Annotated in this window: 53 protein-coding genes and 1 riboswitch (2 of these 54 cut by a window edge); of the genes, 33 read left to right on the top strand and 20 right to left on the bottom strand. The window is 72.5% G+C overall.

From position 1 onward, the window contains the following. On the top strand, nt 1-404 hold the 3' portion of the coding sequence (locus tag IE248_RS17815) for an endonuclease/exonuclease/phosphatase family protein (RefSeq protein WP_073798978.1). Its footprint begins 358 nt before the window's first position; 404 of the gene's 762 nt are visible here — the last part of the coding sequence; its start codon lies beyond the left edge, outside the window; the stop codon is at nt 402-404. A 64-nt stretch (nt 405-468) separates the two neighbouring features. Here IE248_RS17815 and IE248_RS17810 read toward each other — a convergent pair whose 3' ends face one another. Continuing rightward, complete coding sequence (locus IE248_RS17810) at nt 469-1,077, bottom strand: hypothetical protein (protein WP_190031135.1); 609 nt, start codon at nt 1,075-1,077, stop codon at nt 469-471. Next, on the bottom strand, nt 1,070-1,849 hold the full coding sequence (locus tag IE248_RS17805) for an alpha/beta hydrolase (protein WP_073774467.1): 780 nt from the start codon (nt 1,847-1,849) through the stop codon (nt 1,070-1,072). The genes IE248_RS17810 and IE248_RS17805 overlap by 8 nt, the downstream gene beginning before the upstream one ends. Nucleotides 1,850-2,011: 162 nt before the next feature. On the opposite strand from IE248_RS17805, the gene IE248_RS17800 reads away from it, so the two are divergent. The 5 genes from IE248_RS17800 (at nt 2,012) to IE248_RS17780 (ending at nt 6,182) form a co-directional block, all read left to right on the top strand. Next, a complete protein-coding gene (locus IE248_RS17800) occupies nt 2,012-2,737 on the top strand; it encodes a lysophospholipid acyltransferase family protein (protein WP_073798976.1) in 726 nt (241 codons plus the stop codon). 38 nt (nt 2,738-2,775) lie between these two features. Beyond that, nucleotides 2,776-3,987: a MacS family sensor histidine kinase gene (macS, locus tag IE248_RS17795; RefSeq protein WP_190031134.1), complete on the top strand. Its 1,212-nt coding sequence runs from the start codon at nt 2,776-2,778 to the stop codon at nt 3,985-3,987. Between the two features lie 32 nt (nt 3,988-4,019). After that, on the top strand, nt 4,020-4,664 hold the full coding sequence (locus tag IE248_RS17790; RefSeq protein ID WP_037791576.1) for a response regulator: 645 nt from the start codon (nt 4,020-4,022) through the stop codon (nt 4,662-4,664). Nucleotides 4,665-4,838: 174 nt separating this feature from the next. Next, on the top strand, nt 4,839-5,867 hold the full coding sequence (locus IE248_RS17785; RefSeq protein ID WP_008738773.1) for a 6-phosphofructokinase: 1,029 nt from the start codon (nt 4,839-4,841) through the stop codon (nt 5,865-5,867). A gap of 60 nt (nt 5,868-5,927) precedes the next feature. Then, the gene (locus IE248_RS17780; RefSeq protein ID WP_190031133.1) at nt 5,928-6,182 is read left to right on the top strand and encodes a hypothetical protein; all 255 of its coding nucleotides are present in this window, start codon (nt 5,928-5,930) and stop codon (nt 6,180-6,182) included. An 81-nt stretch (nt 6,183-6,263) separates the two neighbouring features. Here the strand turns inward: IE248_RS17780 and IE248_RS17775 are convergent, their stop codons facing one another. Continuing rightward, a complete protein-coding gene (locus tag IE248_RS17775; protein WP_190031132.1) occupies nt 6,264-8,147 on the bottom strand; it encodes an anthranilate synthase family protein in 1,884 nt (627 codons plus the stop codon). 275 nt (nt 8,148-8,422) lie between these two features. Here IE248_RS17775 and IE248_RS17770 point away from each other — a divergent pair, with 275 nt between their 5' ends. Further along, nucleotides 8,423-9,787, top strand: a complete 1,365-nt coding sequence (locus IE248_RS17770) for a class II 3-deoxy-7-phosphoheptulonate synthase (protein WP_373301536.1) — start codon at nt 8,423-8,425, stop codon at nt 9,785-9,787. Between the two features lie 161 nt (nt 9,788-9,948). Next, nucleotides 9,949-10,197 (top strand): (2Fe-2S)-binding protein, encoded by a 249-nt coding sequence (locus IE248_RS17765; protein ID WP_073774461.1) that lies wholly within the window; start codon nt 9,949-9,951, stop codon nt 10,195-10,197. Nucleotides 10,198-10,237: 40 nt separating this feature from the next. Here IE248_RS17765 and bfr read toward each other — a convergent pair whose 3' ends face one another. Next, nucleotides 10,238-10,714 carry a bacterioferritin gene (bfr, locus tag IE248_RS17760; RefSeq protein ID WP_037791515.1) on the bottom strand — a complete coding sequence of 159 codons (477 nt, stop codon included), beginning with the start codon at nt 10,712-10,714 and terminating at the stop codon, nt 10,238-10,240. Between the two features lie 174 nt (nt 10,715-10,888). Between bfr and IE248_RS17755 the strand changes: the two genes are divergently transcribed. After that, nucleotides 10,889-11,521 (top strand): sulfite oxidase-like oxidoreductase, encoded by a 633-nt coding sequence (locus tag IE248_RS17755; protein ID WP_037797461.1) that lies wholly within the window; start codon nt 10,889-10,891, stop codon nt 11,519-11,521. Nucleotide 11,522: 1 nt separating this feature from the next. On the opposite strand, the gene IE248_RS17750 is transcribed toward IE248_RS17755, so the two are convergent. The 6 genes from IE248_RS17750 to thiO form a co-directional block, all read right to left on the bottom strand. After that, nucleotides 11,523-11,975 (bottom strand): DUF4396 domain-containing protein, encoded by a 453-nt coding sequence (locus IE248_RS17750; RefSeq protein ID WP_190031131.1) that lies wholly within the window; start codon nt 11,973-11,975, stop codon nt 11,523-11,525. Between the two features lie 29 nt (nt 11,976-12,004). Continuing rightward, complete coding sequence (locus IE248_RS17745) at nt 12,005-12,892, bottom strand: deoxyribonuclease IV (protein ID WP_190031130.1); 888 nt, start codon at nt 12,890-12,892, stop codon at nt 12,005-12,007. A 6-nt stretch (nt 12,893-12,898) separates the two neighbouring features. Beyond that, nucleotides 12,899-14,839, bottom strand: coding sequence for a Stk1 family PASTA domain-containing Ser/Thr kinase (gene pknB / locus IE248_RS17740; RefSeq protein WP_190031129.1), 1,941 nt, complete (start codon nt 14,837-14,839; stop codon nt 12,899-12,901). 89 nt (nt 14,840-14,928) lie between these two features. Further along, on the bottom strand, nt 14,929-15,723 hold the full coding sequence (locus IE248_RS17735) for a thiazole synthase (protein WP_008738750.1): 795 nt from the start codon (nt 15,721-15,723) through the stop codon (nt 14,929-14,931). A 5-nt stretch (nt 15,724-15,728) separates the two neighbouring features. Further along, a complete protein-coding gene (thiS, locus tag IE248_RS17730; RefSeq protein ID WP_073798971.1) occupies nt 15,729-15,929 on the bottom strand; it encodes a sulfur carrier protein ThiS in 201 nt (66 codons plus the stop codon). Then, complete coding sequence (gene thiO / locus IE248_RS17725) at nt 15,926-17,107, bottom strand: glycine oxidase ThiO (protein WP_008738748.1); 1,182 nt, start codon at nt 17,105-17,107, stop codon at nt 15,926-15,928. The genes thiS and thiO overlap by 4 nt, the downstream gene beginning before the upstream one ends. Next, nucleotides 17,105-17,217: riboswitch (TPP riboswitch) on the bottom strand. Its footprint overlaps the gene before it by 3 nt. A gap of 91 nt (nt 17,218-17,308) precedes the next feature. Between thiO and IE248_RS17720 the strand changes: the two genes are divergently transcribed. The 5 genes from IE248_RS17720 (at nt 17,309) to IE248_RS17700 (ending at nt 21,772) form a co-directional block, all read left to right on the top strand. Next, nucleotides 17,309-18,532, top strand: coding sequence for an NAD(P)/FAD-dependent oxidoreductase (locus tag IE248_RS17720; protein WP_190031128.1), 1,224 nt, complete (start codon nt 17,309-17,311; stop codon nt 18,530-18,532). Between the two features lie 91 nt (nt 18,533-18,623). Next, entirely contained in the window at nt 18,624-18,989 is a 366-nt protein-coding gene (locus tag IE248_RS17715) for an Rv2175c family DNA-binding protein (protein WP_008738744.1), read from the top strand. Between the two features lie 79 nt (nt 18,990-19,068). Continuing rightward, complete coding sequence (gene thiE / locus IE248_RS17710) at nt 19,069-19,707, top strand: thiamine phosphate synthase (protein WP_008738743.1); 639 nt, start codon at nt 19,069-19,071, stop codon at nt 19,705-19,707. Between the two features lie 92 nt (nt 19,708-19,799). Then, on the top strand, nt 19,800-20,714 hold the full coding sequence (gene metF, locus IE248_RS17705) for a methylenetetrahydrofolate reductase [NAD(P)H] (RefSeq protein ID WP_073774454.1): 915 nt from the start codon (nt 19,800-19,802) through the stop codon (nt 20,712-20,714). A gap of 50 nt (nt 20,715-20,764) precedes the next feature. Beyond that, entirely contained in the window at nt 20,765-21,772 is a 1,008-nt protein-coding gene (locus IE248_RS17700) for a hypothetical protein (RefSeq protein WP_190031127.1), read from the top strand. A 7-nt stretch (nt 21,773-21,779) separates the two neighbouring features. Here IE248_RS17700 and IE248_RS17695 read toward each other — a convergent pair whose 3' ends face one another. From IE248_RS17695 to IE248_RS17675, 5 genes are all read right to left on the bottom strand, one after another. Continuing rightward, complete coding sequence (locus IE248_RS17695) at nt 21,780-23,273, bottom strand: phytoene desaturase family protein (protein WP_190031126.1); 1,494 nt, start codon at nt 23,271-23,273, stop codon at nt 21,780-21,782. A 43-nt stretch (nt 23,274-23,316) separates the two neighbouring features. Further along, a complete protein-coding gene (locus IE248_RS17690; RefSeq protein ID WP_047960549.1) occupies nt 23,317-23,970 on the bottom strand; it encodes a DUF4126 domain-containing protein in 654 nt (217 codons plus the stop codon). 91 nt (nt 23,971-24,061) lie between these two features. Further along, nucleotides 24,062-24,463, bottom strand: coding sequence for an SCO2097 family morphological protein (locus IE248_RS17685; RefSeq protein ID WP_008738733.1), 402 nt, complete (start codon nt 24,461-24,463; stop codon nt 24,062-24,064). Between the two features lie 265 nt (nt 24,464-24,728). After that, nucleotides 24,729-25,487 (bottom strand): methyltransferase, encoded by a 759-nt coding sequence (locus IE248_RS17680; protein WP_008738728.1) that lies wholly within the window; start codon nt 25,485-25,487, stop codon nt 24,729-24,731. A gap of 73 nt (nt 25,488-25,560) precedes the next feature. Beyond that, nucleotides 25,561-26,046 carry an SAV_6107 family HEPN domain-containing protein gene (locus IE248_RS17675; protein WP_008738727.1) on the bottom strand — a complete coding sequence of 162 codons (486 nt, stop codon included), beginning with the start codon at nt 26,044-26,046 and terminating at the stop codon, nt 25,561-25,563. Nucleotides 26,047-26,281: 235 nt separating this feature from the next. Between IE248_RS17675 and IE248_RS17670 the strand changes: the two genes are divergently transcribed. The 3 genes from IE248_RS17670 to IE248_RS17660 are packed head-to-tail and all read left to right on the top strand — an operon-like array spanning nt 26,282 to nt 29,917. Further along, nucleotides 26,282-27,199, top strand: a complete 918-nt coding sequence (locus IE248_RS17670) for an ATP-binding cassette domain-containing protein (protein ID WP_190031125.1) — start codon at nt 26,282-26,284, stop codon at nt 27,197-27,199. Next, nucleotides 27,171-29,255 carry a YhgE/Pip domain-containing protein gene (locus IE248_RS17665; RefSeq protein ID WP_100583250.1) on the top strand — a complete coding sequence of 695 codons (2,085 nt, stop codon included), beginning with the start codon at nt 27,171-27,173 and terminating at the stop codon, nt 29,253-29,255. The genes IE248_RS17670 and IE248_RS17665 overlap by 29 nt, the downstream gene beginning before the upstream one ends. Nucleotides 29,256-29,284: 29 nt before the next feature. Next, the gene (locus IE248_RS17660; protein ID WP_037791502.1) at nt 29,285-29,917 is read left to right on the top strand and encodes a TetR/AcrR family transcriptional regulator; all 633 of its coding nucleotides are present in this window, start codon (nt 29,285-29,287) and stop codon (nt 29,915-29,917) included. Between the two features lie 544 nt (nt 29,918-30,461). On the opposite strand, the gene IE248_RS17655 is transcribed toward IE248_RS17660, so the two are convergent. The 4 genes from IE248_RS17655 to IE248_RS17640 form a co-directional block, all read right to left on the bottom strand. Further along, nucleotides 30,462-32,888, bottom strand: coding sequence for a transglutaminase TgpA family protein (locus tag IE248_RS17655; protein ID WP_190031124.1), 2,427 nt, complete (start codon nt 32,886-32,888; stop codon nt 30,462-30,464). Further along, nucleotides 32,885-34,273: a DUF58 domain-containing protein gene (locus IE248_RS17650; RefSeq protein WP_190031123.1), complete on the bottom strand. Its 1,389-nt coding sequence runs from the start codon at nt 34,271-34,273 to the stop codon at nt 32,885-32,887. Before IE248_RS17650 ends, IE248_RS17655 begins: the two co-directional genes overlap by 4 nt. After that, nucleotides 34,273-35,283 carry an AAA family ATPase gene (locus IE248_RS17645; protein WP_008738714.1) on the bottom strand — a complete coding sequence of 337 codons (1,011 nt, stop codon included), beginning with the start codon at nt 35,281-35,283 and terminating at the stop codon, nt 34,273-34,275. The genes IE248_RS17650 and IE248_RS17645 overlap by 1 nt, the downstream gene beginning before the upstream one ends. Nucleotides 35,284-35,430: 147 nt before the next feature. Then, nucleotides 35,431-36,018 carry a beta-class carbonic anhydrase gene (locus tag IE248_RS17640; RefSeq protein WP_073798962.1) on the bottom strand — a complete coding sequence of 196 codons (588 nt, stop codon included), beginning with the start codon at nt 36,016-36,018 and terminating at the stop codon, nt 35,431-35,433. Between the two features lie 313 nt (nt 36,019-36,331). On the opposite strand from IE248_RS17640, the gene rsmH reads away from it, so the two are divergent. The 16 genes from rsmH to IE248_RS17560 all read left to right on the top strand — a co-directional run bounded on the left by rsmH (nt 36,332) and on the right by IE248_RS17560 (nt 54,226). Continuing rightward, complete coding sequence (rsmH, locus tag IE248_RS17635) at nt 36,332-37,261, top strand: 16S rRNA (cytosine(1402)-N(4))-methyltransferase RsmH (protein ID WP_229895370.1); 930 nt, start codon at nt 36,332-36,334, stop codon at nt 37,259-37,261. After that, the gene (gene ftsL / locus IE248_RS17630) at nt 37,258-37,755 is read left to right on the top strand and encodes a cell division protein FtsL (protein WP_190031122.1); all 498 of its coding nucleotides are present in this window, start codon (nt 37,258-37,260) and stop codon (nt 37,753-37,755) included. Before rsmH ends, ftsL begins: the two co-directional genes overlap by 4 nt. A gap of 105 nt (nt 37,756-37,860) precedes the next feature. Further along, nucleotides 37,861-39,798 (top strand): peptidoglycan D,D-transpeptidase FtsI family protein, encoded by a 1,938-nt coding sequence (locus IE248_RS17625; RefSeq protein ID WP_229895369.1) that lies wholly within the window; start codon nt 37,861-37,863, stop codon nt 39,796-39,798. 56 nt (nt 39,799-39,854) lie between these two features. Beyond that, nucleotides 39,855-41,558, top strand: coding sequence for a UDP-N-acetylmuramoyl-L-alanyl-D-glutamate--2,6-diaminopimelate ligase (locus tag IE248_RS17620; RefSeq protein WP_008738705.1), 1,704 nt, complete (start codon nt 39,855-39,857; stop codon nt 41,556-41,558). Beyond that, a complete protein-coding gene (locus IE248_RS17615; protein ID WP_008738703.1) occupies nt 41,555-42,979 on the top strand; it encodes a UDP-N-acetylmuramoyl-tripeptide--D-alanyl-D-alanine ligase in 1,425 nt (474 codons plus the stop codon). Before IE248_RS17620 ends, IE248_RS17615 begins: the two co-directional genes overlap by 4 nt. Further along, entirely contained in the window at nt 42,976-44,046 is a 1,071-nt protein-coding gene (mraY, locus tag IE248_RS17610) for a phospho-N-acetylmuramoyl-pentapeptide-transferase (RefSeq protein WP_008738701.1), read from the top strand. The genes IE248_RS17615 and mraY overlap by 4 nt, the downstream gene beginning before the upstream one ends. Further along, nucleotides 44,028-45,488 (top strand): UDP-N-acetylmuramoyl-L-alanine--D-glutamate ligase, encoded by a 1,461-nt coding sequence (gene murD / locus IE248_RS17605; RefSeq protein ID WP_190031120.1) that lies wholly within the window; start codon nt 44,028-44,030, stop codon nt 45,486-45,488. The genes mraY and murD overlap by 19 nt, the downstream gene beginning before the upstream one ends. Nucleotides 45,489-45,558: 70 nt before the next feature. Continuing rightward, nucleotides 45,559-46,920, top strand: coding sequence for a putative lipid II flippase FtsW (ftsW, locus tag IE248_RS17600; protein WP_008738697.1), 1,362 nt, complete (start codon nt 45,559-45,561; stop codon nt 46,918-46,920). 6 nt (nt 46,921-46,926) lie between these two features. Further along, complete coding sequence (gene murG, locus IE248_RS17595) at nt 46,927-48,021, top strand: undecaprenyldiphospho-muramoylpentapeptide beta-N-acetylglucosaminyltransferase (protein ID WP_008738695.1); 1,095 nt, start codon at nt 46,927-46,929, stop codon at nt 48,019-48,021. A gap of 31 nt (nt 48,022-48,052) precedes the next feature. Further along, complete coding sequence (locus tag IE248_RS17590) at nt 48,053-48,874, top strand: cell division protein FtsQ/DivIB (RefSeq protein WP_100583254.1); 822 nt, start codon at nt 48,053-48,055, stop codon at nt 48,872-48,874. 278 nt (nt 48,875-49,152) lie between these two features. Further along, nucleotides 49,153-50,361 carry a cell division protein FtsZ gene (gene ftsZ / locus IE248_RS17585; protein WP_008738692.1) on the top strand — a complete coding sequence of 403 codons (1,209 nt, stop codon included), beginning with the start codon at nt 49,153-49,155 and terminating at the stop codon, nt 50,359-50,361. Beyond that, the gene (gene pgeF / locus IE248_RS17580; protein WP_100583255.1) at nt 50,358-51,089 is read left to right on the top strand and encodes a peptidoglycan editing factor PgeF; all 732 of its coding nucleotides are present in this window, start codon (nt 50,358-50,360) and stop codon (nt 51,087-51,089) included. The genes ftsZ and pgeF overlap by 4 nt, the downstream gene beginning before the upstream one ends. Nucleotides 51,090-51,092: 3 nt before the next feature. Continuing rightward, nucleotides 51,093-51,812, top strand: coding sequence for a YggS family pyridoxal phosphate-dependent enzyme (locus IE248_RS17575; RefSeq protein ID WP_008738688.1), 720 nt, complete (start codon nt 51,093-51,095; stop codon nt 51,810-51,812). Between the two features lie 151 nt (nt 51,813-51,963). Further along, on the top strand, nt 51,964-52,572 hold the full coding sequence (locus IE248_RS17570; protein ID WP_008738685.1) for a cell division protein SepF: 609 nt from the start codon (nt 51,964-51,966) through the stop codon (nt 52,570-52,572). Between the two features lie 60 nt (nt 52,573-52,632). Next, a complete protein-coding gene (locus IE248_RS17565) occupies nt 52,633-52,929 on the top strand; it encodes a YggT family protein (RefSeq protein WP_073774433.1) in 297 nt (98 codons plus the stop codon). Between the two features lie 82 nt (nt 52,930-53,011). Further along, nucleotides 53,012-54,226 carry a DivIVA domain-containing protein gene (locus IE248_RS17560; protein ID WP_100583256.1) on the top strand — a complete coding sequence of 405 codons (1,215 nt, stop codon included), beginning with the start codon at nt 53,012-53,014 and terminating at the stop codon, nt 54,224-54,226. Between the two features lie 185 nt (nt 54,227-54,411). Here IE248_RS17560 and ileS read toward each other — a convergent pair whose 3' ends face one another. Beyond that, nucleotides 54,412-56,814: the 3' portion of an isoleucine--tRNA ligase gene (gene ileS, locus IE248_RS17555; protein WP_190031119.1), read on the bottom strand. Its footprint extends 756 nt past the window's final position; the window shows 2,403 of its 3,159 coding nt (coding positions 757-3,159); its start codon lies beyond the right edge, outside the window — the gene reads right to left on this strand; its stop codon occupies nt 54,412-54,414.

The following is a 56,814-nucleotide window of genomic DNA, read 5'->3' as shown; positions in this document are numbered from 1 at the left end:
TCGTACGGTTCGGAGCGGTACGGGTGGGGGTGCTGAGCGCGCACCTCTCGCTGGACCCCGGTGAGCGGCTGGCCCAGGCGGGGCTGCTGCTGGAGCGGACGGAGGCGATGGACACCCCGTACAAGATCGCGGCGGGCGATTTCAACGAGCCCCCGGAGGGCCCGGCCTTCGCCCGGGTCGCCGCCCGCCTCCAGGACTGCCGCACGGTCGCCCCCTGGGGCGGGGAGCACACCTTCACCGGCGGCCCCTCGGCCCGCCGCATCGACGCGGTGTTCGCCTCGCAGGGGGTGGAGGTCCTCGGCTGCGGCGTCCCCGAGGGGCTCCCGGGAGTGACTCCCGCGGACCTCCGCGCGGCCACGGACCACCTTCCCGTCCTGGCCGCCCTCCGCCTCCCGGCCCCGTAGCCGCCCCGGCGGGGGCCGCATCGGCCCCGGCCGAGGCGCGCGAGCGGCGCGTCGGGCAAGGGGGTCAGACCACCGCGCCGCGGCCCGGGTCGTCATCCTCGTCGTCGTCCTGCGACATCCGGCCCACCAGGGTGGCGAAGCCGCCCAGGAAGCCGCCGATGCCCAGCGTGGTGAGCCACCAGGTCATGTCCCACTGGAGCAGTACCGCCAGCAGGAGCAGGACCGGTCCGCCCACCACCGCCAGCCACGCGAACTTCGTCGTCACGTCGGCCTGCGGCAGCTCCGGTTCCGGCGGGACGAAATGGCCCTCGTCCGCCCCGTCCTCCGGCTCCTTCGGGGAGTGGTCCCGAGGCCCCGGAGCCGGGGCGCCCGCGCCCACGCCCGGGGCGAAGACCACCGAGCTGCCCAGCGCAGGCGGCGCCGCCGGCCCGCGGCCGGAATCCGCGCCGGGGCCCGCGTCAGGATCCGCGTCGGAATCCGCCTCGGAGGCCGCCTCGGCCGAAGGCTCCGGCAGGACGTCCTCCTCCGGCAGCATCAGGTTCTCGATCGGTCTGAACGGCCGCGCCCCCGGCGGGTCCGGCGGTTCCTGCCCGTACCCGGCGACGATCGCCGCCCACGCCGCCTCCTCGTCCAGCGGGGGCACCCCCCCTGATGATTCCTCGTGCTCAGCCACCGCTGGCCGCCCCCTCCCTGCTGACGCTCCCCGTGAGCCGCCCCACGAACGCGAAGCTGTCCGCGAAGATCCGCTCCGCGTCATGGTCCAACGTCGCGACGTGGTAGCTCTGTTCCAGCAGGGTCTCGGTGACATCCGTGGACGACACCCGCGCCAGCACCCGCGCCGAGTCCACCGGCGGTACGACGTGGTCCTGCGGGCTGTGCAGCAGCAGCACCGGCTGCGTCACCTGCGGCAGCTCCGAGTCCACCAGCCGCAGGAAGTTCCGCAGGGAGTGCGCGGCCCGCGTCGGCACCCGGTCGTAGCCGACCTCCTCGGACCCCGGCTTCGCGATGTCGCTGGCGATGCCCGGAGTCGACCGGATGAAGTGCCGGGCCACCGGCAGCGCGAAGGCCAGCGGGTCGTGCACCTTGTTGGCCGGGTTGACGAGCACGATCCCGCTGATCGCGTCCCCGTGCTTCGCCGCCAGCCGCAGCGTCAGCGCCCCGCCCATCGACAGGCCGAAGACGAACACCCGCTCGCACCGGTCCAGCAGCTCCCGCAGCGCGCGGTCCACCTCCGCGTACCAGTCCTGCCAGCCCGTGAGCTGCATGTCCTGCCAGCGCGTCCCGTGCCCGGGCAGCAGCGGCAGCGACACCGACAGCCCCCGCTCGGCCAGGTACTCGGCCCAGGGGCGCAGCGACTGCGGGGAACCGGTGAAGCCGTGGCAGAGCAGTACGCCGACCTCTCCGCCCTCGTGGCGGAACGGCTCTGCTCCAGGGAGGACGGGCACCAGGGTCTCCTTAGGAAGGGGTGGGGGGTACGTAGCGCTGTGTGACTTCACCGTACGCGACCGGGGTGACACCGACCAGGGTCGTCGGGCCGCTGTGGCCGGGCCAGGGGATAAGGTCTGTTCGACAGACACAGGAAGGCATTCGAGTTGATCTACGGCGCAATGAAGTTCTCCATCGGCGGTTCCCTGAAGCTCGCCTTCAGGCCGTGGGTGGAGGGCCTCGAAAACATTCCCGCGGAGGGGCCGGCGATCCTCGCGAGCAACCACTTGTCGTTCTCCGACTCCTTCTTCCTCCCGGCCGTGCTCGACCGGAAGGTCACCTTCATCGCCAAGGCGGAGTACTTCACCTCCCCGGGCGTCAAGGGCAAGCTGACGGCGGCCTTCTTCAAGGGCGTCGGCCAGCTCCCCGTGGACCGCTCCGGCGCCCGCGGTGCCGGCGAGGCCGCCATCAAGAGCGGCATCGACGTCATCGAGCGCGGGGAACTGTTCGGTATTTACCCCGAGGGGACGCGTTCACCCGACGGCCGCCTCTACCGCGGCAAGCCCGGCGGTCTGGCCCGCGTGGCCCTGGCCACCGGCGCCCCGGTGATCCCCGTCGCGATGATCGACACGGAGAAGATCCAGCCGCCCGGCAAGGTCGTCCCGAAGCTGATGCGACCCGGCATCCGGATCGGCAAGCCGCTCGACTTCAGCCGCTACCAGGGCATGGACGGCGACCGCTTCATCCTGCGCTCGGTGACCGACGAGGTCATGTACGAGATCATGAAGCTTTCCGGCCAGGAGTACGTGGACATCTACGCCACGGCCGCCAAGCGCCAGATCGCCGACGCCGAGAAGGCCTCCAAGGCCGCCGAGAAGGCGGAGAAGGCCGACCAGAGCACGGAGTAGGACGGGCGGCGGCGGTACCGCCCGGAGGGGTGGGGGAGATGGCGAAACGCGAGCGCGTCGTACGCATGTCGGTCGAGCAGCCGCTGTGGCGCGCGCTGACGGCCTACCGGCTGCTCACCATGGTCTACGCGGTGGCGCTGTTCGGCTTCGCGTACCAGCGGTTCGACCGTCCCAAGGTCGCGGCCGGCTACCTGGCGTGCCTCGCCGTCTGGACCCTGGTCACCCACCGCAGGGTCGCGAACGCGGCCAGCTGCACCAAGGGGTTCCTCGGCGCCGACCTCACCGTCGCGATCGTCGGAATCCTGCTCACGCCGATCGCGGACACCCACGAGCGGATCGCGGCCGGCGGGCCCACCCTGCCCAGCATCTGGACGGCCGGCTCCGTCCTCGCCTTCGCCATCAAGGGAGGCTGGCGCTGGGCCGGCTTCGCCTCCACCTTCGTGGCCGCGGCCAACGTCCTCGTCCACGGCGGCAATCCCACCCGGGACACCCTGCACAACGTCCTGCTGGTCTGGGTCGCCTCCATCGCCATCGGGTACGTCGTCGAGGTCGCCCGGGCCAGCGAGGCCACCCTCGCCCGCGCCCTGGAGATCGAGGCCGCCACCCGCGAGCGCGAACGCCTCGCCCGCGACATCCACGACGGGGTCCTCCAGGTCCTCGCCATGGTCCAGCGGCGCGGCACCGAACTGGGCGGCGAGGCCGCCGAACTCGGCCGGATGGCGGGGGAGCAGGAGGTCGCGCTGCGCACCCTGGTCTCCAGCGGGCTCGTGCACACCTGCCGGATCTCCCGGGACGAGTCGCTCGGCGCGCTGGTCACCGCGGACGAGGTGGACGAGCCCGGCGGCGACGGGGGCGAGCTGGACCTGCGGACGCTGCTCGCCCCGCACGCCGGGTCCCGGGTGAGCTTCGCCGAGCCGGGCACCCCGGTGCCGCTGCCGGTGCCCGCCGCGAAGGAGCTGGCCGCGGCGGTCGGCGCCGCCCTCGACAACGTGCGCAGGCACGCCGGGGAAGGCGCCAGGGCCTGGATCCTGGTCGAGGACTGGGGCGACGAGGTGATCGTGACCGTCCGGGACGACGGCCCGGGCATCCCGGCCGGACGGCTCGACCAGGCGGAGGGCGAGGGACGGATGGGCGTGGCCCTGTCCATCCGAGGCCGGCTGCGCGACCTCGGCGGCACCGCCGAGCTGGTGTCCGTCCCCGGACAGGGCACCGAAGTGGAACTGAAAGTACCGAGGGGGAGAACCCAGTGAGCGTGCCGAACGAGCTGAGCGACATCAAGGTGATGGTCGTCGACGACCACCCGATGTGGCGGGACGCGGTCGCCCGCGACCTGGCCGCGGCCGGATTCGATGTCGTCGCCACCGCCGGGGACGGCCCCGAGGCGGTCCGCCGGGCCGGCGCCGCCGCCCCGCACGTACTGGTCCTCGACCTCAACCTGCCCGGCATGCCCGGCGTCCAGGTCTGCAAGGAACTGGTCGGCGCCAACCCGGCACTGCGCGTCCTCGTCCTGTCCGCGAGCGGCGAGCACGCCGACGTCCTGGAGGCGGTCAAGTCCGGCGCGACCGGATACCTGCTGAAGTCCGCCGGCGCGCAGGAGCTGATCGACGCGGTCCGCCGCACCGCCGCCGGCGACCCGGTGTTCACCCCGGGCCTCGCCGGACTGGTCCTCGGCGAATACCGGCGCCTGGCCACCGACCCGGCGCCCGCCGCGCCCGACGAGCCGAAGGCGCCGCAGCTGACCGACCGCGAGACCGAGGTGCTGCGCCTGGTGGCCAAGGGGCTCTCGTACAAGCAGATCGCGGAGCGGCTCGTCATCTCCCACCGCACCGTGCAGAACCACGTCCAGAACACCCTCGGCAAGCTCCAGCTGCACAACAGGGTGGAGCTCGTCCGGTACGCCATAGAGCGCGGCCTCGACGACGCGTAGCGCGCGAAAGCGGTGTCGTACGTCGTACTTACGTCCTCGTACGAGTGAACGGGAGTACGCAACTCCTTGAAATTCCACCGGAATTGGCCAAACCCAACGCGCTGGTGTGACCTGGGTCACCACTAGCGTGGCCGTCACGCGGGCTCAGCGGGCCCTGTGGCGAAGGGAGATTCCATGAAGGTCGGAGTGCTCACGGGCGGCGGCGACTGCCCCGGGCTCAACGCGGTGATCAGGGCCGTCGTGCGCAAGGGCGTACAGGAGTACGGTTGCGAGTTCGTCGGCTTCAAGGACGGCTGGCGCGGCGCGGTCGAGGGCGACACGGTCCCGCTCGGCATCCCCGCCGTCCGCGGGATCCTGCCGCGCGGCGGCACCATCCTCGGCTCCTCGCGCACGAACCCCTTCAACCAGGAGAACGGGGTCCGGCGGATCAAGGAGAACCTCGCCAAGTACGAGGTCGAGGCGCTCGTCGCGATCGGCGGCGAGGACACCCTGGGCGTCGCGGCCAGGCTGTACGAGGAGTACGGCATCCCCTGCGTCGGCGTCCCGAAGACCATCGACAACGACCTGTCGGGCACGGACTACACCTTCGGCTTCGACACCGCCGTCGGCATCGCCACCGAGGCCATCGACCGGCTGCACACCACGGCCGAGTCGCACATGCGGGTGCTGGTCGTCGAGGTCATGGGCCGGCACGCCGGCTGGATCGCCCTGCACTCGGGGCTCGCGGGCGGCGCCAACGTCATCCTCATCCCGGAGCAGCGCTTCGACCTGGACAAGGTGTGCGCCTGGGTGACCTCCCGGTTCAAGGCGAGCTACGCGCCGATCGTGGTGGTCGCGGAGGGCGCGATGCCGACGGACGGGGAGCTGGTGCTGAAGGACGCCACCACGGACTCCTTCGGGCACGTCCGGCTCTCGGGCGTCGGCGAGTGGCTGGCCAAGGAGATCGAGTCGCGCACCGGCAAGGAGGCCCGCACCACGGTGCTCGGGCACATCCAGCGGGGCGGGACGCCGAGCGCGTTCGACCGGTGGCTCGCCACCCGCTTCGGGCTGCACGCGATCGACGCGGTGCGGGAGGGCGACTTCGGGAAGATGGTCGCGCTGAAGGGGACGGACATCGTCCGGGTGCCGATCCTGGAGGCCACGTCGAAGCTGAAGACGGTGGACCCGGCGCTGTACGAGGAGGTCGGGGTCTTCTTCGGCTGACCTGCGCCGACAGGGCCCCGCAGGGGCTAGATTCAGCCGCGTGGACATACCTTCCGTGGGATGCTGGCCCTTGCAGCCGTACTGCTCGTGCAGGCCGTCCGGGCCCTGAGGCCCGCGCTCCGGGCGCGGCCGGGGGAGCGGGTGGACGCCTGGCTGGCGTTCGCCGATCCCCTGGCCGCCGTCCCGGTGTCGCTGGCGCCGGCCGCCGGGGAGATCGGCTTCCTCCTGTGCGGCCTGGCGGTGCTCGGGCCGATCATGGCCTGGCGGCTGGCCCGCAGCCTCCAGGCCCGCCGCCGCGGGCCGACCCCGGCCTGAGGGCCCCGCGCCCCGGCGCGGCCCCGCCGCCTTGGCCGCCGGCCTGGCTCGGCGGCCCCGGCGCGGCCCCGCCGCCCCGGCCTAGGCGCGGGCCGGGGTGTGGACCGTCGTCAGGAGGTCGTGCAGGAGGTCCGCACCGCGCAGGGTGAGGACCGACTCCGGGTGGAACTGGACCCCCGCGAACCGCCCGGCGGCGGACCGCAGCGCGTGCACCTCCCCCGTCCCGGGGTCACGGGACACCTCCACCCCCCGCTCCGCCAGCCGCCCCGCCGCCTCCTCGTCGCAGCGCGCGGCGTACGCGTTGTAGAACCCGACCACCTCCTCGCTCCCGAACAGCGGGATCCGCGTCTGCGCCCCCTGGGCCGGCTCCGCCTTGCGCACCAGCGGCAGCCCCAGCTCGGCGGCCAGCAACTGGTGCCCCAGGCACACCGCCAGCAGCCCGCCCCGGTGCGAGCCGAGCAGTTCGGCGGCCAGCCCGCGCAGCAGCCGGATCTTCGGATCCGCCGCGTCCGCCGGGTTCCCCGGACCGGGGCCCAGCACGACCGGGCCGTCCCAGGCCAGGGCCGCCGCCCGCAGCCCCGGGTCGTCGTAGCGGCGTACGGTCACCTCCAGCCCGCTCATCCGCACCACGTGCGCCAGCATCGCGGTGAAGGTGTCCTCCCCGTCGATGACCAGCGCGTGCCCCGCCGGCGCCGCCGGCCGCTCCTGCATCCGGAGCCAGAACGGCGCCAGGTCCGCCCGCCGCGCCGCGAGGGCCGCCTGGACCCGGGGGTCGGCGGCCAGGCTCCCGCCGCCCGTCACCGCAGGCCGGGGCGCGGCGGGCCGGACCCCCAGCGCCGCCAGTACCCCCGCGGCCTTCGCGTGCGTCTCCGCCACCTCGCCCGCCGGGTCGGAGTGGCGCACCAGCGTGGCGCCGACCGGAACCCGCAGGGTGCCGTCCGCCGCGATGTCGGCGGTCCGGATCAGGATGGGGGAGTCCAGGGTCTGCGCCCCGGCCGCGTCCAGCCCCAGCAGCGCCAGCGCGCCCGCGTAGTAGCCCCGGCCGCCGGCCTCGTACCGCTCGATGACCCGGCAGGCGTTCTGCACCGGCGAGCCCGTCACGGTCGCCGCGAACATCGTCTCCCGCAGCACCTCCCGCGCGTCCAGCGAGGACCGGCCGCGCAGCTCGTACTCGGTGTGCGCGAGGTGCGCCATCTCCTTCAGCCGCGGTCCGACGACGACCCCGCCCATGTCGCCGACGGTGCACATCATCTTGAGCTCCTCGTCCACCACCATGGACAGCTCTTCGGTCTCCTTGCGGTCCCCGAGGAAGGCGAGCAGCGACTCGGCCGTCGGGCCGGACGCGGGATAGCGGTACGTCCCGCTGATCGGGTTCATCACGACCGTCCCGCCCGACATCCGCACGTGCACCTCGGGGCTCGCCCCGACCAGCACCCGGTCCCCGGTGTGGACCACGTACGTCCAGTACGCGCCCCGCTCGCCCAGCAGCAGCCGCCGGAACAGCGCGAGCGTGTCGGCCCGGCCGAAGTCCTCGATCCGGCCCTCGTAGGTGCGGCGGATGACGAAGTTCGCGCCCTCCCCGCGCCCGATCTCGTCCCGGACGACCCGCTCCACGGTGGCCGCGTACTCCTCGTCGGGTACGTCGAAGCCGCCGCCCTCGACGCGCACCCCGTGCGCCGGGAGCTGCGCCAAGGCCTCGGCGAGCGGGAGCTCGTACGCCTCCTCGGCGACCAGCACGCTCAGCGGCGTCCCGTCGTCGCGCACGTCGAAGCCGCGCTCCCGGATCTGCCGGAACGGCACGAGGGCGAGGGTGGGGAGCGGCCCGACCGGCAGGTCGGCGAGGCGCTCGGCCTCGTGGACCGCGCCGATCAGCACCTCGACGGTGTCGTGGTCGCGGCCGGGGGTGCGCCGGCGCAGCAGGGCGAACGGCGGGCAGGAGTCTTCGAGCAGTCGGCTGAGTTCCATGGGGCGGGGCGTCCTTCCGGGGAGCGTTCGAGCGGAGTTTCGAGCGGAGGAAGGAGGGGCGGCCCGGCCCGGAAAACAGCGAAGGCCGCCCCTCGGGGCGGCCTGTGCGTCGTCTCGCGTCTGGCTGGTGTCGTCAGGTACGCGAAAGCAGTGGGCCGCCGGGAGCGGGCCACCACCAGTTCATGTCGAAGTGCGCGTACATGCCGGCGACGATATCAGGGACATCCGTCTCACGTAGTGGGCAGCGGGCTGGACGCGGCGTGTGACGACGTAATGTGTATGAGGTGACCGTGAACGCTGAAATCCAAGCCCCCGCCAACAAGGCGACCTGGCGAGACCTTCCCGCGGCGCAGCAGCCTTCGTACCCCGATGCCGAGGCTCTGCGCGCTGTCGTCGCGGACCTCGAGTCGTATCCTCCCCTCGTTTTCGCGGGTGAGTGCGATCAGCTGCGCGCCCGTCTGGGAGCCGTCGCCAAGGGCGAGGCGTTCCTCCTCCAGGGTGGCGACTGCGCCGAGGCCTTCGACGCCGTGTCCGCCGACCACATCCGCGCCAAGCTGAAGACGCTGCTCCAGATGAGCGCCGTCCTGACGTACGCGGCCTCCGTGCCCGTCGTGAAGGTCGGCCGCATCGCGGGCCAGTACTCCAAGCCGCGCTCCAAGGACACCGAGACCCGCGACGGCGTCACCCTGCCGACCTACCGCGGCGACTCCGTCAACGGCTTCGCCTTCACCGAAGAGGCCCGGATCCCGGACCCCGAGCGGCTGAAGCGCATGTACCACGCGTCGGCCTCGACGCTGAACCTGGTGCGCGCCTTCACCACCGGTGGCTACGCCGACCTGCGCCAGGTGCACGCCTGGAACCAGGACTTCGTGAAGAACTCCCCGTCCGGGCAGCGCTACGAGCAGCTCGCGCGGGAGATCGACAACGCGCTGAACTTCATGAAGGCCTGTGGCACCGACCCGGCCGAGTTCAAGGCCGTCGAGTTCTACTCCTCGCACGAGGCGCTGCTGCTCGACTACGAGGGCGCCCTGACCCGTACGGACTCCCGCACCGGGAAGCTGTACGACACCTCGGGCCACATGGTCTGGGTCGGTGAGCGCACCCGCCAGCTGGACCACGCGCACATCGAGTTCTGCGCGCAGATCGCCAACCCGCTCGGCATCAAGCTCGGCCCCACGACCACCGTGGACGAGGCGCTGACGTACATCGACCGCCTGGACCCCGAGCGCGAGCCGGGCCGGCTGACCTTCGTCGTCCGCATGGGCGCCGACAAGGTCCGCGACAAGCTCCCCGAGCTGGTCGAGAAGGTCACCGCGTCCGGTGCGACCGTCGCCTGGGTCACCGACCCGATGCACGGCAACACCTTCGAGGCGGCCTCCGGCCACAAGACGCGCCGTTTCGACGACGTGCTCGACGAGGTCAAGGGCTTCTTCGAGGTCCACAAGGCCCTGGGCACCCACCCGGGCGGCATCCACGTCGAGCTCACCGGTGACGACGTCACCGAGTGCGTGGGCGGCGGCGACGAGATCTTCGTCGACGATCTGCACCAGCGCTACGAGACGGCCTGCGACCCGCGGCTCAACCGCAGCCAGTCGCTGGACCTGGCGTTCCTGGTCGCCGAGATGTACCGCGACCAGTAGGCGATCTCCACGATGTAGCTTCCTCTGACAGTGGGGCGCGGATCCATGTGATCCGCGCCCCACTGCCGTCCCCGGGGCTTTTAGGTGACCCTAAGTTTGGGTACGGTTAGGTAAGCCTCACCGAATCGGGGATGGCTCGCCGAACCGTTCCGGGTCAGGAGGTGAACCGCGTGTACGTCTGCTCTTGCTTCGGGATCACCGACAAGCAGGTCAAGGAACACGCGGCCGCCGGGGCCTGCACCCCCCGCCAGATCGCCTCGGCGACCAAGGCCGGAACCGACTGCGGCTCCTGTGTCCGCACCATCCAGGGCATCCTCGGCCGTGGGGCCTGCCCCCGCCGGGAACTGCTGGACCAGGGCGAGACGGGCGCCGTGCTCGCGGCCGCCCCGCGGCTCGCCGAGGCCGCCTAGCCCGTCCCGCCCGCGACCGGCTCCCCTTGCGGGCGCTGGATCAGCTCGGCTGCTCGATCTGCTGGGAGAGGTAGTTCGCCTCGCCCAGGGTCTCGATGAGTTCCAGCTGGGTGTCCAGGTAGTCGATGTGGTGCTCCTCGTCTTCGAGGATCTCCTCGAAGAGCCGCGCGGAGGTGACGTCCCCCTTGCCGCGCATGACCTCGATCCCGCGCCTCAGGCGGTCGATCGCCTCGACCTCCACCTGCCGGTCCGCCTGGAACATCTCCGTGACCGTCTGCCCGACGCGCACGTGGAAGAGGCGCTGGTAGTTCGGCAGACCGTCGAGCATCAGGATGCGCTCGGTGATCTTGTCCGCGTGCTTCATCTCGTCGATGGACTCTTCACGCGTGTACTTGGCGAGCTTGGTCCAGCCCTTGTTGTCCTGGATGCGGTAGTGCAGCCAGTACTGGTTGATGGCGGTCAGCTCGCCGGTCAGCTGCTCGTTCAGAAACTCAAGGACCTCGGGGTCGCCCTGCATCGCAGAGGCTCCTTCCAGGCAATGTCAGCTATGTGACGGGGCAGTTGCGCGCATCCTTGCACCGCGGTCCGGGGCCGTCCAGTAAGTGCCTCCTTAGTGGGAGTTGCGATGACTTGCCGGAATCGGTTCCGTGGCTGGTCATGACCACCCTGCCCAATCTGTCACCATGGACTCATGGGTCAGCCGGAAAGCCGGGAATCTCCGGGAGCAGAGCAGCTTGAGCTCCCCCCGGGCCAGCGGTTGCAGCGGGGCTGGCCGGTCACCCACTACGGGCCCGTACCCAAGTTCAAGCCGGACCGCTGGGAGTTCCGCGTCTTCGGCGCGACGGCCGACGGCCAGAAGCACTGCTGGAACCACGAGGACTTCGCGGCCCTGCCGTTCGACTCGGTCGTGGGCGATCTGCACTGCGTCACCAAGTTCAGCATGCTCGGGGCCGAATGGGGCGGGGTGCTCGCGCGCACCGTCCTCGAACTGGCCCCGCCGGCGCCGCAGGTCACGCATGTGATGGTGTGGGCCGAGTACGGCTTCAGCTCCAACATGCGGCTGGCCGATTTCGCCTCCGAGCGGACCGTGTTCGCCACCCACGAGGGCGGCGAACTCCTCACCGCCGAACACGGGTTTCCGCTGCGGCTGGTCGTCCCGCACCTGTACGCCTGGAAGGGCCCCAAGTGGGTGCGCGGCGTCGAGTACATGACCGCCGACCGGCGCGGCTTCTGGGAGGAGCGCGGCTACCACAACGTCGGCGACCCCTGGCGCGAGCAGCGCTACTCGTACCAGGAGCAGCCGGGCGAGGGTCCCGAGCTCTAGGTCAGTGGTACCGGTGGACGACCGCGTGGCCCTTGCCGCGGCCGATCATCCACTTGTTGACCGGGGTCGTCACGACGAAGGCGATCGCGAGCGAGGCCGCCAGCGCGATCCAGAACAGCGGCTCCGAGAGGCGGGCGTCCATGGCGCCCGGCCAGAGCAGGATCACGCCGTTGTCGATCAGCTCCATGACGGCGATGGAAAGGGTGTCCGCCGCCAGCGCCACCCGGACGGCGGTGCGCGCATCCACACCCGCCGAGAGGATCCCGCGCAGGGTGAGCGCGTAGCCGAAGAGGAACGCGAGGGCGATCGCCAGGACCGTCGTCGGGAGGTTGCCCCAGCCGAGGGCGGTACCGATGACCATGCCGAGCACCTCGCCGATGGCGCATCCGGTGAGGCAGTGGAGCGTGGCCCCGGCGGCCATGCCCCAGCTCGCCCTGCCGTGATCGTGGTTCATGGGAACCCCCTGGGGACGCCTGGCTACGGTCAGTGGAGCTCCCGGAGCTCCTTCAGCAGTGCCACGTCCGCCGCGTGCCCCTCCGTGCCGCCCGGGGTCTCGATGATCAGCGGGACGCCCTCCGTCGCCGGGTGCGTGAACAGCTCGGCGAAGGCCTCCCGGCCGATGTGGCCCTGCCCGATGTTGGCATGCCGGTCCTTGTGGGCGCCGACGCCCTCCTTGGAGTCGTTCGCGTGGATCAGCTTCAGCCGGCCCTCGCCCACCGTGTCCACCAGCAGGTCCAGCGTCTGCTTGGTGCCGCCCGGCTCGGCCAGGTCGTGCCCCGCCGCGAAGATGTGGCAGGTGTCCAGGCAGATGCCGAGCTTGGGGTGGTGGTCGAGCGCCTCGAAGTACGGACCGAAGTCCCAGGTCCGCGAGCACAGCGAGGAGCCCTGCCCGGCCGTGGACTCCAGCAGCAGGAACGGGTCGTCGTCATGCGTCAGCTCGTCCAGCAGCGGCAGCATGTGCTCCCTGACCTGCGCGTACGCCGCCTCGCGCGGGCGGCCGCCGGTCGCCGAGCCGGTGTGGACGACCACGCCCAGCGCGCCGATCGCCCGGGCCCGGCGCAGCGAGTGCCGCAGCGACTCCACCGACTTCTCGACCGTCGCGACGGTGTGCGAGCCGAAGTTGATCAGGTAGGGGGCGTGCACGTACACCGGGACCGCCTCCCGCGCGCACTGCTCGCGGAACAGCTCGTCCTGCGCCGGGTTGCCGGCCGGGGTGGCCCAGCCGCGCGGATTCGCGACGAAGACCTGAACGGCCTCGGCGCCCATCTCCCGCGCGTACGCCAGCCCGACCGAGGCGAGCCCGCCCGCGACGGGGACGTGCCCGCCGACCGGATTGCGCCCGGCGGGACCGGCTTGCTCACGGAGTTCCACGTACGACTACAGCCCCTTGATCCGGATGACGATCGTGCTGCCCTCGGGGGCGTTCTGGCCGCCGGGCACCGACTGCGCGTCGATGGTGTTGCCGAAAGAGAAGAACGGCTTTTGCACCTTCACCGTGAAGCCCAGGGCCTCCAGCGCCTTGCGCGCGTCGTCCGCGCTCTGCCCGGTCACGTTCGGCACCGGGACCAGCCGCGGGCCCTTGGAGACCGTCAGCGTCACGGTGTCCCCCGCCGCCGCCTGCGCGCCCGCGGCGAGCGACTGGGCGGCGACCGTACCGGCCGCGGAGGGCGAGTTGACCTGCTCCTCGGCCGTCTCCACCTTCAGCCCGAGGTCCTGGAACGCGGTGCGGGCCTGGTCGAGCGAAGCCCCGGTCACCGAGGGCACCTGCACGGGGCGGCCCTTGCTGACGAGGATCGAGACCGCCGTGTCGGGCGCCCGCTTCTCGCCGCCCGCCGGGTCGGTGCTGATCACCGAGCCCTGCGGGACGTCCTGGCTGAACGCCTGCGAGACGACCCCGGCCTCCAGGCCCGTCTTCGCGAGCTCGGCCTTCGCCTCGTCCAGGGTGCGGTCCTTGAGGTTGGGTACGGCGACGATCTCCGGGCCGCGCGAGACGGTCAGCACCACCGCGCCGTTGCCGCGGATCCGCTTCCCGCCGCCCGGGTCGGTGTCCATCACGGTCCCGCGGTCGAAGGTCTCGCTGAACTTCCGGTCGACCCGCTTCACACCGAGGCCGGCCGACGACAGGTCCGACTTCGCCTGCGCCTCGGTCTTGCCGAGCAGGTTCGGGACCTTGGTGAACTGGCCGGAGTTGATGTACCAGACGCCGCCGCCGATACCGAGCGCGAGCAGGACCGCGGCGACCAGGAGGAACACGCCGCGGCGCCGGGGCCGGGGGGCCGGGGCCGAGCCCCGCCGCCGCGCCTCCTCTTCCTGTTCCTGGGACTGCGTCGGCGACGTCGGCGGGAGCAGCATCCGCGAGGTCTGGTTCATCGGCTCCGGCGGCTCCGCAGCCCGGGGGATCACACTCGTACGGTCCTCGGTCGCGTTGTGCGTCTCGGCGCGCGCCTGCGGCGGTACGGCGTCCAGCTCGGCGTTGCCGAGCCGGGCGCGGGCGTCGAGGGTCAGGCCCAGCAGGGACGCGGCGTCGTACGGGCGCAGCTCCGGATTGCGGGCGGTGGCCCGCGCGACGAGCTCGTCGAGGACGACGGGGAGCCCGGGGACGGTCGCCGACGGGGGCGGGACGTCCTCGTGGAGGTGCTGGTAGATCACCTGGGCGGGGTTGCCGCCGGTGTGGGGCTTGGAGCCGGTGAGCATCTCGTAGAGCACGACGCCACAGGCGTAGACGTCCGCGCGGGTGTCGCTGACGCCGCTCTCGATCTGCTCGGGGGCGAGGTAGGAGACGGTGCCGAGGACCGACCCGGTGGTGCTGGTGACGGAGTCGACCGAGCGGACCAGCCCGAAGTCCGCGACCTTGACCCGGCCGTCGTCGCCGATCAGGACGTTCTCGGGCTTCATGTCGCGGTGCACGAACCCGGCGCGGTGCGCGGCGCCCAGGGCCGCGAGGACCGGCTCCAGGATGTCGAGCGCGGCCCGGGGCTGGAGCGCGCCGCGCTCGCGGAGCACGTCGCGCAGGGTGCAGCCGGAGACGTACTCCATGGCCAGGTACGTGTACGGGCCGTCGGTGCCCTGGTCGAAGACGCCGACGACGTTCGGGTGCGCGAGGCGGGCCACGGACTTGGCCTCACGGATGAAGCGGTCGACGAAGCCGGCGTCGGCGGCGAGCGCCGGGTGCATCACCTTCAGGGCCAGGACGCGGTCGAGGCGGGTGTCGAGGGCGCGGTAGACCGTGGCCATGCCACCGGCCGCGATGCGGGCGTCGACGCGGTAGCGGCCGTCGAGCACGCGCCCGGCGAGGGGGTCATCCAGGGTCGTATCCACCCGGCGATTCTACGAGCGCACGCAACCCTCCCGACCAGCATCCCGCCCCTTGCGGCGCAGCTGTGACGCACCCCTCGTCCCCGGCGGGGTCAGAAGGCCGGGCGTTCCGGGTCCAGAACGGCGCGTCCCTCGGCCGGGGAGGAGGCCTCCGCGAAGCGGCGCTGCGGGATGCGGCCCGCGCGGTACGCCAGGCGTCCCGCCGACACGGCGTCCCGCATCGCCGCCGCCATGAGCAGGGGGGACTGGGCCCGTGTCACCGCCGAGGCCAGCATCACGCCCGCGCACCCCAGCTCCATGGCGAGGGCCGCGTCGGACGCCGTGCCGGCCCCCGCGTCCAGGATCACCGGGACCCCGGCCCGCTCGCGGATCAGCTCGAAGTTGTGGGGGTTGCGGATCCCCATCCCGGACCCGATCGGGGACCCCAGCGGCATGATCGCCGCGCAGCCCACGTCCTCCAGCTTCCGCGCGAGCACCGGATCGTCGTTCGTGTAGGGCAGCACCGTGAAACCGTCGTCCACCAGCGTCTCCGCCGCGTCCAGCAGCTCCACTCCGTCCGGCAGCAGCGTCCGCTCGTCGGCGACGACCTCCAGCTTGATCCAGTCCGTCCCCAGCGCCTCCCGCGCCAGCCGCGCCGTCAGCACCGCCTCGCCGGCCGTGAAGCAGCCCGCCGTGTTCGGCAGGACCGCGATCCCCAGCCGGTTCAGCACCGACAGGACCGAGCCCTGCACCGTCGGGTCCAGCCGGCGCATCGCCACCGTCGTCAGCTCGGTCCCGGACGCCACCAGCGCGCGCTCCAGGACGTCGAGGCTCGGTGCCCCGCCGGTCCCCATGATCAGGCGGGAGGAGAAGCTCCGGCCTCCCAGTTCGAAGGCGTCGTCCGCCATCGCGCTCAGCCCCCCTGCACGGCGGTGAGGATCTCGACCCGGTCGCCCTCGCCGACCGGTGTGGCCGGCCACTGGCCGCGCGGGACCACGGTCTCGTTCAGCGCCGCGGCGACGCCGGCCGGCGCCGCGGTCAGGGTGGCGACCACCGCGTCGAGGGTGGTGCCGGCCGCGATCTCGCGCGGCTCGCCGTTGACGGAGATGGTCATGCGTACGACTCCTGACGTGCCGGGGCGAAACGACCCGGGGTGAAGGGGCGGGCGATCTCCGGTACCGCGCCGGTGGTCAGCAGCTCCGCCATCACATCGCCGGTGAGCGGGGTCAGCAGCACCCCGTTGCGGTAGTGCCCGGTGGCCAGGTGCAGCCCCGGCAGGGCGGTCGGCCCGAGCAGGGGGGCGTTGTCGGGGGAGCCGGGCCGCAGCCCCGCCCGGGTCTCGGCCAGCGGGAGTTCGGTGATGCCGGGCACCAGTTCGTGGGCGTCGCGCAGCAGCTCGTACACCCCGCCGGCGGTGACGGTGGTGTCCCAGCCGAGTTCCTCGCTGGTGGCGCCGACGACGAGTTCGCCGTTCTCGCGCGGGACCAGGTACACGTGGCTGCCGCGCACGACGGCCCGTACGGTGCGCGACAGGAACGGCCCGTACCCGGCCGGCACGGTCAGCCGCAGCACCTGCCCCTTCACGGGCCGCACCGGCGCCGCCACCTCCGGCGGTACGCCGGCCAGCCGGCCGCTGAGCGACCCCGCGGCCAGCACCACCTGGTCGGCGCGGAGCACCGCGGCGTCGTCGAGCCGTACGCCGACCGCCCGGCCGGCGGCGGTGAGCAGCCGCTCCGCGCTCGCCCGGCGGATCTCGACCCCGGCGCGCTCGCAGGCCGCCAGCAGCGCGGCCGCCAGCCGGCGCGGGTCGACCTGGTGGTCGCCGTCCACGCGCAGCCCGCCGCGCACGCCCGGGGCCAGCATCGGCTCCAGGCGGCGGCACTCGCGCCCGGTGAGCCACTCGGACTCCAGGCCGCAGCGCCGCTGGAGCGCGTGCAGCTCGCGCAGGTGGAGCCGGTCGTCGGCGTCGAGGGCCACGGCGAGGGTGCCGCAGGCGCGGTAGCCGATGTCCATCCCGCCGCTGGCGTCGGCGAGTTCGGCGGCGAAGTCGGGGTAGCGGGCGGCGGAGGCGAGGTTCAGCCCGAGCAGGGTCTCCTCGCCGTAGTGCAGTTCGGTGACGGCGGCGAGCATGCCGGCCGCGACCTGCGCGGCGCCGCCTCCGGGCGCCGGATCGGCGAGCACGGTGCGCAGTCCGCGCCGGGCCGCCCGCCAGGCGGTGACCAGCCCGATGATCCCGCCCCCGATGACGAGGACGTCGGATCCCCCGTCGGATCCCTTCCGAGATGAGTGCATGGGCGTCCAGCCCCTCCCTTCGCCGGCATGACCCGGATCAGGTTCGTACGGTCGGAGGCCGCCCAGCCTCCCTCTCAGCCCGGTACGCCCGGACTCCCGCGATAGGTTCGGTGGCCAGACTAACCCCGGCGCCGGTGCCGGGTAAGGCTGCCTCCCCGGCCACTGTTCCTGACGAAGCGTCAGTTGATTAGGGTGGGCCGGGTGAGCGAGCAGACGGAACAGACTCAGGGCGGCGTCGTCATCGTCGGCGCCGGAATGGCCGGGGTGCAGACCGCGGTCGCGTTGCGGGAACAGGGGTGGACCGGCCGCGTGACGCTGCTGGGCGCCGAACCGCACCAGCCGTACGACCGGCCGCCGCTGTCGAAGGCGGTGCTGCTCGGGAAGGCCGAGGACTCCGCGTTCGACGTGGACTTCGAGGGCCTCGGCATCGAGCTGCGGCTCGGCGTCGAGGTCACCGGCCTGCGCGGCGCCGAGCGCGAGCTGGACACGGAGGCGGGACCCGTCCCGTACGAGGTGCTCGTGCTGGCGACGGGCGCCGAACCGCTGACCCTGCCGGGCGCGGAGGGCGTCCCCGGCGTGCACCTGCTGCGCACCCTGGACGACGCGGCGCGGCTGCGCCCGGTGCTGGCGGCGGCCCCGGCGATGGTGGTCGTCGGGGCGGGCTGGATCGGCGCCGAGTTCGCCACGGCCGCGCGCGAGGCGGGCTGCGAGGTGACGGTCGTCGAGGCGGCGGACCGGGTGCTGGCGGGCGCCCTGCCCGCGGAGGTCGCCGCCCCCATGGCGCGGTGGTACGAGGAGGCGGGCGCCACGCTGCTGACCGGGGCGCGGGTCGCCGCGGTGGAGGCGGGCCGGGTCCTGCTGACCGACGGCCGCGCGCTGCCGGCGGGCGCGGTGGTCGTCGGCATCGGGGCCCGGCCCGCGACGCGCTGGCTCGCGGGCTCGCAGGTCGAGCTCGGCCCCGACGGCTCGGTCACGGCGGACGCGTACCTGCGGACCACCGCGGCCGGGGTGTACGCGGTCGGCGACTGCGCCTCCTTCCCGTCGGGGCGGTACGGGGCGCGGCTGCTGGTGCACCACTGGGACAACGCCCTCCAGGGGCCCCGGGTGGTCGCGGCGAACGTCCTGGGCGGCGGGGCGGAGCGCGTCTACGACCCGGTGCCGTACTTCTGGTCGGAGCAGTTCGGACGGTTCGTGCAGTACGCGGGCCACCACGGCGACGCCGACGAGCTGGTGTGGCGCGGCGACCCGGCCGGCGAGGCCTGGTCGGTGTGCTGGCTGCGGGACGGGGCGCTGGCCGCGCTCCTCGCCGTGGGCCGCCCCCGCGACCTGGCCCAGGGCCGCCGGCTCATCGAGGCGGCCACCCCCGTCGACCCGGCGCGGCTCGCCGATCCGGCCGTCCCCCTGAAGTCCGCCACCCTCGGCTGAGCTCGCCGGGGAAGGCCCTGAACAGGGGCCCGGAACCCGGACGGGGTGGTCCAGGTACCGGCGGGGAGTCCGAGATGGCAGGCTTGTGCCCGTGACCGAGATTGACGCAAAGATCGATGCCCTTGTCCCCGACTGGCTGTACCTCCCCGACATCGCGGAGATGCTCGACATCGAAGTGACCCGGGTCCGCCAGCTGGTCAAGGAAGGTCAGCTGCTCGCCGTACGCCGGGGCGAGAACCGTTCGCTCCAGGTGCCCGCCCCCTTCATCGACGGCGACAAGATCGTCAAGGGCCTGGTCGGCCTGCTGACCGTGCTCCGCGACGACGGCTTCTCCGACGAGGAGATCCTGGAGTGGATGTTCACCCCGGACCCCACCCTGCCCGGCACCCCCGCGCAGGCGCTGAGCGAGAATCGCGGCACGGAGGTGAAGCGCCGCGCTCAGGCGCTTGCCCTCTGACCTGATCCGCATCCGCTCCACCGCGGTGTACGGGCCGAGCGCGCGGGCCCGTACGCCGCCACCACCCCGGGGGGTACCCATGCAGCAGCTGTCCGACGCCCGGCTCTACCTGTGCACGGACGCCCGCAAGCGGCAGGGCGACCTCCCCGAGTTCCTCGACGCCGTCCTCGCCGGCGGAGTGGACGTCGTCCAGCTCCGCGACAAGGGCATGGAGGCCGGCGAGGAACTCGAACACCTGCGGGTCTTCGCCGACGCGGCCCGCCGGCACGGCAAGCTGCTCGCCGTCAACGACCGCGCCGACGTCGCGCACGCCATCGGCTCCGACGTCCTGCACCTCGGCCAGGGCGACATCCCGGTGCCCGCCGCCCGCGCCATCCTGGGCGAGGACCTCCTCATCGGGCGCTCCTGCCACGCCGAGTCCGAGGTCGACGCCGCCGTCGCCGAGCCCGGCGTGGACTACTTCTGCACCGGCCCCTGCTGGCCCACCCCCACCAAGCCCGGCCGCCACGCGCCCGGCCTCGGCCTCGTCCGGTACGCCGCCTCGCTCGCCCAGGACCGGCCCTGGTTCGCGATCGGCGGCATCGACGGAACGAATCTGGACGAGGTGCTCGACGCGGGCGCCACCCGCATCGTCGTCGTCCGCGCCCTCACCGAGGCCTCCGACCCCGGCGCCGCCGCCGCCGACCTGGCCAAGCGCGTCCGCGCCCGCCTCCCGTAGGACCGCCCGCCCGCTCCCCGTAGGTGTCCAAAAACGTGTCCAATGGGTGGACGTCGCTTCGGCGTGCGCCGGGCCGCGTCTAACCTGCCGGTATGGCCCTTGGTACCGCTTCCACCTGGTCGGATCGTGCGCACACGGTCCGCGATCTCCTCGCGTCCGGGAGCTCGTACTCGTTCGAGTTCTGGGCCCCCAAGACCGAGAAGGGCGAGCGCAACCTCTGGGAAGCCCTGCGCCGGGTCGAGGCGGTGGCCCCGAGCTTCGTCTCCGTCACCTACGGAGCCGGCGGCTCCACCCGCGGCGGCACCGTCCGCGCCACCGAGCAGATCGCCGCGGACACCACGCTGACCCCCGTCGCCCACCTCACCGCCGTCGACCACTCCGTCGCCGAGCTGCGCCACGTCATCGGCCAGTTCGCCGACGCCGGCATCCGCAACATGCTCGCGCTGCGCGGGGACCCGCCGGGCGATCCCATGGCGCCCTGGGTGAAGCACCCCGAGGGCGTGGACTACGCCGCCGACCTGGTCCGTCTCCTGAAGGAGTCCGGCGACTTCTGCGTCGGGGTCGCCGCCTTCCCCGAGATGCACCCGCGCTCGGAGGACTGGGACACGGACATCCGGCACTTCGTGGACAAGTGCCGCGCGGGCGCCGACTACGCGATCACCCAGATGTTCTTCCACCCGGAGAATTATCTGAGGCTGCGCGACAGCGTCGAGAAGGCGGGCTGCGAGACCCCGATCATCCCCGAGGTCATGCCTGTTGTGGGGATCAAGCAGCTCGACCGGCTGCCCCAACTGAGCACCGCCGTCTTTCCCGACGCCGTGAAAGAGCGGATGCTCGCGGTCAAGGACGATCCGGCCGCTGTACGCTCCATTGGCATCGAGTTCGCCACGGAGTTCTGCGCGCGGCTGCTGTCCGAGGGAGTCCCGGGACTGCACTTCATCACGCTGAACAATTCCACGGCGACTCTGGAGATCTACGAGAACCTGGGCCTGCACCAGCGGGCCTGATCGGCCGTACGTACCCGTGGGCGGCCGTATCGAGAGGGGCGGGGCCACGCATGGGAATGACGGTCCTCTACATCGCGTTCGGCTTCGTCGCGCTGTGGCTGCTTGCCGAGGTCCTGATGCAGTACAAGGCCCGGCTGCGCTGGCGCCTGCTCGCCTTCGCCGGCTTCGTCGGCGTGGTCGCCGGGGTGGTGCTGCCGTCCGTGCTGGTCATCGCGGCCGGAGCGGCCGCGTTCGCCGTCGGCCAGACCCTGGTGACGCTGTCCTTCCGCAAGGGCTTCGTGGCCGGCTGGGCGCTGCGCCGCGGCGGTGAGCCCGTACGGCAGACCCGGCGCCGCCGCGCCGGCGGACCGCGCCCCGGGCCTTCGCTGAAGGTCACCGCGCTGGAGTACGGCCCCGGCGACGACCCCGCGGAATCCGGCGCCGCGGCCGACGCGGCCGACCAGGCCGACCCCGACGCGGAGAGCGTGTTCGGTGTGAAGTCCCCGGAAGCCGAGGCGGTCTACAGCCCGCAGCCGCTGCCCGAGGACACCGGCTCGTACGGGATACAGAGCTTCGCCCCGACCGCCGACGCGAGCCGGACGGCGCCGTTCGCCTCGCCGTTCACCACGGCCGAGCAGGACGCCCACCAGTACGCCTACTACGACCCGCAGACCCAGGGCCAGGGCCAGGGTGGCTACGACTACGGCAACGGCTACCCGGCCGGCGAGCAGCAGGTCTACGCCGCCTACTCGGACCCGTACATCGGCACCGGGGGCGGCGTCGCCCCCCAGCAGCCTTACTACGACGGCGGGTACGCCGCCCCGTACGCGGGCCAGGCCCCGGACCCGTACGCGCAGCAGCAGTACTCCACGGACACCCCGCCCGGCGGCGTGTGGGTGCCGCAGCAGCGGGACGCCGCGCAGCCCTACCCGGGCGAGTACCAGCAGGACCAGCAGGACCAGCAGGACCAGCAGGGCCAGCAGGGCCAGCAGGGCCAGCAGGGCCAGCAGGGCCAGCAGCAGGGCTACGGCTACCCGTACCAGGGCGGCACCGGGGAGTACGGGCAGTACCGCTACTGAGCGGTCCTCACTGGGAGCCGCGGAAGCCGGCGCCCTCCACGATCAGCCCGGCCACCAGGGCCCCGGTCATCCCGGCGTGCGCGAGCCCGCCACCGGGGTGCGCCCAGCCGCCCGCCAGGAACAGACCGGGCAGGGCGGTGGCGTTCGCCGGGTGGAGCAGCCGGCCCCCGGCTCCCGCGACCGACGGCGGGGGCACCGCGCCGCCCACCGCTCCCGTGGCCCGCGCGACATCGGCGGGGGTGCGCAGCTCCTGCCACAGCAGCCGCTCGCGCAGCCCCGGCACGGCCCGCCCGGCGGCGGCGAGGAGCGCCTGCGCGTAGCGGGCCGTCAGCGCCGGGTCCGACCAGTCCAGCACCCCCTCGGGGGCGCACACGGCGCTCACCGTGACGGCCTCGTGGTCCGCGTCGGGCCGGGTCGCCGGGTCGTCGGGCCGCAGCACCGTCACGGTGGGGGGTGCGGTGTGCTCCCCGGCGAAGGCGGCCCGGGCCTCGGCGGCGAGTCCGGGGGAGTGGACGACCGTGCGGTGCGCGGCGTCGGCGGGGCGGGCGCCGCGCAGGGCGAGGAAGAGGGTGATCCGGCTGGGCACCCCGGGCCCCCGGGCGGGGACGGCGCCGGCCGGCCGCGGCACGGAGGCGGGCGGCAGCTGCCGCGGGTCGATCCCGCAGACGACGAAATCGGCGGGGACCTCGGCGCCGTCGGCCAGCAGCAGCCCGGCCGCCCTGCCCTCGCGGACCAGTACCTCCCGGACCGCGGCGCCGAACTCGAAGGTGACCTTGCGCTCCAGGCAGCGCTCGTACACGGCGGTGGCCAGGGCGCGGATGCCGCCTCGTACGTACCAGCTGCCGAAGGTCTGCTCCATGTACGGGAGGACCGTCGCGGCGGCCGGGGTGGCGCCGGGGGCCAGGCCGTGCGCGAGCACCGGGCTCTCCAGCAGGCCTGCGAGCCTTCCGCCCAGCTCCCGCTCGGCCACCTCGGCGAGGGTCGGCGGCCGGCGGCGCAGCAGCCCGCTCCCGCGCAGCGCCGGGTACGGCTCGCGGCCCAGCACCCGCCAGTCGGTGCGCAGCGGCTCCTCCAGCAGCGGGCGGCGGGTGGCGTCCCAGGCGTCGCGGGCACGGCCCAGGACGGCGCTCCAGCGCCCGCCCGCGCCCGCGCCGAAGGCCCGGTCGAGGACGGCCTCGGCGCCGCCGCGCGAGACGTTGGGGAGGGTGGCCTCGCTGCCGTCGGGCAGCAGGTGCCGGACGGCCGGATCCACCTGGACCAGCTCGACGCACTCCTCCAGCGGCCGCTTGCCGGTCTTCACGAAGAGGTCGCGGTAGACGGCTGGCAGGTGCAGCAGCCCGGGGCCCGTGTCGAAGGCGAAGCCCTCGCGCTCGTACCGGCCGACCGAGCCGCCGTAGGTGCTCCCGCGCTCGTACACCGTCACCTGGTGGCCCGCCACGGCCAGCCGGGCCGCCGTCGCCATCGCGCCCATGCCGGCGCCGATCACCGCAATTCGTGCCATGCGGCTGAGCCTATCGACCGGGAGGGGCCGGGATCGACCCAGGTCAGCGGGGTGGCGCCGGACCGATCCCGGTGGTCCCGGCCGTCCCGGCGGACTCGCGGGCCTCGGCGGCGAGGTGCCGCTCCTCGCGGCGCTGGGCGCGGCGGCGCAGGAAGCGGCGGATCCGGGCCCACAGGAACACCAGCGTGGCCAGGCCCAGGGCCAGCAGCACGGCCGCGATGATCGCGGCGACCTGCGGGTTGAACATCGCGAAGGTGACGATGCCGGCCACGCCGAGGTCCTCGGCGAGGCTCATGCCCACGTTGGTGAACGGCTCTGGCGAGGTGTTGATCGCCATCCGGGTGCCGGCCTTGACGAAATGGCTGGCCAGGGCCGTGGAGCCACCGACCGCCCCGGCCGCGATGTCGGAGAGCGAGCCGCTCTGACCTGCCAGCAGCGCACCGATCACGGCACCGGCCAGCGGCCGGATCACGGTGTGGAGGGCGTCCCATATCGAGTCCACGTACGGAACCTTGTCGGCCACCGCCTCGCAGAGGAACAGGACGGCCGCGACGATCAGCACGTCGGTGCGTTGCAGCGACGCGGGGACGTCGTCGGTCAGTCCGGTCCGGCCGAAGATGCCGAGCAGGAGGACCACGGCGTAGGCGTTGATCCCGCTGGCCCAGCCACTGGTGAAGACCAGGGGGAGCACACTCACCTGATCATCATGCCGCAGAAGGGGGCCTGAAGACACGCATGAGGGGACGGCCGCCGCAGGGCAGCCGTCCCCTCATCGAAATCCGTAGGCCCTACTGGCCGTGTTCGTCGCGGCGGCGCTGCCACCGCTCCTCGATCCGGGTCATCATCGACCGACGCTGCCGGTTCTGGCCGTGGCCCGAACCGCTTGCACTACCGGAGACGGGCTGCTCGCCGGGCTTGGGTGCCTTGCGCCAACCGGTGACCACGAGAACCGTGCATCCCAGCATGACGAGGAATCCCACCACGCTGATCCAGAGCACGCTCTGCCAGATCACGCCGGTCATGAGGAGCGCGATACCCACCACAATGCCTGCGACTGCCATGTAAACCCGACGCCGGGTGTACGTGCGCAGTCCGCTACCCTCAAGCGCTGTCGCGAACTTGGGATCTTCGGCGTACAGCGCTCGCTCCATCTGCTCGAGCATTCGCTGCTCGTGCTCCGAGAGCGGCACGGGAGTCCTCCTCATCCGTCGGTCGCGGGGGGAGCGACCAGGGGTCCCCTTCAGGATAGGCGGGGAATCGCCCCCGTGATACCCGCCCTCGACGCCACGCTCTGAAAAAGCACCGCGGCGATCCGTACCGCCGGAAAGGCGCGGTCACTGAGGCGCTTATTCCCCAATGGCCCGGCCGCCATGCCGGTCGGTGTCCTCGATCATACGGGTCCGACCGGCTCGGCGGAGGGTGTACGGCTGACTCGGTGCGCTACAGCGCCGCAGATCAGGCGGGCTTCTCGCCAAGGACGTGCAGTTGCGTGGCGACCGCGTGGAAGGCGGGGAGCTCGGCCGCGGCCTCCTCCAGGCGCAGCAGGGCCTCGACCGCGCCGGGCTCGGTGTCGACCAGGACCCCGGGTACCAGGTCGGCGAAGATCCGCACGCCGTGCACCGTGCCGACCTCCAGGCCGGCGCCCCCGACCAGCTCGGTGAGCTGCTCGGCGGTGAAGCGGCGCGGCACCGGGTCGCCCGTGCCCCAGCGGCCCGCCGGGTCGGTCAGCGCGGTGCGCGCCTCGGTGAAGTGGCCGGCCAGCGCGCGGGCCAGCACGGCCCCGCCGAGACCGGCGGCGAGCAGGCTGAGGACGCCGCCGGACCGCAGCGCCGCGAAGGCGTTGGCGACGCCCTCGGCCGGGTCGTCGACGTATTCCAGCACGCCGTGGCAGAGCACCACGTCGTACGCGTCGCGCTCGACGACATCCAGCAGGCCCTGGGCGTCGCCCTGGACGCCGCGCACCAGGTCGGCGACGCCGGCCTCGGAGACCCGGCGCTCCAGCCCGAACAGCGCGTTCGGGCTGGGGTCGACCACGGTGACGCGGTGACCCAGCCGGGCCACCGGGACGGCGAACTTGCCGGTGCCGCCGCCGGTGTCCAGCACGTCGAGCACATCCCGCCCGGTCGCCTTCACCCGGCGGTCGAGGGCCTCCTTGAGGACCTCCCACACCACAGCGGTGCGAAGGGAGGCACGGGGGCGGGAAGTGTCCGACACGGCTGATGGCTCCTCGGCGCGGTAAGGGCGAGCGGTACGGGCCCCACCCTATTGCCTCGGGCTGCCGGGGATCTCATCCCGCGTCCGGACGCTCCGGGCGGGGCTGCGGCAGGGCCGGGGCGGACACCGGCCGGAGCGCGAGCATGCGTTCCACCAGGCGCAGGAACATCGCGACTTCGCGCACCAGGTCGTCCGCCTCCCGCGCGGTCGCCGCACCCGGTATGCCCGCCTCGGCACGGGCCCGGCGGGCGGCGCCGGACGCGAACAGCGCGCTCCACTCCGTCAGCTCCGGTGCCGTCTCCGGCAGTACCTCCCAGGCGGGCCGGATCCGGGGCCGCCGGCGCGGGTTCACCGGCTCGGGCCGGCCGCGCGCGGCCAGTACGGCCGCGGCCGCGCGCAGCGCCGCGAGGTGCGCCGTGGCGTACCGCTCGTTGGGGCCGGGCAGTTCCGCCGCCTCGGCCAGACCGCAGCGGGCCTTGGCGAGGAGATCGAGGGCAGCCGGTGGGGCCGCCGACTTCCGCGGGACGGGGTGGACAGGGGACGGGGACGGTGTGGCCATGACGAACCTCCTGTCGATGCGTGGTGCTGTCGCTTGTGCCGTGTAGTGCCTCTTGCTCGTCGTGTGGTGCCTTGTGCGGTGTTGCGTGGATCCATCGTGACGTGCCCCACTGACAATCGCTCTGACCTGTGGGTTTGTCGTGTCTGTCCGAGTAACTACCCCCCACCGCGCGCCGGATGCGCCGGAAGGTGCTAGTTTTTGAACTGACCAGTCAGTTCAAAAGGGAGGGGACGGCGTGGACAGCCCGCACGGTGCGGCCGTCAAAGCCGAGGACTTCGGACTCAAGGGCCCGCGCGGCTGGGTGTTCCGGAACATCGCGATCGATGCGGCACCCGGCTCGATCGCCGCGGTCGAAGGCCCCTCGGGCAGCGGCCGGACCTGTCTGCTCCTTGCCCTCACCGGCCGGATGAAACCCACCGCGGGCCATGCCGAGGTGGGCGGCCACCGGCTGCCGAAGAAGATGGCCGCGGTCCGCAGGATCGCCGCCCTCGGCCCGGTCTCCGGCGTCAACGACCTCGACCAGGCGCTCACCGTCGCCGAGCAGCTGCGCGAGGGCGCCCTGCTCCAGCGCCGCTACGAGGGCCCGATCCGCGCCCTGCTCCGGCCGCGCGGCGAGCGCCGCGCCTCCGCGGCAGCCCGGATCGAGGAGGCCCTGGCCGTCGCCGGCCTGGACCTCGCGACCCTGCCCAAGGGGCCCCGTACCTCCGTACGCGACCTGGAACGCCTGGAGTCCGTACGCCTGTCCGTGGCCATCGCGCTGCTCGGCGACCCGCGGCTGCTGGCCCTCGACGACCTGGACCTCAAGCTCTCGGACGCCGAACGCGCCGAGGCCTGGTCCCTGCTCCGAGCCATCGCCGCGCGCGGCACCACCGTCTTCGCGGTGTGCAGCGAGGCACCGCAGGACATACCGGTGGTCCGCACCGGAACCCCGGCCAAGACGCCGGACGCGAAGCCGGACTCGGCGCCGGCCGCCGAGACGGACGCGAGGCCGGAAACGGACGCGAAGCCGGATGCGAAGCCGGACACGAACACGAAGACGGACGCGAAGCCGGAATCGGACGCGGAGCCGGACGCGGAGCCGGACACGAACGCGAAGACGGACACGAACACGAAGGGGACGGACGATGCGCTCGCCGAAGCTCGCCGCGCTTGAGCTGAAGCGGTTCGGGCGGGGAAAGCTCCCCCGGGCCGCCCTCGTCGCGCTGCTCCTGCTGCCGCTGCTCTACGGCGCGCTGTACCTCTGGTCCTTCTGGGACCCGTACGGCCGCCTCGACAAGGTGCCCGTCGCCCTCGTCAACTCCGACCAGGGCGCCACCGTGGACGGCAAGCACCTCGACGCCGGCGGTGAGATCACCAAGAAGCTGCGCGACAGTCGGACCTTCGACTGGCGCGAGGTCAGCGCCGCCGAGGCGGCGAAGGGCCTGGAGGACGGGAAGTTCTACCTGTCCCTGACCATGCCCGCCGACTTCAGCGAGAAGATCGCCTCCAGTTCCGGGGACGACCCCACCACCGGCGCGCTCCAGGTCCGCACGAACGACGCGAACAACTACGTCGTCGGCTCGATCTCCCGCACCGTCTTCTCCGAGGTCCGCTCGGCGGCGTCCAAGAACGCCTCCCGCGGCTTCCTCGACAAGATCTTCGTGAACTTCTCCGACCTGCACGACAAGACGGCCGAGGCCGCCGACGGCGCCGACCAGATCAAGGACGGGGCCGGCAAGGCCCAGCAGGGCGCCAAGGACCTCGCCGAGGGCCTCGACACGGCCGAGGAGAAGTCCGACGAGCTCACCAGCGGGCTCAGGAAGCTGGGCTCGGGCGCCGCACAGCTGAAGACCGGAACGCGGGGCATCGCCGACGGCACCCAGAAGCTCGCCGACAAGATGGACGGCGTCGCGGGCAAGGCCCGCCCCTTCGTCCAGGACCCCAAGCAGCTCGCGGACACCGCCGTGCTGGTCGCCGACACCGCCAAGGTCACCCGCAACCACCTCGACAAGCTCGCCGAGAAGGCACCGGCCGTCGCCCGCATCTCGCAGCTCCTCGCGACCCGGACCGCCGCCGACTACAACGAGGCGTGCGGCCCCGGGACCAAGCTGTCCCCCGCCCTCTGCGAGCGGTTGAAGAAGACCAAGGAGGTCGCCGCCGAGGGGGCCCAGCTCAGCGGCGACGTCAACGCCCTGGTCAAGGGCTCGGGCGGGGACATCGACAAGCTCCGCAACCAGCTGACCGAGCTGGAGAAGGACGCCCGCGAGCTCGCCGTGAAGGCCCCCGCGCTCAAGTCCGACCTCAACACCGCCGTCAGCCAGGTCAACGCCCTCAACGAAGCCGCTCACAAGGTCGCCTCCGGCATGGCCACGCTCCACACCGGTCTGGGCACCGCCACCAGCGGCTCCGGCAAGCTCGGCGAGGGCGTCGGCAAGCTCGGCGACGGCGCGCACACCCTCCAGGGCGGCATGTTCAAGCTCGTGGACGGCAGCGGCACCCTCGCCGACGGCCTGCACGACGGTGCCGGCAAGATCCCGGACTACGACGAGAAGCAGCGCGACGCCCGCACCGAGGTCATGGCCGACCCGGTCAAGCTCGCCAACCAGTCCCTGCACAAGGCGCCCAACTACGGCACCGGCTTCGCCCCGTACTTCATCCCGCTCTCCCTCTGGGTCGGCGCGATGGTCGCGTACATGCTGATCGCGCCGATGAACAAGCGGGCCCTGGCCGCCGGTGCCTCGCCCTGGCGGATCGCCTTCGCGGGCTGGCTGCCCGTGGCCGGCCTCGGCGCCGCGCAGGTGGCCATGCTGATGTCCGTACTGCACTGGGGGCTCGGCCTGGACATGGCCCGGCCGGCCCTGACCATCGCCTTCCTGATGCTGGTCACCGCCTGCTTCGCGGCGATCGTGCAGTGGCTCAACGCCAAGTTCGGCGCGGCCGGGCGGATCCTGGTGCTGGCCGTCCTGATGCTCCAGCTGACCTCGGCGGGCGGTACGTACCCCGTTCAGACCAGCCCGGGCTTCTTCAACGCGATCCACCCGTACCTGCCGATGTCGTACGTCGTCGAGAGCCTGCGCAAGCTCATCACGGGGGGCGATCTCGGCCCCGTGTGGCAGGGCTGCGCGGTCCTGACGGCCTTCACGATCGGCGCGCTCGCCCTCACCGCCCTCGCCGCCCGCGGCAAGCAGGTGTGGACGATGGACCGGCTGCACCCGGAACTGAGCCTGTAAGGAGGCGTTGACCTGTGAGAATCAGCGCCATGGAAAGCAGCAGCACCGGTACGGGTACCGGCAGCGGCCGTCGTCAGGCCACCCGGCAGAAGCTCTACGAAGCGGCTGTCACCCTCATCGCGGAACAGGGCTTCTCGGCCACGACGGTCGACGAGATCGCCGAGCGGGCGGGGGTCGCCAAAGGCACGGTGTACTACAACTTCGCCAGCAAGACCGACCTCTTCGAGGAGCTGCTGAGGCACGGGGTCGGTCTCCTGACCGAGTCCCTGCGGACGGCGGCGCAGGAGACGGAGGCCCGGGGCGGGACCCGCGTGGAGGCGCTGGACGCGATGATCCGGGCGGGCCTCGTGTTCATCGACCGGTATCCGGCCTTCACGCAGCTGTACGTCGCCGAGCTGTGGCGCACCAACCGGGCGTGGCAGTCCACGCTGATGGTGGTCCGGCGGGAGGCGGTGGCGGTGGTGGAGACCGTGCTGCGCGAGGGGGTCGAGCGGGGCGAACTCAGCCCCGAGATCGACGTGCCGCTGACCGCTGCCGCGATGGTGGGGATGGTGCTGGTCGCGGCGCTGGACTGGCAGTCGTTCCAGAGCGAACGCTCCCTGGACGACGTGCACTCGGCGCTGTCGCTGCTGTTGCGGGGCCGGGTGAGCGGAAGCCGGTGAGGTACCCCCGGTCGGCGGTGCCGCGGGGGTGGTGGGGGCGCGTAGAACTGAGTACCCGTACCTAGGCGCGGAAATGAGTACGCGTACGGATGGGCTCCCACCTGCGGAAACAGCAGACTGGGGGACGACGGACAGGGGCCCTCGGGCCGCACCGCGGACACGGGGCCGCGGAGCGGCCCAGGGCCTCGTCCCTCGCCGGGAAGTTGTACGGGGGCCCGGCTACGCGAAGACGCCGGGCGGTGAGGCTCCAGGGGGAACGAGCCTCACCGCCCGGCGTTTCCACGTCCGCACCCGATTCAGCCTCGCCGGCGTTTGAGGCGCGGGTCTGGGCGGAGCCCAGGGAACGGTGGAAGGGCGGGTAGGGGACAGCCCCGCAGGGCGGTTGCCGGGGGCCAGCCCCCGGACCCCCGGTCCTCAAACGCCGGACGGGCTGGAACCGCCGCCGGACCGGGGTGCCGGCGAGGCCGGCGTTGCCCGGCGGGGCCGGGAGCTGCCGGCGAGCCCGGGGCGCCAACGGTGTCGGGGCTGCCGGCCGCGCCGGGGGTCAGCCGCGGTGGCGGAGGGGGAGGCGTGGGCGGATGGCGGAGAGGCGGGTCGCGGCCGCCGCGGAGGCGGCGGACCAGCGGGCCGACGCCGCCCAGACCACCCGCGCCGCGGACCGCGGCGCCAGCCGCGCCCGCAGCCGCGCCGCCCGAGACACCCCGGCCAGCAGCCCCGCGCGGGCCAGCAGGACGTCCTGCGCCAGCCCCGGGTACGCGGCGTCCGCCCCCGCCGGGGCGTACAGCGCCCGCTCCACGGCCCCGCCGACCCGCCGCACCGCGTCGGTCGCGTCCGGCTCCAGCCGCCCCAGCTCCACGATCCGAGCCACGGCTCCCCGGGGCGACAGCGACTCGTCGGGGGCGATGCCCACGTCCCACGCCGCGTCTCCCAGCTCCCGCCAGGCGGACAGCACCGACCCGGCGGCCAGCCGCCGCCCGCGCACCCGGGTCCGCCACAGCATCGGCAGCATCGGCAGCCCGAGCAGCGCCACCCCGCCCGCGACCCAGCCCAGTACGGCGAGCACGGACGGCCCGCCCGCACCCGGACCGGCCGCCTGCGCCGACGCCGGAGCCCCGCACTCGCCCAGCTTCTTCAGCTCCGGCGGGCAGTCGTCCGCCTTCGACGGGGCCGCGTTCGGCTCCGTCGCGCTCGCCGACGGCAGCGCCGACGGCGCGGACGGCCGGCTCGACGGGGTCTGCGCCTGGCTGTAGTCGGGGATCGAGATCCCGGAGCGCGGCGTCGGCTCGAACCGGGTCCAGCCGACGCCCTCGAAGTACAGCTCCGGCCACGCGTGCGCGTCCCGCATCGAGACGTTCCACGTGCCGTCCGACTGCCGCTCGCCGGGGGTGAACCCGACCGCCACCCGCGCCGGGATCCCGAGCGACCGGGACATCGCCGCCATCGAGAACGCGAAGTGGATGCAGAAGCCTTCCTTGTCCTCAAGGAAGCGGGCCACGGCCTGCGGCCCCGTACCCGAGGCGGTCCGTGTGTTGTACCGGAACCCACCGCTCACGGCGAAGAAGTCCTGGAGCTTCACCGCCCGCGTGTAGTCGTCCTTCGAGCCCTGCGTCACCTTGCGGGCCGTGTCCGCGACGACCGGCGGGAGGTTGTCCGGCAGCTTCGTGTAGTCGGCGCGGATCGCGTCGCCCGGCGCGGGCGCGCTCTGGAGCTGGCGCACCGTCGGCCGCAGCATCATGCTCCGCACCGTGTACTGGGCGCCCTGCACGTTCTGGAACTTGTCCTTGCCGAGCTGGTCACCGACCAGGGTCCGGCCGGCCGGCTCGAACCGCCACTTCCCGCCGATGTCCACCCCGGTCGCCGGGTACGGCATCGGCAGGTAGCGCTGTACGTAGGTGTCGGCCGCCGAGAAGGTGGTGCGCACCTCGCTCGCGCCGGCCCGGACCTGGTCGCCCAGCCCCGGCGGGTTCGGCATCCGCGCCGGGACGTCGCTCAGCGGCCGCCCGGAGGCCTCCCACTTGACGCCGTTGAACTCGTCCAGCGCCAGGATCCGTACGTACTGGTCGGCGACCTGGGTGCTGTCCGTGCGGTACTTGAGCACCACCCGGTTGTCCTGCGCGTTCAGGCTGCTCTGCAGCGAGACCAGCGGGTTGACCGCCGAGATGGTGCCGCCGCCCGCGCCGCTGCCGTCGGCGTCGCCGGTGCCCCGGCCGCCGATCAGCCCGTCACCGAGCGCCGGCAGGGCCATCGGCACGGCCAGTGCCAGGCCCAGCGCCACCACACCGATCCGCCGCCCGGTGCGTACGGGCGCCACCGCCTGGCCGCCGGCCGCGCCGCCCCCGTACCCGGAGGCGGCCGAGACCCGGCCGCGCGGGGCGGCGCCGAAGACCCGGCCCCACTGGGCGAGCCGGTCGCGGCCCTCGGCGAGCAGGAGCAGCAGGTAGCCGGTCCCGGCCAGCAGGAACGAGAACCAGGTGCCGGAGTCGTCGGTGGCCAGCCCTGCGGCCACCGAGTACAGCGCGAGCAGCGGCAGTCCGGCCGCCGCGGCCGTGCGCAGCGTCACCGCCAGCATGTCCACGAGCAGCCCGACCAGCAGCACCCCGGCGAGCAGCAGCAGCTGGATGCCGTCCGTCAGCGGCGCCGGTATCGCGAACTCGCCGACGTCCCGGACGCCCTGCCCGAACAGCGCGCCGAAGTCGGTCACCAGGTAGGCCAGCGGCCCGTTCCCGGTGGACTCGCCCCGGCCCGCGAACAGGAACACGAGGATCAGCAGCGACACCAGCAGCTGCGCGGCCACGGTCAGCGACCGCGCCAGCGGCACCCGCCGGGCTCCCGCACCCACCGCCGCCTGTACGGCGAGCAGCGCCGCGGCCTGCGCGATCCAGCCGCTCGACTCGACCAGCCCGGCCAGTGACCAGGAGGTCAGCAGCGTCGCCAGCGCCGCGAAAACCGTCAGTCTCGCCCGCCCGCTCATCCCCAACCTCCGGAAGTTCCCGTGCCGAGCGGAGCGTTCCCGGCCTGCCGCCACAGCTCGCCGAAGGCCACCCCGGGCGGGGCGGCCAGGGCCGTCCAGCCCGCGTCGCGCAGCCTGCGCAGCCGTTCCTGGAGCGGTGGCAGCGCGGTCTCCCGCGCGGGCCGCCCGGCCCAGGTCTCGGAGTCCAGTACGAACGCCACGGCGCCGGCGGCCCGCTGGCGCATCCTCGCCACCAGCTCCGTCTGTACGTCGTCGAGATCGCCGAAGAAGCCGACGAGGAGCCCGTCGGAGCCGGCTCCGCCGAGCGCCCCGCCCGCGCCGCGTATCGCGTCGTGGGCCCGCGACAGCCCGGCCCCGTCGGAGTGGCCGACTACCGCGAGGGTGTCCATCATCAGCCCCGCGGCCACGGCGGACTCCTGCCCGCCGGAGGAGCCCCCGTTGAAACCGCCGCCGCCCTCGCCGCCGGGCATCGAATCGCCGGTGTCGGTGAGCAGCCGCACCGAGAAGCCCTGCTCCAGCAGGTGCGTCAGCGTCGAGGCGGCCCCCGAGACGGCCCATTCGAACGCGGAATCCGGTCCGGCGCCCTCGAAGGCGAGCTGCCGCGTGTCGAGCAGGACGGTGGCCCGGCTGCGCTGCGGCTGCTCCTCGCGGCGCACCATCAGCTCGCCGTAGCGGGCGGTGGAGCGCCAGTGCACCCGGCGCAGGTCGTCGCCGCGCCGGTAACCGCGGGGGATCACGTCGTCGTCGCCGGACAGGGCCAGCGAGCGGCGGCTGCCGTCGCCGTAGCCGGAGGACTCGCCGGTGAGGCGGACCGCGGGCAGGGCCTCGGTGCGCGGGATGACGGTGAGGGTGTCGTACGCGCTGAAGGAGCGGGTCAGCTCGACCAGGCCGAAGGGGTCGGACAGGCGCAGCTGGAGCGGGCCCAGCGGGTAGCGGCCGCGCAGGTCGGAGCGGACCCGGTAGGAGACCTCGCGGCGCCCGCCCGGCTCGACCCGGTCCAGGACGAAGCGGGGCCGGGGCCCGAGGACGTAGGGCACCCGGTCCTGGAGCATCAGCAGGCCGGTCGGTACCCGCGAGGTGTTGTCCATCCTCAGCTGCACCCGTGCCTCGCCGCCCGCGGACACCCGGGTCGGGGTGAGCCGGCGGCTGCCGGTGACCCGGTGGCGGGTGCGGTGCAGGGCGAGGACGCAGATCAGCGGCAGCGCCGCGAGCAGCAGCCCGACCCGCAGGAGTTCCTCCTGGCCGAGGACGTAGGCGCACACGGCGGCGGCGATCCCGGCGGCCACGAAGGAGCGGCCGCGGGTGGTGAGCCCGGACAGGGACGAACGCAGCCCGCCGGCGGGCCGGCCCTCGCCGCCGGCGCCGCTCGGGGCACCGGCGCTCATCAGAAGCCCCGGGTGCCCGCGCCGGGCGGCATCTCGCCGCGGGCGTGCGCGGCCGGGACGGGGGTGCGCTGGAGGATGTCGTGGACGACCTGCTCGGCGGTGCGCCGGTTCAGCTGGGCCTGCGCGGTGGGCAGCAGCCGGTGCGCGAGGACGGGGGCGGCCAGGGCCTGGACGTCGTCGGGCAGTACGTACTCGCGGCCGGCGAGGGCGGCGGAGGCCTTCACGGCGCGCAGCAGGTGCAGGGTGGCGCGCGGCGAGGCGCCGAGGCGCAGGTCCGGGTGGGTGCGGGTGGCGGAGACCAGGTCGACGACGTAGCGCCGGACGGGCTCGGCGACGTACACCTCGCGGACGGCCTCGATGAGCTTCACGATGTCGTGCGCGTGCGCCACGGCGGTGAGGTCGTCGAGCGGGGAGAGCCCGCCGTGCACGTCGAGCATCTGGAGCTCGGCCTCGGGGCTCGGGTATCCGACGGAGACGCGGGCCATGAAGCGGTCGCGCTGGGCTTCGGGGAGGGGGTAGGTGCCCTCCATCTCGACCGGGTTCTGGGTGGCGACGACCATGAACGGGCTGGGCAGCGTGTAGGTGGTGCCGTCGATGGTGACCTGGCGCTCCTCCATCGACTCCAGCAGCGCGGACTGGGTCTTGGGGGAGGCGCGGTTGATCTCGTCGCCGATGACGATCTGCGCGAAGATCGCGCCCGGCTTGAACTCGAACTCGCGGCGCTGCTGGTCGTAGATGCTGACGCCGGTGATGTCCGAGGGCAGCAGGTCCGGGGTGAACTGGATGCGCTGCACCGAGCAGTCGATGGACTTGGCGAGCGTCTTGGCCAGCATGGTCTTGCCGACGCCGGGGACGTCCTCGATGAGCAGGTGGCCCTCGGCGAGGAGCACGGTCAGCGCCAGGCGGACGACCTCGGGCTTGCCCTCGATCACGCTCTCGACCGAGTGGCGGACCCGCTCCGCCGTGCTGGTCAGATCCGCGAGGCTCGCTCTGTCGTCGTACGTCGTCACCTGGTTCTCCTCGGCCCTTCCTCAGGGCCGACGCCCTCGGCGCATGCACGGCCCACCCCAACGCACCCAACGGATACGACGTCGCCCCGGAGGCTCTCCGGGTGACGTCATCTCCGCATTCTTGACGGCGTCACGGGCCCGTGTCACTCAAGAGGCCGGATCGATCTCCCGCAGGAGCCCGGTGTGCACGTCGAAGACGAAGCCTCGCACATCGTCCGTGTGGGGGAGGAAGGGGTTGGTCCGCACGCGTTGCATGGACTGGCGAACGTCCTGGTCAACGTCGCGGAAGGCCTCCACGGCCCAGGCGGGGCGCTGGCCGACCTCGTCCTCCAGCTCGTGCCGGAAGTCCTCGGTCAGGCTTTCGAGACCGCAGCCGGTGTGGTGGATGAGTATCACCGCGCGGGTGCCGAGGGCGCGCTGGCTGATGGTGAGCGAGCGGATGGTGTCGTCGGTGACGACCCCGCCGGCGTTGCGGATGGTGTGGCAGTCGCCGAGTTCCAGGCCGAGGGCCTTGTGCAGGTCGAGGCGGGCGTCCATACAGGCCACGACGGCGACGTGGAGGACCGGCCGGGCGTCCATGCCCGGGTCGGCGAACCGCGCGGCGTACTGCCGGTTGGCCTCGACCAGCCGGTCCGTGACGGAACGGCCGCCGGATGCCGGGGGAGCGGGGTCGGCGGGCAGGGATGCGGAGGTCGTCATGGGTACGACGTTAGTGGTCACAGCTCGTCCGGGCATGGAGCGAAGGTCGACAAAGAAGGTCAACCGGCCTTGTTGTGAGCTACCCCACAGGAGTGAGGCGGATGCACCTGATCGGGTGATTCGCGGCATTCGCCGGTTCGCCGGGAGAGCGCCGCACGGCGCGCGGGTGCGGTTCGTTGACCGCGGCGACCGTTGCACTAAAGTGGCGCGAACCGGCCGGAGCCCGGCCCCACGGGCCTTCCGGCCCTTGGTAATCCTGGTAAAACTCCGCGTGCGCGGCGCGGCGTACGCCTGCCGCGCCGTTATCTGAGAGGGCGCTTTGACTAGCGAGTCCCGACATGTCCCGGTGATGCTCCAGCGGTGCCTGGACCTGTTGGCCCCGGCGCTGCAGAAGCCGGGGGCCGTCGTCGTCGACTGCACCCTCGGCCTCGGCGGCCACAGCGAGGCCCTGCTCACCCGGTTCCCCGAGGCCCACCTGATCGGCCTCGACCGCGACAAGGAGGCCCTGCGCCTCTCCGGCGAGCGGCTCGCGCCCTTCGGCGACCGGGTCACCCTGGTCCACGCGATCTACGCCGACCTCGCGGAGGTGCTCGACGGCCTGCGCATCCCCGCCGTCCAGGGCATCCTCTTCGACCTCGGCGTCTCCTCCATGCAGCTGGACGAGGCCGACCGCGGGTTCGCGTACGCGCAGGACGCGCCGCTGGACATGCGGATGGACCAGACGACCGGCATCAGCGCCGCCGAGGTCCTCAACACGTACGCCCCCGGCGAGCTGGTGCGGATCCTGCGCCAGTACGGCGAGGAGAAGCAGGCCAAGCGGATCGTGTCGGCGGTCGTGCGCGAGCGCGAGAAGGAGCCCTTCTCCAACAGCGCCCGGCTGGTCGAGCTGATCCGCGACGCGCTGCCGCAGGCGGCGAAGCGGACGGGCGGCAACCCGGCGAAGCGGACCTTCCAGGCGCTGCGGATCGAGGTCAACGGCGAGCTGTCGGGCCTGGAGCGGGCGATCCCGGCGGCCGTGGACCGGATCGCGGTGGGCGGGCGGATCGCGGTGCTGTCCTACCACTCGCTGGAGGACCGGCTCGTCAAGCAGGTCTTCGCGGCGGGCGCGACCTCGACGGCGCCGCCCGGGCTGCCGGTGGTCCCCGAGAAGTACCAGCCGAAGCTGAAGCTGCTGACGCGGGGCGCGGAACTGCCGACGGAGGAGGAGATCGCCGAGAACCGGCGGGCCGCCCCGGCCCGCTTCCGCGGCGTCGAACGCATCCGGGAGGCGCGGCTGTGACCAAGCGCGGAGGTCGGCCGGGGAAGGCGGCGGCGGCCGGGCAGGCCGCCCGGATGCCGTTCGTCCTGCTGGTGGTGGCGCTGCTGGGCGGCGGGCTGATCAGCCTGCTGCTGCTGAACTCCGCGCTGAACGAGGGCTCCTTCCAGCTGACGAAGCTGAAGCGGGAGACCACCGCGCTGACGGACGAGGAGCAGGCGCTGCAACGGGACGTGGACGGGTACTCAGCCCCGGACGCGTTGCAGCGCCGGGCCCACGAGCTGGGCCTGGTCCCCGGCGGCAGCCCGGTCTTCATCGGGCCGGACGGCAAGGTCGCCGGGTCCGCCGCGGCCGCGTCGGAACCCCCGCCGCCGTCCGCCCCGCCGTCCCCCGCACCCTCCGCCGCGTCGTCCGCGGCGGCGTCCACCGCGCCCTCCGCCGCGGCGGGCGCACAGGCCCCGGCGCAGGCCCCGCCGTCCGCGCCCGCGCCCGCCCCCAGCCAGACCCCTGGAAGGTGACGCCGTGACCCACCCCCGCGACGTGATCGCCGGACGCCCCCGGCGGTGCAGAGGGTCCGGGGGCGGCGCCCCCGGCAGCCGCGCCGCACGGCCGGCGGTGGCGGCGTGAGCGGCGGGGGGCCGGCGCGCAAGGTGCCCGGCCCGGCCGGGCGCCGGCCGCAGAAGCCGGCGGCGCCCCGCAGGCCCGCCCCCGCGCGCCGGCCGCACACGATCCGGCTCGGCAGCCCGAGGCCCCGGCTGCGGCTCGTCAGCCTCGGCCTGACCTTCGTCATGTTCGCCTTCGTGGTGCGCCTCCTCCAGGTCCAGGCCGTGGACGCGTCCGCGTACTCCGCCAAGGCCACGGAGAACCGCTTCGCCAGCCACACCCTCGCCGCCGAACGCGGGGAGATCACCGACCGCAAGGGCGTCGCCCTCGCCACCAGCGTCGACGCGTACGACATCACGGCCGACCCCAAGATGTTCACCCCGCAGGAGAGCAAGGCCCCCGACGCCCCCGAGCAGGCCGCGGCCCTCCTCGCACCGATCCTCGGCAAGGACGCCAAGGCGATCGCGGGGCTCCTGAAGACCAAGAACACCCGCTACGTCGTCCTCGCCCGCCGCCAGACCCCCCAGGTCTGGAACCAGATCAAGGACCTCCAGCGGGTCTTCGCCCAGAAGGCCACCGCGGACCGCAAGAACAACGGCCCCGGCGCCAACGTCCTCGCCGGCGTGTTCAAGGACGACAGCAGCAAGCGCGTGTACCCGGGCGGCGACCTGGCCGCCGGGATACTGGGTTACGTCAATGCCGACGGCAAGGGCGGCGGCGGCCTGGAGTCCGCCCTCGACAAGAAGCTGGCCGGCAAGGACGGCGAGCTCACCTACGCCCAGTCCGGCGGCCGCCGGGTCCCGACGGCCGGATCCAGCGAGAAGCCCGCCGTGCCCGGCGAGGACATCGAGCTGACCATCGACCGCGACATCCAGTGGGCGGCGCAGAGCGCCATCACCGAGCAGGTCGAGAAGTCCGGGGCCGACCGCGGCTACGTCATCGTCCAGGACACCCGCACCGGCGAGGTCCTCGCCATGGCCAACGCCCCCGGCTTCGACCCGGGCGACCTCTCCCGGGCCAGCTCCGCCGCCATGGGCAACGCCGCCCTCCAGGACGTGTACGAGCCCGGCTCCACCGCCAAGGTGATGTCGATGGCCGCCGTACTGGAGGAGAAGAAGGCCACCCCCGAGACCCACGTCGAGGTCCCCAACCGGCTGCACCGGGGCGACCGGCTGTTCAAGGACGACATCGACCACCCGACCTGGTACCTGACCCTCAACGGGGTCCTCGCCAAGTCCTCCAACATCGGCACCATCCTGGCCACCGGCCAGCTCGGCGCCACCCAGCCCGAGGCCAACCGGGTCCTGTACTCGTACCTGACCAAGTTCGGCATCGGGCAGCCCACCGGCCTCGGCTACCCCGGCGAGTCCCGCGGCATCCTGGCCAGGCCCGAGGCCTGGTCCACCTCCCAGCAGTACACGATCCCCTTCGGCCAGGGCCTGTCCCTCAACGCCATGCAGGCCGCCTCCGTGTACTCCACCATCGCCAACGCCGGGGTCCGGATCGAGCCGACCCTGGTCCGCGGCACCAAGGGCCCCGACGGCCGGTTCACCCCGGCCCCCGCGCCCGACAAGAACCGCGTGATCAGCGAGGCGACCGCCAAGACCCTCGCCGCGATGCTCGAATCCGTGGTCGACGACCAGGAGGGCACCGGCACCAAGGCGCGCATCCCCGGCTACCGGGTCGGCGGCAAGACCGGCACCTCCAACCGGGTGGATCCGGCCACCGGCCGCTACAAGGGGTACACCGCCTCCTTCGCCGGGTTCGCGCCCGCCGACAACCCCCGCGTCACCGTCTACTGCGCCATCCAGAACCCCACCAAGGGCAGCTACTTCGGCGGCCAGATCTGCGGCCCCATCTACAAGAAGGTCATGGAGTTCGCCCTCAAGACGCTTCAGGTCGCCCCCACCGGAACCGCCCCCGCCGGACTGCCCGTCACCTACGAACAGGGCTCGTAGCCCGCCCAGCTACCCGACCGCCCGGCAGCCCGCCGGAAAACCGTGAGGCACCATCAGTGACAACGATCACCCCGAAACCCGGGAACCGGACGGCCCAGGACGCCCCGGCCGGGCCCTCGCTTCGCAACGCGGCCGCCGCGCCCGGTACGCTCACCGCCGTGTCCCACGCTGATCAGCCCAGAACCACCCAGAAAGACGCCCCGGCGACGCCGCCGGGAGCGCCGCGTCCCGCGTCCGTACGGCCGGTCCCGCTGTCCGAGCTCGCGGCCCTGGCCGGCCTCGACGCCGCGGCCGGCCCGACCGGACCCCCGGTCACCGGCATCACGCACGACTCCCGTGCCGTACGCCCCGGCGACCTGTACGCGGCCCTTCCCGGTGCCAAGCTGCACGGCGCGGACTTCGCCGCCCAGGCGGCCGCCCTCGGCGCCGCCGCCGTGCTGACCGACCCGGCCGGCGCCGACCGCGCCGCCGCCACCGGGCTCCCGGTGCTGGCCGTCGCCGACCCGCGCGGCCGGATGGGCGAACTCGCCGCCGAGATCTACGGCCGGCCCGGCGAGGGCCTGCTCCAGCTCGGCATCACCGGCACCTCCGGCAAGACCACCACGGCGTACCTCGTCGAGGGCGGTCTGCGCGGCGCCGGCCGCAGCACCGGACTGGTCGGCACCGTCGAGATGCGCATCGGCGACGAGCGCATCAAGTCGGAGCGCACCACACCCGAGGCCACCGACCTCCAGGCCCTCTTCGCGGTCATGCGCGAACGCGGCGTCGAGGCCGTGGCCATGGAGGTGTCCAGCCACGCCCTCGTGCTCGGCCGGGTCGACGGCTGCGTCTTCGACGTCGCCGTCTTCAACAACCTGAGCCCGGAACACATGGAGTTCCACTCCGACATGGAGGACTACTTCCAGGCCAAGGCGCGGCTCTTCACCGAGCGCCGCGCCCGCCTCGGCGTGGTCAACTTCGACGACGAGTACGGCCGCCGGCTGGCCAAGGAGGCGTCGATCCCGGTCGTCACGTTCTCCGCCGCCGGCGACCCGGCCGCCGACTGGCGCGCCGAGGACGTGGTCTTCGGCCACATGGACTCCACCCTGACCCTGGTGGGCCCGGAAGGACAGCGCGTACGGGCCACCGCCCCGCTGCCCGGCCCGTTCAACGTCGCCAACACCGTCGCCGCGATCGTCACGCTCGCCGCCGCCGGCCTCGACCCGCAGACCGCCGCCGACGGCGTCGCCGCGGTCCCCGGGGTGCCCGGCCGGCTGGAGCGGGTGGACGCGGGGCAGCCCTACCTGGCCGTCGTCGACTACGCGCACAAGACGGACGCCGTCGAATCGGTCCTGCGGGCCCTGCGCGAGGTCACCACCGGCAAGCTGCACATCGTCCTCGGCTGCGGCGGCGACCGCGACACCACCAAGCGCGCCCCGATGGGCGCCGCCGCGGCCCGCTTCGCCGACACCGCCGTCCTGACCTCCGACAACCCGCGCTCCGAGGACCCCCTCACGATCCTCGGCGCGATGTTCGAAGGCGCCGTGTCCGTACCGCCCGCCGAGCGGGGCACCGTCCTCGTCGACGCCGACCGGGCGGCGGCCATCGCCGCGGCCGTCGCGCGCGCCGAGGCCGGCGACACCGTGCTCGTGGCCGGCAAGGGGCACGAGCAGGGCCAGGACACGGCAGGCGTCGTACGTCCCTTCGACGACCGCGCGGTGCTCCGCGCGGCCATCGAGAACCGGCAGCACCATGCCCGACAGGCCGAGGTGAACCAGTGATCGCCCTTTCCCTCGCCGAGATCGCCGACATCACCGGCGGGCGGCCCCACGACATACCGGATCCGTCGGTGCGGATCAGCGGGCCCGTGGTCATCGACTCCCGCAAGGTGGAGGCGGGCAGCCTGTTCGCCGCCTTCGCCGGTGAGCACGTCGACGGCCACGCGTACGCGGAGCGGGCGGTGGCGGCCGGAGCCGCGGCCGTTCTCGCGGCCCGGCCCGTCGGCGTACCCGCGATCGTCGTCCCGGACGTGGAGAAGGCGCTCGGCGCCCTCGCCCGGGCCGTCGTCGAACGCCTCGGCACCGACGTGGTGGCGCTGACCGGCTCGGCCGGGAAGACGTCCACCAAGGACCTCATCGCTCAGGTGCTGCAGAGCCACGCACCCACCGTGTGGACCCCCGGCTCCCTCAACAACGAGATCGGCCTGCCGCTCACCGCCCTCCAGGCCACCGCGGAAACCCGCCACCTGGTCCTGGAGATGGGCGCCCGCGGCATCGGCCACATCGCCTACCTCACCGGCCTGACCCCGCCCCGCATCGGGCTCGTCCTCAACGTCGGCACCGCCCACATCGGCGAGTTCGGCGGCCGCGAGCAGATCGCCCAGGCCAAGGGGGAACTGGTCGAGGCCCTCCCCGCCGAGGCCGACGGCGGAGTCGCCGTGCTCAACGCCGACGACCTCCTCGTGCGCGCCATGTCCGCCCGTACGAAGGCCCGTACCGTGCTGTTCGGCGAGGCCGAGGACGCCGACGTACGCGCCACCGAGGTGCGGATGACGCCGGGGGGACGGCCCGCCTTCACACTCCACACACCGACCGGGTGCAGTGATGTGACCTTGCGGCTGTACGGTGAGCACCACGTGTCGAACGCGCTCGCCGCGGCCGCCGTCGCCCATGTCCTGGGCATGTCCGCCATGGAGATCGCCACCGCGCTCTCCGGGGCGGGAACGCTCTCCCGGTGGCGGATGGAGGTCACCGAGCGCGCGGACGGCGTGACGATCGTCAACGACGCCTACAACGCGAATCCCGAGTCCATGCGGGCCGCCCTGCGCGCTCTCGTCGCGATGGGCGGCGCCGCCAGGGCCACCGGGGGACGTACGTGGGCGGTGCTGGGCCCCATGGCCGAGCTCGGTGACGCGTCGCTGGCGGAGCACGACGCGGTGGGACGGCTTGCCGTCCGGCTCAACGTGAGCAAGCTCGTCGCAGTCGGGGGCAGGGAAGCGTCCTGGCTGCAACTGGGCGCATATAACGAGGGTTCGTGGGGTGAGGAGTCGGTGCTCGTGTCCGACGCGCAGGCGGCGGTCGACCTGTTGCGCAGTGAACTGCGCCCGGGGGACGTCGTGCTGGTGAAGGCTTCCAGGTCGATCGGCCTGGAGCGGGTCGCGCTGGCGCTCCTTGAGCGCGAGGGCGAGGTCGCCGACCGATGAGGCAGATTCTGGTCGCCGGTGTCATCGGCATGTTCCTGACGGTCATCGGCACACCGCTGCTGATCAAGCTGCTCGCCCGCAAGGGCTACGGCCAGTTCATCCGCGACGACGGCCCCCGCGGCCACGCGGGCAAGAAGGGCACGCCCACCATGGGCGGCATCTCCTTCATCCTGGCGACGCTCATCGCGTACGCCCTGACGAAGGTGATCACCTCCAGCGAGCCGACCTTCTCGGGTCTGCTGGTGCTGTTCCTCATGGCGGGCATGGGCCTGGTCGGCTTCCTCGACGACTACATCAAGATCGTCAAGCAGCGTTCGCTGGGTCTGCGGGCGAAGGCCAAGATGGCCGGCCAGCTGATCGTCGGCATCGCCTTCGCGGTGCTCGCGCTCCAGTTCTCGGACTCGCGCGAACTGACCCCGGCCTCCACCCGGCTCTCGTTCGTCACGGACTTCGGCTGGTCGATCGGACCGGTGCTGTTCGTCGTCTGGGCGCTGTTCATGATCCTGGCGATGTCCAACGGCGTGAACCTGACCGACGGCCTCGACGGTCTCGCGACCGGCGCCGCGGTGATGGTGTTCGGCGCCTACACGTTCATCGGCGTCTGGCAGCACCAGGAGTCCTGCGCCAACGCGATCACGCTGACGAACCCCAACGCCTGCTTCGAGGTGCGCGACCCGCTGGACCTCGCGGTCGTCGCCTCCGCCCTGATGGGTGCCTGCTTCGGCTTCCTGTGGTGGAACACCTCGCCGGCCAAGATCTTCATGGGTGACACCGGTTCGCTCGCGCTCGGCGGCGCGCTCGCCGGCCTCGCGATCTGCTCCCGCACGGAGTTCCTGATCGCCCTCCTCGGCGGCCTCTTCGTCCTCATCACCATGTCGGTGGTCATCCAGGTCGGCTCCTTCAAGCTGACCGGGAAGCGCGTCTTCCGGATGGCCCCGCTGCAACACCACTTCGAACTCAAGGGGTGGTCCGAAGTCCTTGTGGTGGTCCGCTTCTGGATCATCCAGGGCATGTGCGTGATCGTGGGTCTCGGTCTCTTCTACGCGGGATGGGCAGCCGACAAGTGACCTCCTGGCACGGCAAGAACATCACCGTCGCCGGCCTCGGCGTGAGCGGCATCAGTGCCGCCCGCGCCCTGGCCGGCCTCGGCGCCGTCGTGACCGTCGTCGACAACGGCGACGGCGATGCGCACCGCGCGCGGGCCGCCGAGCTCGCCGAGCAGGGCATCGAGGTCCGCCTCGGCCGGCTGGCCGACGGCGCGCACGCGGGTGAGGTCCTGCCCGAGGGCACCGAACTGGTCGTCACCTCGCCGGGCTGGAAGCCCGACAGCCCGCTGTTCGCGGCCGCCGCCGAGGCGGGCGTGGACGTCGTGGGCGACGTCGAGATCGCCTGGCAGCTGCGCGGGTCCACGCCGGGCAGGAAGGCCGCCCCCTGGCTCGCGATCACCGGTACGAACGGCAAGACCACCACCACCCAGATGCTCGCCTCGATCCTCAAGGCCGCCGGCCTGCGGACCGCGGCCGTCGGGAACATCGGCACCCCGATCGTCGACGTGGTGACCGGCGAGGAGGAGTACGACGTCCTCGCCGTCGAACTCTCCAGCTACCAGCTGCACTGGGCGCCCTCGCTGCGCGCCCACTCGGCGGCCGTGCTGAACCTGGCCCCGGACCACCTCGACTGGCACGGCTCGATGGAGGCGTACGCCGCCGACAAGGGCCGGATCTACGAGGGCAACACCGTGGCCTGCGTCTACAACGTCGCCGACCGGGCCACCGAGGACCTGGTGGCCGAGGCGGACGTCGAGGAGGGCTGCCGGGCGATCGGCTTCACCCTCGGCGCGCCCGGACCCTCCATGCTCGGCGTGGTCGACGGCATCCTCGTGGACCGCGCCTTCGTCGAGAACCGGCAGAAGAACGCCCAGGAGCTCGCCGAGGTCAAGGACGTCAACCCGCCGGCCCCGCACAACATCGCCAACGCCCTCGCGGCGGCGGCGCTGGCCCGCGCCTTCGGCGTGGAGCCCCGCGCGGTCCGCGACGGCCTGCGGAACTTCCGTCCGGACGCGCACCGCGTGGCGCACGTGGACGAGGTCGGGGGCGTCGTCTACGTCGACGACTCCAAGGCCACCAACACGCACGCCGCGGAGGCCTCCCTGGCGGCCTTCGAGACGGTCGTGTGGATCGCCGGGGGCCTCGCCAAGGGCGCGACCTTCGACGAGCTCGTGCGGAAGTCCGCCAAGGGCCTGCGCGGCGTGGTGCTGATCGGCGCCGACCGGGCGCTGATCGCCGAGGCGCTGGCGCGACACGCCCCCGAGGTCCCTGTGATCGACCTCGAACGGACCGACACTGGGGCGATGCTCGCGGCGGTCCGGGAAGCGGCCCGGCTCGCCGAGCCCGGCGACACGGTCCTGCTGGCACCCGCCTGCGCCTCGATGGACATGTTCGCGAACTACAACAAGCGTGGGGACGCGTTCGCCGACGCGGTGCGCGAACTGGCCGCCGGGAAGGCCTAGGTCCAGGCCGGGCTCCCTCCGGCCGGACGGCCGGCCGCTCGCCTCGCACGAGTGGAGGGGATGATCACAGATGCCGGCCAGACAAGTGCTGCCGGGGCGGCGCCCGCCTGCCGTGAAGGCACAGGGCCGTGGGCGCCCCGCGGCGACCGCGAAGCGGCCCGCCCGGCGCGGGCCGCTGACCCGGCTCCGGCGTACCCAGCTGCGGTTGCGCAAGGCCTGGGACCGGCCCCTGACCGCGTATTACCTGATTTTCGGCAGCTCGTTGCTCATCACCGTGCTCGGTCTGGTGATGGTCTACTCGGCCTCCATGATCAAGGCGCTCCAGCTCGGCCTGGGCGACGCGTACTTCTTCAAGAAGCAGTTCCTGGCCGCCCTGATCGGCGGCGGGCTGCTCTTCGCGGCCTCCCGGATGCCCGTGAAGCTGCACCGGGCGCTGTCCTACCCGGTGCTCGCCGGCACCCTGTTCCTGATGGTCCTGGTCCAGGTCCCCGGGATAGGGGTCGCGATCAACGGCAACCAGAACTGGATCTCCCTCGGCGGCCCGTTCATGCTGCAGCCCAGCGAGTTCGGCAAACTGGCCCTGATCCTGTGGGGCGCCGACCTGCTGGCCCGCAAGGGCGACAAGGGCCTGCTGAGCCAGTGGAAGCACCTCCTGGTGCCGCTGGTGCCGGTGGCGTTCCTGCTGCTGGGGCTGATCATGCTCGGCGGGGACATGGGCACCGCGATGATCCTCGGAGCCATCCTGTTCGGCCTGCTGTGGCTGGCCGGCGCCCCGACGCGGATGTTCGTGGCAGTGTTGGCGTTCGCGGGTGTGATCGTCGCACTGCTCATCAAGACCAGCCCGCACCGCATGGACCGGCTGGCCTGCCTGGGGGCCACCGAGCCGGGCAAGAACGACCTCTGCTGGCAGGCCGTGCACGGAATCTACGCCCTCGCATCCGGCGGATGGTTTGGTTCCGGGCTGGGTGCGAGTGTGGAAAAATGGGGCCAACTGCCAGAAGCCCACACCGACTTCATCTTCGCCATCACAGGGGAGGAACTGGGCCTGGCGGGGACGCTGTCGGTGCTCGCCCTGTTCGCGGCTCTAGGCTATGCGGGTATCCGCGTGGCCGGACGCACGGAGGACTCCTTCGTACGGTATGCCGCGGGAGGCGTGACCACCTGGATCACGGCGCAGGCCGTGATCAACATTGGTGCGGTGCTCGGTCTGCTGCCGATCGCCGGGGTCCCGCTCCCGCTGTTCTCCTACGGAGGGTCGGCCCTGCTGCCGACCATGTTCGCCGTCGGACTGCTCATCGCCTTCGCGCGTGAGGAGCCGGCGGCGCGAGCGGCGCTCGCGATGCGACAGCCGAAATCCGGCTGGAAGCGGACCGGGCCGATATGGAAGTCGATGAGACGGCGCGTCAAGAAGCGTCCGTCCGGAGAGCGGTGAATTTCGGTGCATGTCGTACTCGCCGGTGGGGGGACCGCCGGCCACATCGAGCCGGCGCTCGCCCTCGCGGACGCCCTGCGCAGGCAGGACCCTTCCGTGGGCATCACCGCCCTCGGCACGGAACGCGGGCTCGAAACCCGTCTGGTACCGGAGCGCGGCTACGAGCTGGGACTGATCCCCGCCGTACCGCTGCCCCGTAAGCCAACCCCCGAGCTGATCACCGTCCCCGGACGGCTGCGCGGCACGATCAAGGCGGCCGAGGAGATCCTCACGCGCACCAAGGCCGACTGCGTCGTCGGCTTCGGCGGCTACGTGGCGCTGCCCGGCTACCTGGCCGCCAAGCGGCTCGGGGTGCCGATCATCGTCCACGAGGCCAACGCGCGGCCCGGGCTGGCCAACAAGATCGGCTCCCGGTACGCGCACGCCGTCGCGGTCTCCACCCCCGACAGCAAGCTGCGCGGCGCCCGCTACGTGGGCATCCCGCTGCGGCGGTCGATCTCCACCCTCGACCGGGCCGCCGTCCGCCCCGAGGCGCGCGCCGCCTTCGGCCTGGACCCCAACCTGCCGACGCTGCTGGTCTCCGGCGGCTCGCAGGGCGCCCGGCGCCTGAACGAGGTCATCCAGCAGGTCGCTCCGACCCTCCAGCGCTCCGGGATCCAGATCCTGCACGCCGTCGGGCCGAAGAACGAACTGCCGCGTGTCGACAACATGCCCGGGATGCCGCCTTATGTGCCGGTACCGTACGTGGACCGGATGGACCTCGCGTACGCCGCCGCGGACATGATGCTGTGCCGCGCGGGCGCGATGACCGTCGCCGAACTCTCCGCCGTCGGGCTGCCCGCCGCCTACGTACCGTTGCCGATCGGCAACGGCGAACAGCGGCTCAACGCCCAGCCGGTGGTCAAGGCCGGCGGCGGCCTGCTCGTGGACGACGCGGAACTGACGCCCGACTGGGTGCTCGGCCAGGTCCTCCCGGTGCTCGCCGACCCGCACCGCCTGTACGAGATGTCCCGCGCCGCCGCCGAGTTCGGCCGCCGGGACGCCGACGACCTGCTCGTCGGCCTGGTGTACGAGGCGATCGCGGCCAACAGAGCCCGCTGAGTCGGGACAGCACAGCCCAGGAGGCACAGCAGTGGCCGGAGCGACGACAGCGCAGCGGGGCGGACCCGGGGCGGCCCGCAAGGGCTCCGGCTCCGCCAAGCCCCCGAAGTCGTCGAAGGGCTCCGGCCCGCGGGGCCCCGGCGTACGCCTGCGCCGGGGCCCCGCGCTGGCCCTGCTCGCCGTCGCCGTGCTGCTGCTCGGCGCCGGCGTCACCTGGGTGCTCTACGGGTCCTCCTGGCTCCGCGTGGAGAAGGTCAGCGCCGACGGAACCGAGGTGCTCACCTCCGAGCAGGTGGTGGCCGCCGCGGCCGTACCGCTCGGGGCCCCGCTGGTGAGCGTCGACACCGACGAGATCGCCGCCCGGCTGCGCGGCAGGCTGCCCCGCATCGATTCGGTCGATGTGGTGCGGGCCTGGCCGCACGGGATCGGGCTGAAGGTGACGGAGCGCAAACCCGTCCTTCTGGTCAAGAAGGGCGCCGAGTTCGTCGAAGTGGACGCGAGCGGTGTGCGATTCGACACGGTCGCGAAAGCACCCGGGGGCGTTCCGGTCCTCGAACTGGACGCCGAGCGGTCCCCCAGCGGCCGCCGTTTCGACGAGGACCGGCTGCTGCACGAGGCGGTGCGCATCGCCGGCGGCCTCCCGGCGCCGGTCGCGAAGGAAACCCTGCAGGTCAAGGTGCGGTCGTACGATTCGGTGGTACTGGAGCTCAGCAAGGGCCGGACGGTGGTGTGGGGCAGCGGCGAACTGGGCGAGGCAAAAGGCCGAGCGCTGACCGCCCTGCTGAAAGCCGCGCCCAAGGCTGACCACTTTGACGTGAGCGTCCCCACCGCCCCGTCGGTGTCCGGGAGTTGACGCCGGATCCAACACCGAAGCACCCTGGTTGGCCAGCGATACGGGTGATCACATAGGGTGAAAAGAAAAACGGGAGGTTCGGCGTGTTCGTTGAACACGCGCTACTTGTCGACTTAGTGTCCTGTTCGGAGAGTCCAAGGAACAGACACACACTTAACCCTAAACTTCAGGGTTAGGGTTCGGGTCGGCGCGTTCGGACCGTCCCTATTTCGGCATCAGTCGTCGCAACGCAGGCCCGCGAGGCGGCGACACGTAACTCGAGGCGAGAGGCCTTCGACGTGGCAGCACCGCAGAACTACCTCGCAGTCATCAAGGTCATCGGTGTCGGCGGCGGTGGTGTCAATGCCATCAACCGAATGATCGAGGTCGGTCTCAAGGGCGTCGAGTTCATCGCCATCAACACGGACGCCCAGGCGCTGTTGATGAGCGACGCCGACGTCAAGCTCGACGTCGGCCGCGAACTCACCCGGGGCCTCGGCGCCGGAGCCAACCCGGCCGTCGGTCGCAAGGCGGCAGAGGACCACCGCGAGGAGATCGAGGAGGTCCTCAAGGGGGCCGACATGGTCTTCGTCACCGCCGGTGAGGGCGGCGGCACCGGCACGGGCGGCGCACCTGTCGTCGCCAACATCGCGCGCTCGCTGGGCGCCCTGACGATCGGTGTGGTCACCCGGCCGTTCACCTTCGAGGGCCGGCGTCGCGCGAACCAGGCGGAGGACGGCATCGCCGAGCTCCGCGAAGAGGTCGACACCCTCATCGTCATCCCCAACGACCGGCTGCTGTCCATCTCGGACCGCCAGGTCAGCGTGCTCGACGCCTTCAAGTCGGCCGACCAGGTCCTGCTCTCGGGCGTCCAGGGGATCACCGACCTGATCACCACCCCGGGTCTGATCAACCTCGACTTCGCCGACGTCAAGTCCGTGATGTCCGAGGCCGGCTCGGCCCTCATGGGCATCGGCTCGGCCCGCGGCGACGACCGCGCGGTGGCCGCCGCCGAGATGGCGATCTCCTCGCCGCTGCTGGAGGCGTCCATCGACGGCGCCCGTGGCGTGCTGCTCTCCATCTCCGGTGGCTCGGACCTCGGTCTCTTCGAGATCAACGAGGCCGCGCAGCTGGTGAGCGAGGCCGCGCACCCCGAGGCGAACATCATCTTCGGCGCCGTCATCGACGACGCGCTCGGCGACGAGGTGCGGGTCACCGTCATCGCGGCCGGGTTCGACGGCGGACAGCCCCCGGCCCGCCGGGACAACGTCATCGGCGCCGCGTCCACCAAGCGCGAGGAGCCGGCCCCGGCGCCGGCCCGCGCGCCCGAGCCGGTCCGCCCGGCCTTCGGCGGACTCGGTTCGGTCACCCCGCGCGAGGACATCCAGATCCCGGTCGAGCAGGCTCCGGCCGAGGCCGCGATCCCGGCGCCCCCGCAGGTTCCGACGGCCCGTCCGTACCAGGACAGCCCGGCCGAAGAGCTGGATGTACCGGACTTCTTGAAGTGAGACCGGGGCAGCACAGCGAGAACGGCGCCCACTTCGCCTTCACCGACCGGTGGGGCGGGGTGAGCGCCGTTCCGTACGAGGAGCTCAATCTCGGCGGCGCGGTCGGAGACGACCCGGCCGCCGTTCTCGCGAACCGGGCGGCCGCGGCCGCCGGCCTGGGCATCGACGCGGACCGGGTGGTCTGGATGAACCAGGTGCACGGGCGGGACGTCGCGGTGGTGGACGGCCCCTGGGAAGCGGGCCGCCAGGTCCCCTCCGTGGACGCGGTGGTGACCACCCGTCGTGGACTCGCCCTCGCGGTGCTCACCGCGGACTGCACCCCGGTCCTGCTGGCCGACCCCGTCGCCGGGGTCGCGGGCGCGGCCCACGCGGGGCGGCCCGGGCTGGTCGCCGGGGTGGTTCCCGCGGTGGTCGAGGCGATGGCGGGCCTCGGGGCGGAGCCCGGGCGGATCGTCGCCCGCACCGGACCGGCCGTCTGCGGCCGCTGCTACGAGGTGCCCGCCGGGATGCGGGACGAGGTGGCGGGGGTGGTTCCGGCCGCGTACTCCGAAACCAGCTGGGGGACGCCGGCCGTCGACGTGGTCGCCGGGGTGCACGCCCAGCTCGCGGAGGCGGGGGTGACGAACGCGCACCGCTCCCCGGTCTGCACACTGGAGTCGCGGGACCACTTCTCGTACCGCCGTGACCGGGTGACCGGGCGGCTTGCCGGATATGTCTGGTTGGACTAGGGAATGACGGATCGTAAGTCGGAACTCGCGGAGAACCTGGCGCGGGTGGAGGAACGCATCTCCTCGGCCTGCGCGGCCGCGGGGCGCGCGCGGGACGAGGTGACCCTGATCGTGGTCACCAAGACCTACCCCGCGAGTGACGTACGACTGCTGGCGGAGCTGGGTGTCCGTCATGTTGCGGAAAATCGTGACCAGGACGCCGCCCCCAAGGCCGCGGCCTGCGCGGATCTGCCACTCGGCTGGCACTTCGTGGGCCAGTTGCAGACGAACAAAGTCCGTTCCGTGGCGGGATACGCGCATGTGGTGCAGTCGGTCGACCGGCCGAAGCTGGTCACCTCGCTCTCGGCGGCGGCGACGGGCGCCGGGCGCGAACTCGGCTGCCTCGTCCAGATCGCCCTGGACGCCGAGTCGGGCGGGCGCGGAACCCGCGGCGGCGCGGCGCCGGAGCAGCTCGCGGAGTTGGCGGACCTCGTGGCCGCGGCTCCCGGACTGCGGATCGACGGCGTGATGACCGTCGCCCCGCTGGCCGGTCCGTACGCGGGCCGCGAACAGGCCGCTTTCGAGCGGCTGGTGGAATTGTCATCCAGCCTGCGCGCGGACCATCCGGCTGCCACGATGGTGTCGGCCGGGATGAGCGCAGACCTGGAACAGGCCGTTGCGGCCGGTGCGACACATGTACGCGTCGGCACTGCGGTACTCGGCGCGAGACCCCGGCTCGGGTAACGTCGCGAAGAAAGTCGGACCACAGCAGAAAATATGGTCATTCCCGCCGATGAGCGGGCAGACCACGTGGATCGCGGGCAGTTGGTGACTTTGGTGACACAGCGGCACACCTGCGGCAGGGCGATCCACCACAGAGCGGAGGACTCGGAGAATGGCCGGCGCGATGCGCAAGATGGCGGTCTACCTCGGCCTCGTGGAGGACGACCGGTACGACAACCCGGGGTACGACCCCGACGACGAGTTCGAGCCCGAGCCGGAACCGGAGCGGGATCGCCGGCGACAGCAGCCCGTGCACCAATCGCCCGTACCGGACGAACCGGTACGAGTCCCCCAGCCCCCAGCGCAACGGGAACCCACCCCGATGCCGGTGGAAAACGGACGTCCGGCGCGAATCGCCCCCGTGGCATCCATCACACCTGACCGCACGAACCTGGAGAAGAACGCCCCCGTGATCATGCCCAAGGTCGTCTCCGAGCGGGAGCCGTACCGCATCACGACGCTGCACCCGCGGACCTACAACGAGGCCCGTACCATCGGGGAACACTTCCGTGAGGGCACTCCGGTGATCATGAACCTCACGGAGATGGACGACACGGATGCGAAGCGTCTCGTCGACTTCGCGGCCGGTCTCGTGTTCGGTCTGCACGGCAGCATTGAACGAGTGACACAGAAGGTGTTCCTGCTGTCGCCTGCTAACGTCGATGTCACGGCGGAGGACAAGGCCCGCATCGCGGAGGGCGGGTTCTTCAACCAAAGCTAGACCGATCCGTCAGATACGGGGCCGGGACAGAACGAGGGTCAGGGGAGAGGGAAGCGCGGGATGGGTGTCGCACTACAGGTCGTCTACATCGCGCTGATGTGCTTCCTTATCGTGCTGATCTTCCGACTGGTCATGGACTACGTGTTCCAGTTCGCACGTTCATGGACACCCGGCAAGGCGATGGTGGTCGTTCTGGAGGCCACCTACACTCTTACCGATCCACCGCTCAAGCTTCTCCGGCGGTTCATCCCGCCGTTGCGTCTCGGGGGCGTGGCACTCGACCTGTCCTTCTTCGTTCTGATGATCATCGTTTACATCCTCATCAGTTTCGTGAGCACCGCTGCGAGAAGCGTGTGAACGATGTGCTTCCCCGCGGGCGCGGGGACAGTCCCGATACGGTCTTGCCGACTGCCGACGACTACGTAGAGGTGAAGAAGACATGCCGCTGACTCCCGAGGACGTGCGGAACAAGCAGTTCACGACCGTCCGCCTTCGAGAAGGCTATGACGAGGACGAGGTCGATGCCTTCCTCGACGAGGTCGAGTCCGAACTGACGCGCCTGCTGCGCGAGAACGAGGACTTGCGCGCCAAGCTGGCAGCCGCCACGCGCGCGGCCGCGCAGAACCAGCAGCAGCAGCAGGGCATGCGCAAGCCCGAGCCCCAGGACCAGCGTGGGCCCGGCGCCCCGGTGCCCGCCGCCATATCCGGCCCGCCGCAGCAGCAGCAGCCGCAGATGGGCCCGCCCCAGCTGCCCGGCGGCCAGCCGCAGCTTCCCCCCGGCCCCGGCGGACACGGACCGCAGGGTCCGGGCCCGATGGGTGGCCCCATGCAGCAGCACACCATGGGCGGCCAGCCCGGTATGCAGCAGGGCATGCAGCAGCAGCAGGGCATGCAGCAGCAGTCCATGGGTGGCCAGAACCAGCTCGGCCAGCCGATGGGCCAGCAGATGCAGCCGATGGGGCAGCAGATGCAGCCCATGGGCCAGCAGATGCAGCAGCAGCAGATGCAGCAGCCGCAGCTCCCGCAGCAGGGCCCCGGTGGCGACAGCGCCGCCCGTGTCCTCTCGCTCGCGCAGCAGACCGCCGACCAGGCGATCGCGGAGGCCCGTTCCGAGGCCAACAAGATCGTCGGCGAGGCGCGCAGCCGTGCCGAGGGCCTGGAGCGGGACGCCCGCGCCAAGGCCGACGCGCTGGAGCGGGACGCGCAGGAGAAGCACCGCGTCGCGATGGGCTCCCTGGAGTCCGCCCGCGCCACGCTGGAGCGCAAGGTCGAGGACCTGCGGGGCTTCGAGCGCGAGTACCGTACGCGTCTGAAGTCCTACCTGGAGTCGCAGCTGCGCCAGCTGGAGACCCAGGCCGACGACTCGCTGGCTCCGCCGCGGAACCCGGCCGGCCCGGCGCTCCCGCCGTCGCCGACCCCGTCGATGGCTCCGGCCGGTGCGATGGGGCACTCCATGGGCGCTCCGTCGCCGATGGGTGGACCCTCCCCGATGGGTGGCCCGTCGCCGATGGGCGCCGGTCCCTCCTACGGTGGCCAGCAGCAGATGTCCCCGGCGATGACCCAGCCGATGGCTCCGGTCCGGCCGGCCGCGCCGCAGCCGATGCAGGCTCCGTCGCCGATGCGGGGCTTCCTGATCGACGAGGACGACAACTAAGCGCCGTACGCCTGTCGGCGGCAGCAGCAGTTCGGGCCGGGCCCGGTTCCCCTTCGGGGGTGCCGGGCCCGGCCCGTTCCCGTACCCGGCCCCGGCTTCGGGAAGGGGCGGGGCGGGGCGGGGAGCGGAAACAGCTGTGGCCCGGCCCCTCCCGGTGGGGAGGGGCCGGGCCACAGGGCCGGGGCTTACGCCTTGCGGAGGCGGAAGGTGAGGCCCAGGGGCTCGTCCGTGAACGGGTCGCCGTAGGCGGCGTCGGCGTCGCCGGCGGCGAAGTCGGTCGCCAGGACCTCGTCCGCGATCAGGGCAGCGTGGTCGGTCAGGGCCGTCACCAGCTCCGGGTCCGACGCGGACCACCGCAGCGCGATCCGGTCCGCGACGTCCAGGCCGGAGTTCTTCCGGGCCTCCTGGATCAGGCGGATCGCGTCACGGGCCAGGCCCGCCAGCCGCAGCTCCGGGGTGATCTCCAGGTCCAGCGCGACCGTCGCGCCCGAGTCGGAGGCCACCGACCAGCCCTCGCGCGGGGTCTCGGTGATGATGACCTCGTCCGGGGTCAGGGTCACGACCTCGCCGTTCACCTCGACCTCGGCGGAGCCGCCCCGCAGGGACAGGGACAGCGCCGCCGCGTCGGCCGCGGCCACCGCCTTCGCCACGTCCTGCACGCCCTTGCCGAACCGCTTGCCCAGCGCCCGGAAGTTCGCCTTCGCGGTCGTGTCCACCAGGGACCCGCCGACCTCGGAGAGCGAGGCCAGGGAGGAGACGTTCAGCTCCTCCGTGATCTGGGACCGCAGCTGCGGCGACAGCGCGTCGAAGCCCACCGCGCCGACCAGCGCGCGCGACAGCGGCTGGCGGGTCTTGACGCCCGACTCCGCGCGCGTCGCGCGGCCCAGCTCGACCAGGCGGCGCACCAGCAGCATGTCCCGGGACAGCTCGCGGTCCACCTGCGCGGCGTCCGGCTCCGGCCAGGACGACAGGTGCACCGACTCCGGGGCGTCCGCGGTCACCGGGACGACCATGTCCTGCCACACCCGCTCCGTGATGAAGGGGGTGAGGGGGGCCATGAGGCGGGTCACCGTCTCGACCACGTCGTGCAGGGTGCGCAGCGCCGAGGCGTCGCCCTGCCAGAAGCGGCGGCGCGAGCGGCGGACGTACCAGTTGGACAGGTCGTCCACGAAGGAGGACAGCAGCTTGCCGGCGCGCTGGGTGTCGTACGACTCCATGGCCTCGGTGACCTCGGCCACCAGGGTGTGGAGCTCGGACAGCAGCCAGCGGTCCAGGACCGTGCGGTCCGCCGGGGCCGGGTCGGCCGCGGACGGCGCCCAGTTCGACGTACGGGCGTACAGCGCCTGGAAGGCGACCGTGTTCCAGTACGTGAGGAGGGTCTTGCGGACCACTTCCTGGATCGTGCCGTGGCCGACGCGGCGGGCCGCCCACGGGGAGCCGCCGGCCGCCATGAACCAGCGCACCGCGTCCGCGCCGTGCTGGTCCATGAGCGGGATCGGCTGGAGGATGTTGCCCAGGTGCTTGGACATCTTGCGGCCGTCCTCGGCCAGGATGTGGCCCAGGCAGACGACGTTCTCGTACGAGGACTTGTCGAAGACCAGCGTGCCGACCGCCATCATCGTGTAGAACCAGCCGCGGGTCTGGTCGATGGCCTCCGAGATGAACTGCGCCGGGTAGCGCTTCTCGAAGATCTCCTTGTTCTTGTACGGGTAACCCCACTGCGCGAACGGCATCGAGCCCGAGTCGTACCAGGCGTCGATGACCTCCGGCACGCGGACGGCCGTCAGGGAGCAGCCCTCGTGGGTGCAGGGGAAGGTGACGTCGTCGATGTACGGGCGGTGCGGGTCCAGGGCGGACTGGTCCGTGCCGGACAGCTCGCTCAGCTCCGCGCGCGAGCCGACGCAGGTGAGGTGGTCCTCCTCGCAGCGCCAGATCGGCAGCGGGGTGCCCCAGTAGCGGTTGCGGGAGAGCGCCCAGTCGATGTTGTTGTTCAGCCAGTCGCCGAAGCGGCCCTGCTTGACCGAGTCCGGGAACCAGTTCGTCTTCTCGTTCTCCCGCAGCATCGCGTCCTTGACGGCGGTGGTGCGGATGTACCAGGACGGCTGCGCGTAGTACAGCAGCGCGGTGTGGCAGCGCCAGCAGTGCGGGTAGCTGTGCTCGTAGGCGATGTGCTTGAAGAGCAGGCCGCGCGCGTCCAGGTCGGCGGTGAGCTTCTCGTCGGCCTTCTTGAAGAAGACGCCGCCGACCAGCGGGACGTCCTCCTCGAAGGTGCCGTCGGGGCGGACGGGGTTCACGACCGGCAGGCCGTACGCGCGGCAGACCGCGAGGTCGTCGGCGCCGAAGGCGGGGGACTGGTGGACCAGACCGGTGCCGTCCTCGGTCGTGACGTACTCGGCGTTCACGACGTAGTGGGCGGGCTCGGGGAACTCGACGAGGGAGAAGGGACGCTCGTACGTCCAGCGCTCCATCTCCTTGCCCGTGAAGGTCTGGCCGGTGGCCTCCCAGCCCTCGCCCAGGGACTTCTCCAGCAGCGGCTCGGCGACGACCAGCTTCTCCGAGTCCGGGTCGCCGGTGCGGCGCGCGACGAC

Source organism: Streptomyces goshikiensis (genome assembly GCF_014650555.1).
GTDB lineage: Bacteria > Actinomycetota > Actinomycetes > Streptomycetales > Streptomycetaceae > Streptomyces > Streptomyces goshikiensis.
Note: the sequence above shows the minus strand (reverse complement) of the source record. Positions and strands in the feature narration are given on the sequence as shown.

Bases quoted from the DNA above. Each gene is read 5' to 3' on its own strand.
- IE248_RS17790 (WP_037791576.1), top strand. From the start codon at position 4,020: ATGGTCGTCGACGACCACCCGATGTGGCGGGACGCGGTCGCCCGCGAC.
- IE248_RS17750 (WP_190031131.1), bottom strand. From the start codon at position 11,975: ATGAACCACGATCACGGCAGGGCGAGCTGGGGCATGGCCGCCGGGGCC.
- ftsW (WP_008738697.1), top strand. From the start codon at position 45,559: ATGCCGGCCAGACAAGTGCTGCCGGGGCGGCGCCCGCCTGCCGTGAAG.
- IE248_RS17660 (WP_037791502.1), top strand. From the start codon at position 29,285: ATGGAAAGCAGCAGCACCGGTACGGGTACCGGCAGCGGCCGTCGTCAG.
- murD (WP_190031120.1), top strand. From the start codon at position 44,028: ATGGGCAGCCGACAAGTGACCTCCTGGCACGGCAAGAACATCACCGTC.
- IE248_RS17665 (WP_100583250.1), top strand. From the start codon at position 27,171: ATGCGCTCGCCGAAGCTCGCCGCGCTTGAGCTGAAGCGGTTCGGGCGG.
- IE248_RS17735 (WP_008738750.1), bottom strand. From the start codon at position 15,723: ATGGCGGACGACGCCTTCGAACTGGGAGGCCGGAGCTTCTCCTCCCGC.
- macS (WP_190031134.1), top strand. From the start codon at position 2,776: ATGGCGAAACGCGAGCGCGTCGTACGCATGTCGGTCGAGCAGCCGCTG.
- IE248_RS17570 (WP_008738685.1), top strand. From the start codon at position 51,964: ATGGCCGGCGCGATGCGCAAGATGGCGGTCTACCTCGGCCTCGTGGAG.
- rsmH (WP_229895370.1), top strand. From the start codon at position 36,332: ATGCTCCAGCGGTGCCTGGACCTGTTGGCCCCGGCGCTGCAGAAGCCG.
- IE248_RS17800 (WP_073798976.1), top strand. From the start codon at position 2,012: ATGAAGTTCTCCATCGGCGGTTCCCTGAAGCTCGCCTTCAGGCCGTGG.
- metF (WP_073774454.1), top strand. From the start codon at position 19,800: ATGGCCCTTGGTACCGCTTCCACCTGGTCGGATCGTGCGCACACGGTC.
- IE248_RS17565 (WP_073774433.1), top strand. From the start codon at position 52,633: ATGGGTGTCGCACTACAGGTCGTCTACATCGCGCTGATGTGCTTCCTT.
- IE248_RS17695 (WP_190031126.1), bottom strand. From the start codon at position 23,273: ATGGCACGAATTGCGGTGATCGGCGCCGGCATGGGCGCGATGGCGACG.
- IE248_RS17655 (WP_190031124.1), bottom strand. From the start codon at position 32,888: ATGAGCGGGCGGGCGAGACTGACGGTTTTCGCGGCGCTGGCGACGCTG.
- IE248_RS17785 (WP_008738773.1), top strand. From the start codon at position 4,839: ATGAAGGTCGGAGTGCTCACGGGCGGCGGCGACTGCCCCGGGCTCAAC.
- IE248_RS17780 (WP_190031133.1), top strand. From the start codon at position 5,928: ATGCTGGCCCTTGCAGCCGTACTGCTCGTGCAGGCCGTCCGGGCCCTG.
- thiO (WP_008738748.1), bottom strand. From the start codon at position 17,107: ATGCACTCATCTCGGAAGGGATCCGACGGGGGATCCGACGTCCTCGTC.
- IE248_RS17560 (WP_100583256.1), top strand. From the start codon at position 53,012: ATGCCGCTGACTCCCGAGGACGTGCGGAACAAGCAGTTCACGACCGTC.
- mraY (WP_008738701.1), top strand. From the start codon at position 42,976: ATGAGGCAGATTCTGGTCGCCGGTGTCATCGGCATGTTCCTGACGGTC.
- bfr (WP_037791515.1), bottom strand. From the start codon at position 10,714: ATGCAGGGCGACCCCGAGGTCCTTGAGTTTCTGAACGAGCAGCTGACC.
- IE248_RS17775 (WP_190031132.1), bottom strand. From the start codon at position 8,147: ATGGAACTCAGCCGACTGCTCGAAGACTCCTGCCCGCCGTTCGCCCTG.
- thiE (WP_008738743.1), top strand. From the start codon at position 19,069: ATGCAGCAGCTGTCCGACGCCCGGCTCTACCTGTGCACGGACGCCCGC.
- thiS (WP_073798971.1), bottom strand. From the start codon at position 15,929: ATGACCATCTCCGTCAACGGCGAGCCGCGCGAGATCGCGGCCGGCACC.
- IE248_RS17675 (WP_008738727.1), bottom strand. From the start codon at position 26,046: ATGGCCACACCGTCCCCGTCCCCTGTCCACCCCGTCCCGCGGAAGTCG.
- IE248_RS17700 (WP_190031127.1), top strand. From the start codon at position 20,765: ATGGGAATGACGGTCCTCTACATCGCGTTCGGCTTCGTCGCGCTGTGG.
- IE248_RS17650 (WP_190031123.1), bottom strand. From the start codon at position 34,273: ATGAGCGCCGGTGCCCCGAGCGGCGCCGGCGGCGAGGGCCGGCCCGCC.
- IE248_RS17755 (WP_037797461.1), top strand. From the start codon at position 10,889: ATGGGTCAGCCGGAAAGCCGGGAATCTCCGGGAGCAGAGCAGCTTGAG.
- IE248_RS17640 (WP_073798962.1), bottom strand. From the start codon at position 36,018: ATGCCCGGACGAGCTGTGACCACTAACGTCGTACCCATGACGACCTCC.
- IE248_RS17575 (WP_008738688.1), top strand. From the start codon at position 51,093: ATGACGGATCGTAAGTCGGAACTCGCGGAGAACCTGGCGCGGGTGGAG.